The 54730-nt window shown below is 45.2% G+C and carries 65 protein-coding genes (1 of these 65 cut by a window edge); 14 read left to right on the forward strand and 51 right to left on the reverse strand.

Annotated features, from left to right (window positions below; genetic code table 11):
- Positions 1-455 precede the first annotated feature (455 nt).
- From ACQEXP_RS12855 to ACQEXP_RS12890, 8 genes are all read right to left on the reverse strand, one after another.
- Positions 456-1235, reverse strand: coding sequence for a phosphoadenylyl-sulfate reductase (locus ACQEXP_RS12855; RefSeq protein ID WP_426970328.1), 780 nt, complete (start codon positions 1233-1235; stop codon positions 456-458).
- Positions 1228-2949 (reverse strand): assimilatory sulfite reductase (NADPH) hemoprotein subunit, encoded by a 1722-nt coding sequence (gene cysI / locus ACQEXP_RS12860; RefSeq protein WP_426970330.1) that lies wholly within the window; start codon positions 2947-2949, stop codon positions 1228-1230. The genes ACQEXP_RS12855 and cysI overlap by 8 nt, the downstream gene beginning before the upstream one ends.
- On the reverse strand, positions 2949-4799 hold the full coding sequence (locus tag ACQEXP_RS12865) for an assimilatory sulfite reductase (NADPH) flavoprotein subunit (RefSeq protein WP_426970332.1): 1851 nt from the start codon (positions 4797-4799) through the stop codon (positions 2949-2951). The genes cysI and ACQEXP_RS12865 overlap by 1 nt, the downstream gene beginning before the upstream one ends.
- Positions 4800-4925: 126 nt before the next feature.
- Positions 4926-5156, reverse strand: a complete 231-nt coding sequence (locus ACQEXP_RS12870; protein WP_269377133.1) for a hypothetical protein — start codon at positions 5154-5156, stop codon at positions 4926-4928.
- Between the two features lie 142 nt (positions 5157-5298).
- Positions 5299-5952 carry a TIGR04219 family outer membrane beta-barrel protein gene (locus tag ACQEXP_RS12875; protein WP_426970334.1) on the reverse strand — a complete coding sequence of 218 codons (654 nt, stop codon included), beginning with the start codon at positions 5950-5952 and terminating at the stop codon, positions 5299-5301.
- A gap of 131 nt (positions 5953-6083) precedes the next feature.
- A complete protein-coding gene (gene pspG / locus ACQEXP_RS12880) occupies positions 6084-6293 on the reverse strand; it encodes an envelope stress response protein PspG (RefSeq protein WP_269377131.1) in 210 nt (69 codons plus the stop codon).
- 162 nt (positions 6294-6455) lie between these two features.
- The gene (gene dusA / locus ACQEXP_RS12885) at positions 6456-7457 is read right to left on the reverse strand and encodes a tRNA dihydrouridine(20/20a) synthase DusA (protein ID WP_426970336.1); all 1002 of its coding nucleotides are present in this window, start codon (positions 7455-7457) and stop codon (positions 6456-6458) included.
- 257 nt (positions 7458-7714) lie between these two features.
- The gene (locus ACQEXP_RS12890) at positions 7715-7927 is read right to left on the reverse strand and encodes a hypothetical protein (RefSeq protein ID WP_269377128.1); all 213 of its coding nucleotides are present in this window, start codon (positions 7925-7927) and stop codon (positions 7715-7717) included.
- Between the two features lie 489 nt (positions 7928-8416).
- Between ACQEXP_RS12890 and ACQEXP_RS12895 the strand changes: the two genes are divergently transcribed.
- From ACQEXP_RS12895 to ACQEXP_RS12910, 4 genes are all read left to right on the forward strand, one after another.
- The gene (locus ACQEXP_RS12895; protein WP_426970339.1) at positions 8417-9454 is read left to right on the forward strand and encodes an HD domain-containing phosphohydrolase; all 1038 of its coding nucleotides are present in this window, start codon (positions 8417-8419) and stop codon (positions 9452-9454) included.
- 20 nt (positions 9455-9474) lie between these two features.
- Positions 9475-13068 (forward strand): response regulator, encoded by a 3594-nt coding sequence (locus tag ACQEXP_RS12900; RefSeq protein WP_426970341.1) that lies wholly within the window; start codon positions 9475-9477, stop codon positions 13066-13068.
- A 178-nt stretch (positions 13069-13246) separates the two neighbouring features.
- A complete protein-coding gene (zur, locus tag ACQEXP_RS12905) occupies positions 13247-13711 on the forward strand; it encodes a zinc uptake transcriptional repressor Zur (RefSeq protein ID WP_138972797.1) in 465 nt (154 codons plus the stop codon).
- A 16-nt stretch (positions 13712-13727) separates the two neighbouring features.
- A complete protein-coding gene (locus ACQEXP_RS12910; RefSeq protein ID WP_006878545.1) occupies positions 13728-14189 on the forward strand; it encodes a chemotaxis protein CheX in 462 nt (153 codons plus the stop codon).
- A gap of 52 nt (positions 14190-14241) precedes the next feature.
- Here ACQEXP_RS12910 and cysC read toward each other — a convergent pair whose 3' ends face one another.
- Genes cysC through cobA form a run of 5 tightly spaced genes read right to left on the reverse strand, consistent with a single transcriptional unit; the run spans position 14242 to position 19896 of the window.
- Entirely contained in the window at positions 14242-14859 is a 618-nt protein-coding gene (cysC, locus tag ACQEXP_RS12915) for an adenylyl-sulfate kinase (RefSeq protein WP_426970343.1), read from the reverse strand.
- A 12-nt stretch (positions 14860-14871) separates the two neighbouring features.
- A complete protein-coding gene (locus tag ACQEXP_RS12920) occupies positions 14872-16596 on the reverse strand; it encodes an SLC13 family permease (protein ID WP_269377123.1) in 1725 nt (574 codons plus the stop codon).
- Positions 16597-16620: 24 nt separating this feature from the next.
- Positions 16621-18048, reverse strand: coding sequence for a sulfate adenylyltransferase subunit CysN (cysN, locus tag ACQEXP_RS12925; RefSeq protein WP_269377122.1), 1428 nt, complete (start codon positions 18046-18048; stop codon positions 16621-16623).
- Positions 18049-18070: 22 nt separating this feature from the next.
- Positions 18071-19003: a sulfate adenylyltransferase subunit CysD gene (gene cysD, locus ACQEXP_RS12930; protein ID WP_269377121.1), complete on the reverse strand. Its 933-nt coding sequence runs from the start codon at positions 19001-19003 to the stop codon at positions 18071-18073.
- A 29-nt stretch (positions 19004-19032) separates the two neighbouring features.
- On the reverse strand, positions 19033-19896 hold the full coding sequence (gene cobA / locus ACQEXP_RS12935) for a uroporphyrinogen-III C-methyltransferase (protein WP_269377120.1): 864 nt from the start codon (positions 19894-19896) through the stop codon (positions 19033-19035).
- A gap of 260 nt (positions 19897-20156) precedes the next feature.
- Here cobA and cpdB point away from each other — a divergent pair, with 260 nt between their 5' ends.
- The 4 genes from cpdB (at position 20157) to ACQEXP_RS12955 (ending at position 24242) form a co-directional block, all read left to right on the forward strand.
- On the forward strand, positions 20157-22118 hold the full coding sequence (gene cpdB / locus ACQEXP_RS12940) for a 2',3'-cyclic-nucleotide 2'-phosphodiesterase (RefSeq protein ID WP_269377118.1): 1962 nt from the start codon (positions 20157-20159) through the stop codon (positions 22116-22118).
- 125 nt (positions 22119-22243) lie between these two features.
- Positions 22244-22807: a Crp/Fnr family transcriptional regulator gene (locus tag ACQEXP_RS12945; RefSeq protein WP_426970411.1), complete on the forward strand. Its 564-nt coding sequence runs from the start codon at positions 22244-22246 to the stop codon at positions 22805-22807.
- A 71-nt stretch (positions 22808-22878) separates the two neighbouring features.
- Positions 22879-23331, forward strand: coding sequence for a GNAT family N-acetyltransferase (locus ACQEXP_RS12950; RefSeq protein ID WP_426970346.1), 453 nt, complete (start codon positions 22879-22881; stop codon positions 23329-23331).
- Between the two features lie 2 nt (positions 23332-23333).
- Positions 23334-24242, forward strand: a complete 909-nt coding sequence (locus ACQEXP_RS12955) for a DMT family transporter (protein WP_426970348.1) — start codon at positions 23334-23336, stop codon at positions 24240-24242.
- Here the strand turns inward: ACQEXP_RS12955 and ACQEXP_RS12960 are convergent.
- A complete protein-coding gene (locus ACQEXP_RS12960) occupies positions 24188-24757 on the reverse strand; it encodes a LysM-like peptidoglycan-binding domain-containing protein (RefSeq protein WP_426970350.1) in 570 nt (189 codons plus the stop codon). The two genes, ACQEXP_RS12955 and ACQEXP_RS12960, sit on opposite strands and share 55 nt — an antisense overlap.
- A 234-nt stretch (positions 24758-24991) precedes the next feature.
- On the opposite strand from ACQEXP_RS12960, the gene ACQEXP_RS12965 reads away from it, so the two are divergent.
- A complete protein-coding gene (locus ACQEXP_RS12965) occupies positions 24992-25612 on the forward strand; it encodes an FKBP-type peptidyl-prolyl cis-trans isomerase (protein ID WP_006878533.1) in 621 nt (206 codons plus the stop codon).
- 110 nt (positions 25613-25722) lie between these two features.
- Positions 25723-26220 carry a DUF2780 domain-containing protein gene (locus ACQEXP_RS12970; RefSeq protein WP_426970352.1) on the forward strand — a complete coding sequence of 166 codons (498 nt, stop codon included), beginning with the start codon at positions 25723-25725 and terminating at the stop codon, positions 26218-26220.
- Positions 26221-26372: 152 nt separating this feature from the next.
- Here the strand turns inward: ACQEXP_RS12970 and rplQ are convergent, their stop codons facing one another.
- From rplQ to rnr, 30 genes are all read right to left on the reverse strand, one after another.
- A complete protein-coding gene (gene rplQ, locus ACQEXP_RS12975; protein WP_005383141.1) occupies positions 26373-26753 on the reverse strand; it encodes a 50S ribosomal protein L17 in 381 nt (126 codons plus the stop codon).
- A gap of 26 nt (positions 26754-26779) precedes the next feature.
- Positions 26780-27772: a DNA-directed RNA polymerase subunit alpha gene (locus ACQEXP_RS12980; protein ID WP_004410407.1), complete on the reverse strand. Its 993-nt coding sequence runs from the start codon at positions 27770-27772 to the stop codon at positions 26780-26782.
- Between the two features lie 24 nt (positions 27773-27796).
- Complete coding sequence (gene rpsD, locus ACQEXP_RS12985) at positions 27797-28417, reverse strand: 30S ribosomal protein S4 (protein ID WP_138972785.1); 621 nt, start codon at positions 28415-28417, stop codon at positions 27797-27799.
- Between the two features lie 27 nt (positions 28418-28444).
- Positions 28445-28834: a 30S ribosomal protein S11 gene (gene rpsK / locus ACQEXP_RS12990; RefSeq protein ID WP_001118870.1), complete on the reverse strand. Its 390-nt coding sequence runs from the start codon at positions 28832-28834 to the stop codon at positions 28445-28447.
- An 18-nt stretch (positions 28835-28852) separates the two neighbouring features.
- Positions 28853-29209 (reverse strand): 30S ribosomal protein S13, encoded by a 357-nt coding sequence (rpsM, locus tag ACQEXP_RS12995; RefSeq protein WP_005450559.1) that lies wholly within the window; start codon positions 29207-29209, stop codon positions 28853-28855.
- A gap of 147 nt (positions 29210-29356) precedes the next feature.
- Positions 29357-29470: a 50S ribosomal protein L36 gene (gene rpmJ / locus ACQEXP_RS13000; protein ID WP_000868186.1), complete on the reverse strand. Its 114-nt coding sequence runs from the start codon at positions 29468-29470 to the stop codon at positions 29357-29359.
- Between the two features lie 27 nt (positions 29471-29497).
- Complete coding sequence (gene secY, locus ACQEXP_RS13005; protein WP_004410423.1) at positions 29498-30832, reverse strand: preprotein translocase subunit SecY; 1335 nt, start codon at positions 30830-30832, stop codon at positions 29498-29500.
- 20 nt (positions 30833-30852) lie between these two features.
- Entirely contained in the window at positions 30853-31287 is a 435-nt protein-coding gene (rplO, locus tag ACQEXP_RS13010) for a 50S ribosomal protein L15 (RefSeq protein ID WP_138972784.1), read from the reverse strand.
- Between the two features lie 5 nt (positions 31288-31292).
- Entirely contained in the window at positions 31293-31469 is a 177-nt protein-coding gene (rpmD, locus tag ACQEXP_RS13015; RefSeq protein ID WP_000201159.1) for a 50S ribosomal protein L30, read from the reverse strand.
- A 7-nt stretch (positions 31470-31476) separates the two neighbouring features.
- Complete coding sequence (gene rpsE / locus ACQEXP_RS13020; protein WP_004745894.1) at positions 31477-31980, reverse strand: 30S ribosomal protein S5; 504 nt, start codon at positions 31978-31980, stop codon at positions 31477-31479.
- A gap of 14 nt (positions 31981-31994) precedes the next feature.
- Complete coding sequence (rplR, locus tag ACQEXP_RS13025; protein ID WP_038175185.1) at positions 31995-32348, reverse strand: 50S ribosomal protein L18; 354 nt, start codon at positions 32346-32348, stop codon at positions 31995-31997.
- A gap of 9 nt (positions 32349-32357) precedes the next feature.
- The gene (gene rplF / locus ACQEXP_RS13030) at positions 32358-32891 is read right to left on the reverse strand and encodes a 50S ribosomal protein L6 (protein ID WP_269377108.1); all 534 of its coding nucleotides are present in this window, start codon (positions 32889-32891) and stop codon (positions 32358-32360) included.
- 12 nt (positions 32892-32903) lie between these two features.
- Complete coding sequence (gene rpsH, locus ACQEXP_RS13035; protein WP_006878391.1) at positions 32904-33296, reverse strand: 30S ribosomal protein S8; 393 nt, start codon at positions 33294-33296, stop codon at positions 32904-32906.
- 29 nt (positions 33297-33325) lie between these two features.
- Positions 33326-33631 carry a 30S ribosomal protein S14 gene (rpsN, locus tag ACQEXP_RS13040; RefSeq protein WP_269377106.1) on the reverse strand — a complete coding sequence of 102 codons (306 nt, stop codon included), beginning with the start codon at positions 33629-33631 and terminating at the stop codon, positions 33326-33328.
- Between the two features lie 17 nt (positions 33632-33648).
- A complete protein-coding gene (gene rplE, locus ACQEXP_RS13045) occupies positions 33649-34188 on the reverse strand; it encodes a 50S ribosomal protein L5 (protein WP_005450569.1) in 540 nt (179 codons plus the stop codon).
- Positions 34189-34211: 23 nt separating this feature from the next.
- Positions 34212-34529, reverse strand: coding sequence for a 50S ribosomal protein L24 (gene rplX / locus ACQEXP_RS13050; protein WP_269377105.1), 318 nt, complete (start codon positions 34527-34529; stop codon positions 34212-34214).
- A gap of 12 nt (positions 34530-34541) precedes the next feature.
- Positions 34542-34913: a 50S ribosomal protein L14 gene (gene rplN, locus ACQEXP_RS13055; protein ID WP_053410103.1), complete on the reverse strand. Its 372-nt coding sequence runs from the start codon at positions 34911-34913 to the stop codon at positions 34542-34544.
- Between the two features lie 164 nt (positions 34914-35077).
- Complete coding sequence (rpsQ, locus tag ACQEXP_RS13060; RefSeq protein WP_005450571.1) at positions 35078-35332, reverse strand: 30S ribosomal protein S17; 255 nt, start codon at positions 35330-35332, stop codon at positions 35078-35080.
- Complete coding sequence (rpmC, locus tag ACQEXP_RS13065; RefSeq protein WP_004410456.1) at positions 35332-35523, reverse strand: 50S ribosomal protein L29; 192 nt, start codon at positions 35521-35523, stop codon at positions 35332-35334. The genes rpsQ and rpmC overlap by 1 nt, the downstream gene beginning before the upstream one ends.
- Positions 35523-35933: a 50S ribosomal protein L16 gene (rplP, locus tag ACQEXP_RS13070; RefSeq protein ID WP_005379577.1), complete on the reverse strand. Its 411-nt coding sequence runs from the start codon at positions 35931-35933 to the stop codon at positions 35523-35525. The genes rpmC and rplP overlap by 1 nt, the downstream gene beginning before the upstream one ends.
- A gap of 11 nt (positions 35934-35944) precedes the next feature.
- Entirely contained in the window at positions 35945-36643 is a 699-nt protein-coding gene (rpsC, locus tag ACQEXP_RS13075) for a 30S ribosomal protein S3 (RefSeq protein ID WP_114787361.1), read from the reverse strand.
- Positions 36644-36662: 19 nt separating this feature from the next.
- On the reverse strand, positions 36663-36995 hold the full coding sequence (rplV, locus tag ACQEXP_RS13080; RefSeq protein ID WP_004410462.1) for a 50S ribosomal protein L22: 333 nt from the start codon (positions 36993-36995) through the stop codon (positions 36663-36665).
- Positions 36996-37005: 10 nt separating this feature from the next.
- A complete protein-coding gene (gene rpsS / locus ACQEXP_RS13085) occupies positions 37006-37284 on the reverse strand; it encodes a 30S ribosomal protein S19 (RefSeq protein WP_004745876.1) in 279 nt (92 codons plus the stop codon).
- Between the two features lie 21 nt (positions 37285-37305).
- Complete coding sequence (rplB, locus tag ACQEXP_RS13090) at positions 37306-38130, reverse strand: 50S ribosomal protein L2 (RefSeq protein WP_138972779.1); 825 nt, start codon at positions 38128-38130, stop codon at positions 37306-37308.
- A gap of 16 nt (positions 38131-38146) precedes the next feature.
- Entirely contained in the window at positions 38147-38449 is a 303-nt protein-coding gene (gene rplW / locus ACQEXP_RS13095) for a 50S ribosomal protein L23 (RefSeq protein ID WP_093278415.1), read from the reverse strand.
- Positions 38446-39048 carry a 50S ribosomal protein L4 gene (gene rplD, locus ACQEXP_RS13100; RefSeq protein WP_138972778.1) on the reverse strand — a complete coding sequence of 201 codons (603 nt, stop codon included), beginning with the start codon at positions 39046-39048 and terminating at the stop codon, positions 38446-38448. The genes rplW and rplD overlap by 4 nt, the downstream gene beginning before the upstream one ends.
- Before the next feature lie 17 nt (positions 39049-39065).
- On the reverse strand, positions 39066-39695 hold the full coding sequence (gene rplC / locus ACQEXP_RS13105) for a 50S ribosomal protein L3 (RefSeq protein WP_138972777.1): 630 nt from the start codon (positions 39693-39695) through the stop codon (positions 39066-39068).
- A 14-nt stretch (positions 39696-39709) separates the two neighbouring features.
- Positions 39710-40021 carry a 30S ribosomal protein S10 gene (rpsJ, locus tag ACQEXP_RS13110; protein ID WP_004410492.1) on the reverse strand — a complete coding sequence of 104 codons (312 nt, stop codon included), beginning with the start codon at positions 40019-40021 and terminating at the stop codon, positions 39710-39712.
- 510 nt (positions 40022-40531) lie between these two features.
- Entirely contained in the window at positions 40532-41269 is a 738-nt protein-coding gene (gene rlmB / locus ACQEXP_RS13115) for a 23S rRNA (guanosine(2251)-2'-O)-methyltransferase RlmB (protein WP_426970357.1), read from the reverse strand.
- A gap of 21 nt (positions 41270-41290) precedes the next feature.
- Positions 41291-43735 (reverse strand): ribonuclease R, encoded by a 2445-nt coding sequence (gene rnr / locus ACQEXP_RS13120; RefSeq protein WP_426952968.1) that lies wholly within the window; start codon positions 43733-43735, stop codon positions 41291-41293.
- A gap of 252 nt (positions 43736-43987) precedes the next feature.
- On the opposite strand from rnr, the gene ACQEXP_RS13125 reads away from it, so the two are divergent.
- Positions 43988-45397, forward strand: a complete 1410-nt coding sequence (locus tag ACQEXP_RS13125; protein WP_426970359.1) for an amidohydrolase — start codon at positions 43988-43990, stop codon at positions 45395-45397.
- 91 nt (positions 45398-45488) lie between these two features.
- Here the strand turns inward: ACQEXP_RS13125 and motX are convergent, their stop codons facing one another.
- The 7 genes from motX to kefG all read right to left on the reverse strand — a co-directional run bounded on the left by motX (position 45489) and on the right by kefG (position 52151).
- The gene (motX, locus tag ACQEXP_RS13130; protein WP_138972774.1) at positions 45489-46127 is read right to left on the reverse strand and encodes a flagellar protein MotX; all 639 of its coding nucleotides are present in this window, start codon (positions 46125-46127) and stop codon (positions 45489-45491) included.
- 226 nt (positions 46128-46353) lie between these two features.
- Positions 46354-47670, reverse strand: coding sequence for an adenylosuccinate synthase (locus ACQEXP_RS13135; RefSeq protein WP_138972773.1), 1317 nt, complete (start codon positions 47668-47670; stop codon positions 46354-46356).
- Between the two features lie 172 nt (positions 47671-47842).
- Positions 47843-48784: an isoaspartyl peptidase/L-asparaginase family protein gene (locus tag ACQEXP_RS13140; RefSeq protein ID WP_426970361.1), complete on the reverse strand. Its 942-nt coding sequence runs from the start codon at positions 48782-48784 to the stop codon at positions 47843-47845.
- A gap of 101 nt (positions 48785-48885) precedes the next feature.
- Positions 48886-49473 (reverse strand): peptidylprolyl isomerase, encoded by a 588-nt coding sequence (slyD, locus tag ACQEXP_RS13145; protein ID WP_269377097.1) that lies wholly within the window; start codon positions 49471-49473, stop codon positions 48886-48888.
- Between the two features lie 93 nt (positions 49474-49566).
- Positions 49567-49761 (reverse strand): YheV family putative zinc ribbon protein, encoded by a 195-nt coding sequence (locus ACQEXP_RS13150; protein WP_138972770.1) that lies wholly within the window; start codon positions 49759-49761, stop codon positions 49567-49569.
- 16 nt (positions 49762-49777) lie between these two features.
- Positions 49778-51574, reverse strand: coding sequence for a glutathione-regulated potassium-efflux system protein KefB (gene kefB / locus ACQEXP_RS13155; RefSeq protein ID WP_426970364.1), 1797 nt, complete (start codon positions 51572-51574; stop codon positions 49778-49780).
- Positions 51564-52151 carry a glutathione-regulated potassium-efflux system ancillary protein KefG gene (gene kefG, locus ACQEXP_RS13160; protein ID WP_426970366.1) on the reverse strand — a complete coding sequence of 196 codons (588 nt, stop codon included), beginning with the start codon at positions 52149-52151 and terminating at the stop codon, positions 51564-51566. The genes kefB and kefG overlap by 11 nt, the downstream gene beginning before the upstream one ends.
- A 159-nt stretch (positions 52152-52310) precedes the next feature.
- Between kefG and ACQEXP_RS13165 the strand changes: the two genes are divergently transcribed.
- The 3 genes in view from ACQEXP_RS13165 to ACQEXP_RS13175 are tightly spaced (at most 9 nt apart) and all read left to right on the forward strand, a layout consistent with a single transcriptional unit that may run on beyond the window.
- The gene (locus ACQEXP_RS13165; protein WP_269377094.1) at positions 52311-54233 is read left to right on the forward strand and encodes an ABC transporter ATP-binding protein; all 1923 of its coding nucleotides are present in this window, start codon (positions 52311-52313) and stop codon (positions 54231-54233) included.
- The gene (locus ACQEXP_RS13170) at positions 54230-54709 is read left to right on the forward strand and encodes a TIGR02444 family protein (RefSeq protein ID WP_269377093.1); all 480 of its coding nucleotides are present in this window, start codon (positions 54230-54232) and stop codon (positions 54707-54709) included. Before ACQEXP_RS13165 ends, ACQEXP_RS13170 begins: the two co-directional genes overlap by 4 nt.
- Before the next feature lie 9 nt (positions 54710-54718).
- Positions 54719-54730 carry the 5' portion of a hydrolase gene (locus tag ACQEXP_RS13175; RefSeq protein WP_138972765.1) on the forward strand. Its footprint extends 966 nt past the window's final position, so 12 of the gene's 978 nt are visible here — the first part of the coding sequence; the start codon lies at positions 54719-54721; its stop codon lies off the right edge, out of view.

Here is a 54730-nt window from a genome sequence, read left to right on the forward strand (position 1 = left end):
TGATACCGAAGTATCGAATTGGATTATCATCAACGAGTGCCCACACAGATTGATAGGTCTATATTTTTAAAGAGCTTCTCTTCTGTGTGATTCGTATCACTCGGAAGAGGCGGCCATTCTAGCGATTTAAGTTTTAGTGTCAACCACTTTTTTCAAACTTTTTTTTCAAGCAATTTGCTTGGCTAGTTAACCGTATCGACTTCGCTTGAACCCTTGTGAGCTCTTGCCCTGTCGACGAGGAGGCATTATAGAGATCGCGCTCACATTGGCAAGCGTTATTTTGAAAAAATTGCAAAAATAACGTCTAAATGTCGTTTTTTCGCTCAAAGCTTTATTTATCCAACTTTACCCCAAATAAGCAAACATCATACTCACAGAGTTATCCACAATTGCTATTTTTTAGGCAAAAGAAAAGGCCGCATTGCGACCTTTCTTCTTATATATATGAGAGCAGATTAGATACCGGAACCGTCTTGCTCATTGCCGTCATCTTCATGAAGTCCACATTCACGCTTTAAACCAAAGAAACGAGTTTCTTCTTCACTCATTCCTGGTTCCCATTTTTTCGTGGTATGGGTATCACCAACGGACAGATAACCTTCATCTCTTAGCGGGTGATATGGCAGACCATGTTCTTCTAGGTAGTAATGAACATCTTTATTAGTCCAGTCGATTACGGGTAGGAATTTAAACACACCATTTTGGATCGACAAGATCGGCAAGTTGGTACGTGACTTAGATTGCTCTCGGCGTAGGCCAGAGAACCAAGTTCCAACTTCTAGTTCATCCAACGCGCGACGCATTGGTTCAACTTTGTTTATCTTGTTGTATTTCTCTATTCCCTCGATACCTTGCTCCCACAGATTTCCGTAGCGCGCCTCTTGCCAGTTAGGACTCTCTATTGCTCGATAAACTTTGAGATTTAAAGTCAGCTGTTCGCTTAACTGATCGATAAAGCGATACGTTTCGGGAAATAGATAGCCTGTATCGGTTAAGATGACTGGGATATCAGGAGACTGTTGAGTCACAAGGTGTAGCATCACAGCCGCTTGAACACCAAAACTTGAAGAGACAGCAAACTGACCTTCGAGGTTTTCTAATGCCCAAGCAACTCTTTGCTCAGCGGTTAGCTTCTCTAGCTCACCATTAATTTGTGCAAGACGGAGTATTTGCTCCGTCTTAGTTAATGAGAGCAGTTCTGCTAACTTCGGTTTGGAAGCGACAGAATCAAGCATATAAGTCCCTCTTAGACACTTTAACTTCTTGGATGATGCCTGCGCGTATAGCAAAGTCACCAAAACCTTCACCCTCTTCGCGTTCTTTCGCCCAACGACCAACTAGCAGATCAATTTCTTCTAGTATCTGTTTATCTGTGATGTTCTCTTTATACATCTTCGGAATACGCGTACCTGCTCGGTTACCACCAAGGTGCAGGTTGTAGCGACCTGGCGCTTTACCAACCAATCCGATTTCAGCCAACATTGCGCGTCCACAGCCATTCGGACAACCAGTGACTCGCAATATAATGTTGTCATTTTCTGGTAAGCCGTGTTTTTCTAGGATGCCTTCTACGTCTGTAACAAACTGCGGAAGGAAACGCTCTGCTTCAGCCATCGCTAATGGACATGTCGGGAATGCCACACACGCCATTGAGTTTTTGCGCTGCTCACTCACGCTGTCATCGATCAAACCATGTTCACGGGCGATCTTTTCAATTTTTGCTTTCTGGCTTTTCGCTACACCAGCAACAATCAAGTTTTGGTTTGCTGTCATGCGGAAATCGCCTTTGTGAATTTTGGCAATTTCAGCAACACCTGTTTTAAGCGGTTTGCCTGGGTAATCAAGCAGACGACCATTTTCGATAAATAGAGCTAAGTGGTGTTTACCGTCTATACCTTCAACCCATCCAATACGGTCACCACGATCAGTAAACTCGTATGGGCGACTATCCGAGAACTTCACGCCAGCTCGCTTTTCGACTTCCGCTTTAAAGACATCAATACCGACACGATCGAGTGTGTACTTAGTTTTTGCGTTTTTACGATTTGAGCGGTTACCCCAGTCACGCTGAGTGGTGACGATGGCCGCAGCGACATCTAGCGTCTTTTCTAGAGGGATAAACCCAAAGTCATCTGCGCGGCGAGCATAGGTAGATGTATCGCCGTGCGTCATAGCAAGACCACCGCCAACTAATACGTTGAAGCCAACTAATTTTCCATTTTCACCAATCGCGACGAAGTTAAGGTCGTTAGCATGTACGTCGACATCATTTTGTGGCGGAATAACAACCGTTGTTTTGAACTTACGAGGAAGATACGTCTTACCTAAAATTGGTTCGTCATCTTCTGTTGTTTCTACTTTCTCGCCATCCAACCAGATCTCCGCGTACGCTTTAGTTTTAGGTAGCAAGTGTTCGCTGATCTTCTTCGCCCATTCATAAGCTTCTTGATGTAACTCAGACTCAATTGGGTTGGTCGTACATAGGACGTTACGGTTTACGTCACCAGCCGTCGCTATTGAGTCAATCCCAATGCTGTTTAGGGTTTGGTGCATGAGCTTGATATTTGGCTTTAGTACACCGTGAAACTGAAACGTTTGACGTGTCGTTAGACGAATACTGCCATATAGCGAATGTTCGGTTGCAAACTTATCAATCGCAAGCCACTGTTTTGGTGTAATGATGCCACCTGGCATGCGTGCACGTAGCATTACATTGTGCAGTGGTTCGAGTTTTTGCTTGGCGCGTTCATTTCGAATGTCGCGGTCATCTTGCTGGTACATTCCGTGGAAACGAATCAGCTGAAAGTTATCTGCTGTAAATCCACCAGTAATACGGTCCTGCAAATCTTGCTCGATTGTGCCACGTAAGAAATTACTTTGAGTTTTGAGGCGTTCGTTATCCGAAAGAGGTCCTAGAACTTCGCCCAATACTTCCTGCTTATTGCTCATTAGTACACATCCCTTTGGTAACGTTTTGCTTTACGTAAGTCGTTAATAAATTCTTCTGCATCATCACGAGACATCTTGCCTTGTTGCTCAGCAACAATTACCAACGCTTCGTGCACATCTTTTGCCATTCGAGTGGCGTCACCACAGACATAGATATAGGCACCATCTTGAATCCACTGCCAAACCTGCTCTGCATTTTCTAGGATGCGGTGCTGGACGTAGACCTTCTCCACTTGATCACGGCTAAAGGCAACATCTAGACGATTAAGCAATCCAGATTTGAGGTACTTCTGCCACTCCACTTGGTAAAGGAAGTCTTGAGTAAAGGTGCGGTCACCGAAGAATAACCAGTTCTTGCCTTCAGCATCACGGTTATCACGCTCTTGAATAAAGCTACGGAAAGGGGCAATACCAGTACCTGGACCAATCATGATGACGGGAGTGTTGTCATCTTGAGGCAATTTGAAGTTATTGTTGTTTTCAACAAACACTTTAACCTCGCCACCCTCTTCCAGTCGTTGTGATAAGAAGCTTGAGGCGCCGCCGTAGCGCTTATCGTCACCTTTATCATATTCAACAAGGCCAACGGTTAGATGAACTTCTTGGTCTACTTCTGACTGACTCGAAGCGATTGAGTATAGACGAGGGGTCAAACGACGCAGCAAACCAATCAGTTGATCTGCGGTTAACTTGGTTTTCTTTTCATCAAGAACATCAACGACCTGAGTATTGGTTGCGTATTCACGTAATTGGTCTTTATCTTGAGCCAGTTTTAGTAGTTTTTTACTACCGGACAGCTCTGCGTACTTCGCGACCAGTTGTGGGTTAGATGCCGTGATCTCATATTTAGCCACCAGCGCACTATGAATGGACAGGCTTTCACCGTCCACTTCAACGCTTTCAACCCCAGATAAACCCACTTTTGCTAAGATAGCGTTAGCTAGCTCAGAGCTGTTTTCAAACCATACCCCAAGCGCATCACCCGGTTGATATGTTAAGCCTGAGCCGTCCAAGTCGATTTCGATATGACGAACATCTTTCCCTGAATCACGACCTGTAATTTTTTGGCTAGTCAGCAAAGTGGCAGTATAAGGTTTTTGCTTACTGTACTGAGAGTGTCCGGCAGCTTGAGCAACTGGAAGCTGAACAACATCCGCTTCTTGCCCAGAAGAGAGATCTTCTTTCACTGTCTCCAGCGCTTTAGCACGCCATTCAGACGCTGACGCTTCATAGTCAACATCACAATCAATGCGATCAATGAAAGCCGTCGCGCCTTGCTTCGCAAGGTAAGCGTCAAAATCTTTACCTGTTTGGCAGAAGAACTCATAGCTAGAGTCCCCTAGACCAATCACACCATATTTCAGGTTTGGTAATTTAGGCGCTTTCTTAGACTGCAAAAACTCATGCAATTCTATGGCATTGTCCGGCGCTTCACCTTCACCATTGGTTGAAGCCACAATAATTACATGTGTTTCTTTGGCTAGGTTTTTACCTTTATAGTCACTGGCATCGAATAGCTCTGCTTCAATACCCAAGGCTTTTGCTTCTTGCTCTAGCGCTTCTGCAACACCTTTTGCATTGCCAGTTTGTGAAGCAAAAATAATTGATAGTTTGCCAGCAGGCTTTGCCGCTACAGCAGCAACGGCTTGGTTGATTGGCGCGGCAGCAGACACGGTCTGTGTTTGGGCCAATCCCCAAAAATATCCACTCACCCATGCCAACTGCTGAGAAGACAAGTCTGCAACGGTCTGTTGTAGCGAGTTCAGCTGTTGATCATTCAGAGGAGCTGCGATCGATGGTAGTTCTTGTGGCGTGTTTCCTTGAGAGGACACGTTCTTGTTTAAAGACATGGTCTCGACATCCCTATTCATTGCGTGATGATAGATTAACCACTCTCTTTAATAACAAGAAAGAATAGAAGTGAATGTTTTATAACTTTTTGAATTAAAGAATAGGGAGACAACAATCATCAAATGCTATTTTGCCTCTACGCGAACCTGCTTGAAACCTACCGCCATTGCTGACTTTGACGCTAGATCGAGGTCCATATAATGACACTCTTCACCGTGAGAGTCGGTCAAAAGAACAAAGCCACCACGAGCATGGCGAAATTCCACAATCCAGCTTCCTTCTTGTGCCGAAGGCTCGATAATGGCTTCTACTAGCTGATTCTCACGATATAGATTTCGAAGTTCAGTGATAGTCATGAGATTCCTTTCTCTGGCTAAAATTCCTTATTAAGCATGGCTAATGACAGAAAAAGTGCTAAACGAAATGAACGGATATAATCAATAGATATAAAAAAACGCCGCTTTAGATAGCGACGTTTTAAAAAATAGACTCAGATGTTTAGAAAGAAAACTCTGCGCCAGCAAAGAAGCCATTAGCAAAAATAAACGGGTCGCCCTTAGTATTCGGGAATTCTTCCGACTCCAAATCAATCACTCGGTAACCACCACGGAAAGCCAATGTATTCTCACCAACAGGTAAGCGGTACTGTACACCTGCCATCAAGTCGGTACTCTTAATACCGCCACTGTTACCAAAGTTCATTTCACCGATGACATCGAAATTGGTGTTAGGCACAGTGATTTCTGCATAACCGTACCAAGCCCAAATGGTTTTATCAAACGTTGTGCTAGCGCTATTTTCAGGGTTGAGATATTTAGTATTACCTAGGTCACTGAACGTCATACCCGCATCGAAATGCATTAAATCATGCTCCATAACACGGTAGTACAACGTTAAATCCAGTTTATCAAAAGCCATGTAATCATCATCAACGCTCGTGTAGCGAAGACGTGCATCAGGCACATATTTGATACCGTGTTCAACCGCTACATAAACACTTGGTGTTGCATCACCGTCTCGAGTTACCTCGTTCACTTTAGTGTCTGGTAGCCACGCTTCAGCGCCAAACTTAGTTGTTAGAGAGGACTCAGCGAAAGCTGACGCAGAAACGACTGCCGCGATGGCGAATGCACTGGCGGTTTTAAAACCCATGGGATTAGTTCTCCAAGTATTCACTTCAGACAGCCCCGAATCGAGCTGCACATGGCTAGATAAGTATGATGTTCGTCAAATTCTAACATAGACATACCTCTAGCCAGTAAATATTTCTCAGTAGAGTCCCGTTATCGAGGCTGAACTACATAGTTCTTGAAGAACCAAACGCCAATAGCAATCACAATCAGCCATGGAATGAGTTTGATCACTGCGCCAACCATTCCTAGAAGCACCATGACTACCAGAGAAAAAGCAACTCCGACAAACACGGTAACCATAGTCACTCCAGTGACCAGTAATGTTGCTACAAATACCAAAATAAAGATTAGCTCAAACATATCAATCTCCTTTGTTGTTACTAACCTCTATTTCAGGATGCGTGCCAAAGTTAACTAACAAGCTAACGCATTGAAAATATAGAAATAAAAAAAGAGCGCTATTGAATAGCACTCTTTTCTTCGATACGTAATGGTAATTTTCACCAACCCAGTTGGTAATTCTTACACATTCAACTCTTTGGGAATTTTCGCTAGTGCCGCTTCGACCACTTCAATACCCGATCCTGGCTTATGAGCGTTTTCACTAATATGACGGCGCCATTGACGAGCACCCGGCATGTTTTGGAACAAACCCAACATATGACGAGTAATATGACCTAAATACGCGCCATTCGAAAGCTGCTGTTCAATGTATGGATACATCTCTTCCACAACCTGAGTGCGCTTTTTAATTGGCTTATCTAAACCAAAGATCTGTTGATCGACTTCAGCTAAGATATAGGGATTCTGATATGCTTCGCGCCCTACCATCACACCATCAAGGTGCTGCAAGTGCTCTTTAGTCTCTTCCAGAGTTTTAACACCACCATTCACAGCGATCACTAAATGAGAGAAGTCTTTCTTTAGCTGATATGCGCGTGGGTAGTCCAGTGGTGGGATCTCTCGGTTCTCTTTTGGACTAAGACCAGAAAGCCAAGCTTTACGAGCATGGATAGTAAATTGCTCACAACCGCCTTTCTCTGAGACGATAGAAACAAAGTCAGTCAGGAATTCATACGAATCTTGATCATCAATACCAATGCGGGTCTTCACTGTCACAGGTACATCAACCACATCACGCATAGCTGCAACACAGTCTGCCACCAACTTAGGCTCCCCCATTAGACAAGCACCAAAACGGCCATTCTGTACACGGTCAGATGGACAGCCAACGTTTAAGTTAATCTCATCGTAACCACGCTCTGCTGCCAGTTTAGCGCAAGTAGCCAAGTCCTTAGGATTTGAACCACCTAATTGCAGGGCTACTGGATGCTCTTCCTGGTTATATGCTAGGAAGTCACCTTTACCATGAATAATTGCCCCTGTAGTGACCATCTCTGTATAAAGCAGAGTCTCGTTCGTCAACAAGCGGTGGAAGTAACGGCAGTGTCGATCCGTCCAATCGAGCATGGGTGCAATGGAAAAGCGGTTAGCCGCGTATTTACTAGTATTGTCAGGTTTCATATAAGGTGAGTCTCGCTATACAGTGAGCATCGTGGTCAAAACAGAATCCGCGATTATACACACAGAATAGAAAACATTCAGGAAAAATGAGGGGATACTAAGGAATGACAATAAGCGGTTAAATTATCTATTGATACATCATGTGCTTGTCTATCTATCCCAGTTTAAATTGGATAAGAGCGTGTCACTATGATACAGCAATTAGATCAAGACTGTATCGAAATAAAAAAGGCCAACCCTTCGGTTAGCCAACATTTTTATAGTGTAAGACTGGGATACTCCAAGATCAATTCGTTGTCAGTGAACGTACAAACCGAGAAATAATTAAAATACTGCGCAAGCTCTCTACGGTCTGATTCAGTCATGGCTTCTTCCAATGCCACACTGGTTTTGTGTAACCCGTGTAGCCTATCGTTACTGATTTCAGCATGAATGCTATCGACCAATGTCCTTAAGTTTGATCTATCCATAAGTCTTAACCTAGCCTCTGTTGATGAACCAAAGCTGATATAAATATGTGAAACCACCAGCATATTGTCAATACAATCAATTAAAAAAATAACACTAAAGAGGTAGCGTATTAATTTCTTTGTATCTGTGTCGATTCATAGAGCGGGCTAAGATAAGAAATAGCTTAGGCCGTTATCGGTAGCTTTTAGCCACCAGCAACCCAAAAGCTAAAAAAACAGAAAGACAGCAATTAAACCACTGATTTAAAATAAAATAATGAGAGCACCGATAACCAGCTGTTAGCTCAGGGAGCATTTGGACTGCCAGTGGTCAAAAGCAACGGCAGCTTCGAGTCAATGATAAAACAGACTGATGCCGAAACTTAAAGCCACTTCACTGTTCTGTAAGAGAACTCATCTGATTTGCAAATAAGTCCTGCAACTATCTATAAAACCTAACTATTCTATGGACTACAACAGAATAATTTATGCAGTAAAGGATTTACCGCAATGCTCAACGAGAATAACGACAAACCAATCATTCTAGTGGTCGACGATATTCCAGATAACATTCACACCCTGTCTGGGATTCTATCTGATGACTACCGTATCAAAGCAGCAACAAACGGTGAAAAAGCTATTCAGATTGCTAATTCTAAACCTGCACCACACTTGATCTTACTCGATATCATGATGCCAGAGATGGACGGCTATGAAGTATGTCGTTGCCTTAAGTCCAGCGCTATAACATGCGATATTCCCATCATTTTTGTTACCGCTAAATCTGAAGTGGTCGACGAACAAAAAGGATTCGAGATGGGCGCTGTCGATTACATCACTAAGCCTGTCAGTCCCCCGATAGTTAAAGCTAGAGTAAAAACACATATCGCTTTGTATGATCAAAATTTATCTCTCTCCAATCAGGTTAAAGAGCGTACGGCATTACTCGAAAAGAGTCGCTTAGAGGTCATTCAACGCTTAGGCCGAGCCGCCGAATACAAGGACAACGAAACAGGAATGCATGTAGTACGCATGAGCCACTACTCAAAGATTCTCGCGCAACAACTCGATGTTAGTCCCCGCTGGGTTGAGTTGGTTTTTCAGGCATCGCCAATGCATGATATTGGTAAGATTGGGATTCCTGATGCAGTACTCCGCAAACCAGGAAAACTTGATAAAGACGAATGGGAAGTAATGCAAACCCACGTAAAAATAGGCGCAGATATCATTGCGAACAGTGAATCGCTTCTGCTGCAAATGGCACAAGAGATTGCTCTCTACCACCACGAGAAATGGGACGGAAGTGGCTACCCCCACAAACTAAAAGGCGAAGAAATTCCGCTAAGCGCACGTATCGTTGCTATCGCAGATGTATTTGATGCACTCACCAGTGAGCGTCCTTATAAAGAAGCTTGGCCCGTAGAAAAAGCCGTCGCTCTATTAGAAGAGGAAGCGGGCTCCCATTTTGACCCCACACTGGTTCCTATCTTTGTCCAACAGTTAGATGAAATACTAAAGATCAAAGACTCCTTCAAAGATGAATTTTAATACTTACCATTGAGGCCCGAATGGATTCTGTAAACAAATACGCCCTCGACTCAAAGAGAATTCTCGCAGGCTTTATCATCGCGGCAGCAATGTTGCTCATTGCAGGCATAATGGGATGGCTAACTCTCAACCAACGTTTCGATACGGTTGATCACTACGCCAACAATGCTCAGCTAAGATCTGCTCTAGAAAACATGAAAATCAATGAGCAAAGCTATATCAGGCAACCCGATCAAAGTATTGCCGAACAGTTTGATGATTTAGTCGTTAAAGCAAAGTCCCTCGCTCGAATCTCATTAGGGCACAACTCGACACTTTCACTTGATGAGCCACTCACCCAACATAAAACTGCCTTTGCAAACTATGTTGAGCTCAACCAGTCGGTAACAGAGACTCGCGCTGCCATGTCCAAGCAAGCCGAACAAACTGAAGCGATGGTTCACAAACTTCAAATGGAACACGAGTCATTCATTGAGGCGAGCATTGCTATGCTCGATGATTTACGTGACAAGGTGGATATTGAATCCGATAACTCGATTCAATCACATTGGTTAGTCAGCCTCATTGCAAACTCTCAGACCGAACAAAAAAGCTACGTTCTTAATAACCAACAAGAGAGCTTAAACAAAGCGCAGTTTGAACTAAAAAAAGCCCAACAGTTGATAGATAAGCTAACGGAACAGGCCAGGGACTCAACCAGCCAACAACTGCTTACCTTGGTAAAAAATGCATATAATCGCTATAGCACTTCATTGGTGCAACTACGTAGCTGGCCAAATTTGAGCCCCGCACTCAAAGCGAGCATTAGCCAACAAATCGATAATGCTAATCGCGACTTATTGCGCTCAGCGATAGAGCTAAGAACATATCAAAAAAACAAACTCGACACCGCACAGCAAGCCGTTTCAACCATTCAATTAGCCATCAGTGACAAACTCGCCATCAGTTCAAGTTTATTGCGATTACAAACAGAGATCAGCGAAATACAGCAGACCGATAAAGATTATGCAATGACACTGAATGTGGCTCGACAGGAAATACTAGCTCATAACGTGGAACAAAAGCTGACCTTAGTCGTAAACATGCTTGAGAACCTTTATGAGCAGGTCACCACAGAAGACGAGCAGATTCAGATCGACGCCTTAATGCAGGCCTGTGAACAATACCTAAAGCTCTTTACTCTGTTAGTCGAACAACGTAATCAAGAGCACCTGCAAATAGAGGGGTTAAATACGAGTTACCAACAACTGCTGGCATCGATAGAGCCCATATATCAGCAGCAACTTTCTGTGGTAGAAAACTCAGGGAGCATTACGACCAAAATGGCCTTTGGCGGCACCGTTTTCTTAGTCACGTTACTATTGCTGGGATTGCTTGCCAATAAGTCTCATGCAGCACTAGAGCGTTTTGCCGCCAAGCTCGCTATCGCGAGAGATGAAGCAGACTCAGCCAACCGAGCGAAATCCGACTTCCTAGCCAACATGAGTCATGAAATTCGAACCCCGATGAACGCCATCATTGGTATGAGTTACTTAGCCTTAAAGACAGATTTAACCAAAGCTCAGCGCAACTATATCCATAAGGTTAAGCTCTCAGCGGATTCGCTTCTGGGACTCATTAATGACATCCTTGATTTCTCTAAAATTGAGGCAGGAAAACTCGACATTGAACAAGTCGATTTTCACTTGGAAAATGTCCTCGACAATATCTCGAATCTGGTCGGTCTGCGTGCTTCGGAGCGAGGTTTAGAACTATTGATTGATATTGAACGTGATGTGCCGACAACGCTTGTTGGAGACCCGCTTCGCCTCGGACAAATATTGATTAATCTCGCCAACAATGCTGTTAAGTTCACTGAAAAAGGTGAAATAAAGATCTCTATCCGCGTCTCAGAACGTCACGGTGACAACCTTGTGCTGCAATTTCTTGTCAAAGACAGCGGTATTGGCATGACCCAAGAGCAAACGGCAAAGCTATTCAGCAAGTTTACACAAGCCGATAGCTCAACGACTCGAAAATATGGCGGCACAGGTTTAGGGCTAGCCATAAGCAAAGAGCTCAGCCAGCTAATGGGAGGCGATATCAAAGTAGAGAGCGAAGTAGGCAAAGGATCGTGCTTCTCGTTTTCTATCCAAACCAAGGTCAGCCACGCGCTAAAACATGAGGCCATATCTGTCCCAGTTGAACTTAATAAACTCAAGGTATTGGTTGTTGATGATAACGCCAGCGCTCGAATTATTGTGGATGATATTCTTCAGTCATTACACTTTGATGTTGAGTGCACAAGTAATGTCGATGACGCATACGCAAAACTACTTCATGCGATTAAGACCGCCAGCCCATTTGACCTCTTGATTTCAGATTGGAAGATGCCGGGTAAAGATGGCATTGATTTGGTTGAATTGGTCTCGAAACAAATAGCGTTAGATGACCAGCCAAAACTACTGATGCTCACGGCCTATGCTCGGGAAGAACTCAGTGATGCTTTTGAAGATCGTGGTCTGAAAGTCCCCAGTATTTTGGATAAGCCGATAACGGCTTCACATTTGTTTGACGCCATTGTCACGCTCTACGGTGTCAGCCACTCCCGTCTAAGTCGTAGTGAGGTACAAGAGCAGCACCAGCTTGCCAACGTACAACAACTCGCGGGGGCTCAACTACTGCTAGTTGAAGATAACGAAATCAACCAAGAACTCGCGACGGAACTTCTAGAAGGACAACAAATTCATGTCACCGTTGCGGAAAACGGCCAGATTGCGATTGACCTATACCAGAGTGGGGATTTTGATGGCATCTTAATGGACTGCCAAATGCCAATAATGGATGGATATGAAGCCACCCATTACATCCGCAGCGAGCTAAACGATCACTCAATTCCCATTATCGCTATGACAGCCAACGTAATGGAAAGAGATAAAGTTAAAGCCACCGAAGCTGGTATGAATGACATCATCGCCAAACCGATTGATGTCGGTAGTATGTTCAGTACGTTGGCACAATGGATCACGCCCAAGCATCCACAACAATTTGTCGCCAACTCAACAGAAACTCAAGGGGAAATGCTTGCGATTGAAGGAGTAGATACCACTGCGGGTTTGATTCGCTCAAGCGGTAACATGGATCTCTATAAAAAGCTTCTTCGTCGTTTTGCCGAGACCTACCGAGATACAAATGCGGTCTCTAAAGCACTTTGCGACGCAGATAACACTATCCAAGCGCGAAATATCCATACGCTCAAGGGAGTGGCTGGTAATATAGGCGCAATAGAACTCCACCAGCTCAGTGCTTCTCTTGAACAGCAGCTAGACAATGAAACCCTTCGTCAGAAATTGGTTGATACGTTAAGCTCGCTGGTTTGCAACGTAGAACAAACGCTACACCAACCAGAGCAAAACGCACAAATTGTGGAAGATAAATCGTATGAGCCCACTACCTACACCAAACTCTATGCCGCTATAGAACAAAGTGATACCGAAGCAATTTCTATCATCAATGGACTGCAATCTGGGCAGCAAATTGGTTTGTCGCGAAACCAGCTCTCTGAGCTGACTAAGGCACTGGAAGAATTTGATTTTGAGCGCGGTTTACAGATCTTGGACACAAGCCTGCGATGAGAAGTGAGTAAAATGCTGTAATTTGTATCGTTTTTATTGTAGATAATGTAACTTATGCCATTAAAGTCAGGCTACTACTATTCATCCTTCGAATAAGTAACCTACTGACATAGCGAATTGATATTACCTACAGAGCGACGATAAACCGCAAGAAATGGTATATTATTAAAAATGTCCAATGGTAACGGTGATAAGTTTGGACCAGCAGTTAGTAAAGCAAATAGAAGATATATGTGCAGCCAGAGGCGTAAGGCTTACCGCCCAACGCAAAAGAGTGTTTGAGCTGATTTGCTCAAGTCCAAAGGCGGCAAGTGCTTATGAGCTTTTAGACGAGTTAAAAGTAAGTGAACCCCAGGCCAAACCACCTACTGTATATCGAGCCTTGGACTTTTTGCTCGAACAGGGATTCATCCACCGCGTTGAATCAACCAACAGCTACATTCAATGCTGCTCGTGCAATGCCCATAAGCATCACTCGCATCTTTTGATTTGCGACAGATGCAGTAACGTTATTGAACTACAAGATGATAGTTTGGTAGCCTTGCTAAAGAAGAATGCGGAAGTACATGGTTTTTCCATCAACAATCACGTTATTGAATCACATGGTATTTGTCAGTCATGTGCCTCTGACAAAGCGAAATAAGATATAGAAGAAGATTATGCGCGCTGAATTTGTAAACCCGTTTTTAGCTTCATTGATGAATGTTTTGAAAACGATGGCTTCACTGGAATTGAAGCCACAGAAACCTCGTGTCAAAAAAGATGAAATTGCACGTGGAGATGTTTCAGGTTTAATCGGGATGGTAGGTCCGCAAAGCCGCGGTTCTATGTCGATTACTTTCGATGAAAACCTCGCTCTTGAAATTATGCAGAATATGCTTGGTGAACGCCCTAATGGACTGAACGATGAAGTGACAGACATGGTGGGTGAAATCACTAACATGGTAACGGGTGGTGCGAAACGTATCCTAGCCGAAAGTGGCTTTGATTTTGATATGGCGACACCTGTCGTTGTCTCTGGTAAAGGCCACACCATCCGTCACAAGTGCGAAGGTTCTATCATTATCATGCCGTTCACTTCTCAATGGGGTAACGCATTTATTGAGATCTGTTTTGAATAACCCATTACAGAAAGACAAATAAAAAACGCTTCTCTAGAGAAGCGTTTTTTATTTATGCAATCACCTTACGGGCTTTCAATACTTTTAAGCAGTCATCAACCAGCTCATCAATTGACTTCTCACCTGCCCGAAGATCAATTTCTGGATTGAGTGGTGCTTCATACTCAGAATCGATACCAGTAAAATTAGCAATCTCCCCTGCACGCGCTTTTTTATACAGACCTTTAGGATCCCTTTGCTCACACACTTCCAATGATGTATTGACGAACACTTCTAAAAACTCGCCCTCTGGCAGCATTTCACGTACCAACTGCCTCTCTGCACGATGAGGAGAAATAAAAGCGGACAAGACGATCAAACCAGCATCCGCCATCAGCTTAGCCAATTCACCGATGCGACGGATGTTTTCACGGCGATCTTGCTCAGAAAATCCGAGATCACTACACAAACCATGACGAACATTGTCTCCATCTAACAAGTAAGTGTGATATCCCGATTCAGCCAAACGCGTTTCTAAAGCACCAGCGACGGTCGACTTGCCTGCGCCAGACAAGCCAGTAAACCAAAGCACAACGGGTTGCTGCCCTTTAAGTTTGGCGCGAAATTCTTTGTCAATCGAGTGATGATGCCAAACAACATTTTCGTCTTTAGTCGGTGTTTCCGTAGTCATAATTGAGTCCTTTTAGAACGGAAAGAAGAGTGGAATCAGCGTTAACACCAACACGGAGTAAACAATCGATAAAGGAATTCCCACTCGAACATAATCAGTAATTTTGTAGTTTCCTACGCTATAAACCAAAAGGTTAGTTTGATAACCGTAGGGTGAAATAAAGCTCGCACTTGCACCAAACAACACCGCCATAATAAATGGCATAGGATCGACCCCGTAGCCCAGAGCCATACTGTAACCAATTGGAAATGCTAATGCGGCCGCAGCATTGTTAGTAACAAGCTCAGTTAAAATAAGAGTAAGCAAGTAAGTCGCAACCAAAGCGCCAAAGACTCCCCATCCATTAAATCCTTCAATAAACATCTGACCCAAACTGACCGATAAACCGGATGACAACATCAGTTGTGCGATTGACAGCGCCGAACCAACGATCACAACAATATCGATGGGAAAGCGTCTACGCAATTCGGCAAGCTGGATGACGCCAGAAAAGAGCGCCGCTAAAAGAAAGACGGACAAACCTTTTATCAATGGAAACACGTCAAGCAAAGCTAAGGATATGACACCAGCAAAGCCCAATAACACACAAGTCGATTTATTCGTGTCTAGACGAGCACTTGAATCAAGCGCATTGATCAATACAAACTCTTTGCGATGAGCTTGTCGCTCTTGTTCAAAACGCTTACCAGGAACAAGTACTAAGGTATCCCCTGCATTCAGCGTGATATTTCCCAAGCCACCTTGCAAACGCTCGTGACCACGACGAATCGCTACCACTACTGCATCAAATCGGTCTCGAAAATGGCTCGATTTCAGCGTCTTATTGCAGAAACTGGCTGAAGAGCTGACAACAACTTCAACAAACCCTTGTCCATTAAGATGGTGTTGGCCAAATAGGGTTAAACCTTGAATCTCCTGCAAAGTGGCGACACTTTCGATATCACCACAAAACAACAATCTATCTCGAGCTTGAAGGACAAAGTCTGGTTCGACCGAAGGCATAGTCTGACCATCACGAACCACTTCAGCCAAGAACAACTTACGTAACGCACGTAGGTTGTTTTCACTGATGCTCCGTCCAACTAACGGAGAACCTGGTTCGACGCGTGCTTCTAAGAAATAAGGCAGCTCATCTTGTGCATGATCTTCATAATCAGGCAGAAAGTAGCTCATGGGGATCAAGATCATCAAGCCACCAAGCAGCACAGACAAACCGATCAACGTGGGGGCAAAAAAACCTAAACTCGGCAAACCGGCATCTTCAACAAAGCTATTGATGATCAAGTTTGTTGATGTGCCGATCAAAGTGAGCGTACCACCCAAAATCGCCGCATAAGAGAGAGGGATCAACAGTTTAGATGGAGCATGCTGCTGATTGCGCTTGATGGCGCCAATCAGAGATACCACCACCGCGGTATTATTGGTAAATGAAGAGAGTAACGCGGTTGAAATCCCAAGTTTTGCAACCACAGTGGCTAGACGACCATTAGACAATGAACGACTGACCCAACTCACCAAACGCGTTTTCTCCAATGCTGCTGAAGCCAAAATCAGCAGCACCAAAGTCAGTAGAGAAGAATTAGTAAAATTCGTGGCAACATCACCTAGCTCAATCATTCCGCCAAGAAAAGCAATGAATGCTGCACCTGCGAAGATATAACTCGGTTTAATCCGCGTAGCCAACAGGCAGGTTACTATGCCTAATAATATTGCTAACACAAATCCTTGTTGCCACATATTACTTCCCTACCAGTAAGACGGTTACTTAAGTAACTGACTGATATCTTTTGATTCCCAGTGTGGGAAATGCTTACGGATTAACGCGTTAAGTTCGATCTCAAATGCAGAGAAATCACCTACTTTCGTTTCCACCTGAGTCAAGCTTTCACGTACCAAGCCAGCACCAACTGTCACATTGGTTAAACGGTCAATAATGATAAACCCACCAGTATCTTGGCATGAGGTGTAACTATCGAGTGCCACTGACTCAGTCAGCGTCCATTCACACAAACCGATACCGTTAAGTGGTAACTCGACCGCACTATGGGTTGAAAGGTTATTGATGTCATACTGGTGACGAATGGACTCAACACGACCCACTGTTTTCTTGCCAGCAATCTTGATGTCATACTCACGCCCCGGCTGAAGCGGTTGTTCTGTCATCCAAACCACATCAGCAAGGAGATGGTTGCTCGATTCAATCTGCGCCTTTTCAAGAACAATTAGATCACCACGACTAATATCAATTTCGTCTTCCAAAGTGAGCGTCACTGCCAGTCCAGCTTGTGCCTGCTCTAGGTCGCCATCAAAAGTCACAATACGAGCAACTTTCGATGTTTTTCCTGAAGGTAACGCCTTAACCTCATCACCAACTTTGATAGAGCCTGATGCAATCGTGCCTGCGAAACCACGGAAATCTAGGTTTGGTCGATTCACGTATTGAACTGGAAAACGGAATTCACCAACGGCCTTGTCACGATCAACGTTTACCGTTTCAAGGATCTCAAGCAAAGATGGACCTTCGAACCAACTCAAGTTCTCACTTGCATCTACAACATTGTCACCCTCTAAAGCCGACAGCGGTAAAATCTGAATATCGATTTCACCCTGTAGATTCTTGGAAAACTCCAAATACTCGTCGCGGATCTGTTCAAATCGTTGCTGTGAGTAGTCGACAAGATCCATTTTGTTCACGGCGACAACAAAGTGTTTTAAACCCAATAGATTTGAGATAAACGAATGACGACGAGTTTGATCCAAAACGCCTTTACGAGCGTCAATTAAGATCACCGCCAGATCACACGTTGATGCTCCTGTTGCCATATTGCGTGTGTACTGTTCATGCCCCGGGGTGTCGGCAATGATGAACTTACGTTTTTGAGTAGAGAAGTAACGGTACGCGACATCAATCGTGATCCCCTGCTCTCGCTCTGCCTGTAATCCATCGACCAATAACGCTAAGTCAGGACGCTCGCCTGTTGTGCCCACACGTTGACTGTCGTTATGTACGGCCGCTAACTGATCTTCATAGATCTGCTTTGAGTCATGCAGTAATCGACCGATTAAAGTACTTTTGCCATCATCTACAGATCCACAGGTAAGGAATCTAAGCAGTGATTTGTATTGATGCTGTGTAAGGTAACCTTCGATACCTAGCTCTTCTAATTGAGCTTCTACTACGCTGTTCATGTTTCTTTCCTTAGATCCTAAATTAGAAGTAGCCTTGACGTTTTTTCAGTTCCATCGATCCAGACTGATCGTGGTCGATCGCGCGGCCTTGACGTTCACTCGATGTTGCCACCAACATCTCTTCGATAATGCCAGTTAACGTATTCGCTTCAGACTCAATCGCCCCCGTAAGCGGGTAGCAACCAAGAGTACGGAAACGTACGCTCTTCTCTTCAATCACTTCTCCCGGCTCTAACTTCATACGATCATCATCAACCATGATCAGCATGCCATCACGCTCAACAACAGGACGTTTTTCTGCTAGATACAGCGGAACAATGTCGATGTTCTCCAAGTAGATGTATTGCCAGATATCCAGTTCAGTCCAGTTCGATAGTGGGAAGACACGAATGCTTTCACCTTTGTTGATCTGGCCGTTGTAAGTACGCCATAACTCTGGACGTTGATTCTTTGGATCCCAAGTGTGGTTCTTATCGCGGAACGAATAGACACGCTCTTTAGCACGTGATTTCTCTTCATCTCGACGAGCACCACCAAAAGCCGCATCAAAACCATATTTATTCAGAGCCTGTTTCAGGCCTTGTGTTTTCATGATATCGGTATGCTTAGATGAGCCGTGCGTAAATGGGCTACAGCCCATCGCTAAACCTTCAGGGTTCTTATGCACCAAAAGCTCAAAACCATACTTTTCAGCCGTACGATCGCGAAACTCAATCATCTCTTTGAATTTCCAGTCGGTATCCACATGCAGCAGTGGGAACGGGATCTTTCCTGGGTAGAAAGCTTTGCGAGCGAGATGCAACATCACCGATGAATCTTTACCGATCGAGTACATCATCACTGGGTTATCAAACTCAGCCGCCACTTCACGGATGATATGAATACTCTCCGCTTCGAGTTGCTTGAGGTGGGTTAAACGTTCTTGGTCCATGTTAGTGCTTCCTTTACGGCTCAATACGAGCTTCTGACTAATCAAATAATGAGTTATGCGAATTGGCGCTGTTGTGCGCTAGGCTGTGGAGTGAACCACGCCAGCTTGTCTGACAGTGACACCACTTCACCAATGACGATGAGAGACGGCGATTGCGCGTCTTTTGCAAGTTCAGCCAGTTGAGATAGCTGACCTTTGAATATTCTTTGTGTTGACTGAGTTCCACGCTCAATAATGGCGATTGGAGTCTCAGGGCTACGGCCGTGCTCAATCAACTGATGTTCAATATATTCAGACTTCATTAAGCCCATATAGATCACCAGCGTTTGGTTGCCGCGAGCCAACGTAGACCAGTCCATCTGGTCACTTTCTGCTTTCAAATGCCCTGTTATAAACATAGCAGATTGAGCGTAATCCCTATGGGTTAACGGTATGCCCGCATAAGCTGTCGCACCCGCTGCGGCGGTAATACCAGGAACGACATGAAAAGAAACTCCTGCGTCCGCTAATACTTCAAGTTCTTCACCACCGCGGCCAAAAATAAACGGATCACCGCCCTTGATGCGAGCAACACGGTGACCTTGTTTAGCAAAGTCCACCAATAGCTGATTGGTTTTTTCTTGAGGGACACTATGGTGGCCAGCGCGCTTACCAACACACACCGTAATCGTGTCACTAGGAAGGAGGGACATAATGTCTTCAGAAACAAGATAGTCGTATAACACGACATCCGCTTGCTGCAAGAAACGCATTGCCTTCAACGTTAACAACTCTACGTCGCCAGGGCCTGCACCGATAAGTGCCACTTCACCTTTACCGAGCACGCTGCGACCAAAAGTATTTAAATCCATCTGATTACTACGCTGTGCACGTTGAGCGTTCAAAGGGAATTGAGAAACGGTTTCCTTGCGAGCCATAATGTCATCCTTCAATGTCTATGGAAGCATTATGTATCTGTAGCTTTATTACCTGAAATTCTAAAATTTCATTTTTTATATCAATTTCTGATAAGAACAATAAACCGTACTATAGCCTCTTTATCGAATTTTGAGAGATTCTTTGCATAACACCAATACAGCACTGCTCTAGATCACAATTAATTACCCAATGAAACAATTGTTTCACTTCATTTTGTTAAATTAGACGCGTCTTATTTAACGCTATCGGAGCTTAAAAAATGAAAGCAGCAGTGAAACCCCTGTCTCTTGCAGTACTTGGTGGTATGTTGGCCATGGCTGGTCCAGTAATGGCAGATACGATCAAACTTCGTATTGTCGAAACGACTGATATTCACACTAACGTCATGGACTATGACTACTACAAAGACAAGCCATCGCAACAGATTGGTCTTACTCGCACTGCTACTCTGGTTAAACAAGCTCGTGCCGAAGTAGAAAACAGTGTACTTGTTGATAATGGTGACCTAATTCAAGGCAGCCCTATGGGAGACTATATGGCAGCGAAAGGCATTGAAAAAGGCGAAGTACACCCAGTATACAAAGCGATGAACCAGTTGAATTACGATGTGGGTAACATTGGTAACCATGAGTTTAACTACGGTTTAGAGTTCCTTGCAGAAACTATCAACGACGCTGATTTCCCTTATGTCAGCGCAAACGTATTCGACAAGAAAACTGGCGAGCATTACTTCAAGCCATACATCATTAAATCTCATACATTTAAAGACGTTGATGGCGTAGAACACGAAATCAAAGTGGGTTACATCGGTTTTGTTCCACCGCAAATCATGGTGTGGGATAAGAAAAACCTAGAAGGCAAAGTCTTCGCTAAAGACATCAAAGAAACGGCTGATAAGCTAGTGCCTCAAATGAAAGCGGAAGGTGCTGACGTCATCGTTGCTATCCCGCACTCTGGCGTATCTTCAGATCCACATAAAGTAGGTGCAGAAAACTCTACATACTACCTTTCTCAAGTAGACGGTATCGACGCCATTGCTTTTGGTCACTCTCATGCTGTCTTCCCAGGTAAAGGCTTCGATAACATTCCAGGTATTGATAACACAAACGGTACGATCAATGGTGTCGCAGCGGTTATGCCTGGTCGCTGGGGTAGCCACGTTGGTGTCATTGATCTTGAACTGAAAGAAAAAGACGGTAAATGGACGGTTGTAAAAGGCCAAACTGAAGCTCGTCCGATCTACGACAAGAAAACGAAAACTTCACTTGCAGAAGCAGATGCTGAGATGGTGAAAGCGCTTGAAGCTGACCACAAAGGGACTCGTGATTTCGTTAACCAGCCAATCGGTAAAGCTAACGACGTGATGTACAGCTTCTTAGCGTTAGTACAAGACGATCCAACAGTACAAATTGTTAACCTTGCACAAAAAGATTACGTTGAGCGCTTTATCCAAGGCGATCCTGACCTAGCAGACATTCCTGTTCTTTCTGCTGCTGCACCATTTAAAGCTGGCGGTCGTAAAAATGATCCAGGTAACTTCACTGAAGTAGAATCGGGTCAGTTGACTTTCCGTAACGCAGCAGACCTTTACCTATACCCGAACACTCTCGTTGCGATGAAAGTAACCGGCACTGAAGTGAAAGAGTGGTTAGAGTGTACAGCGGGTCAGTTTAAGCAAATTGATGTGAACAGCACTGAGCCACAAAGTCTGATTGACTGGGATGGTTTCCGTACCTACAACTTCGATGTTATTGATGGCCTGAACTATCAAATTGATGTCACTAAGCCGGCGAAATATGACGGCGACTGTAAGGTGATCAACGAAGGTGCTGAACGTATAGTTAATCTTACTTACCAAGGTAAGCCAATCGATATGAAGCAAGACTTCATCATCGCGACAAACAACTACCGTGCATACAGCAACAAGTTCCCTGGCACAGGCTCTGATTTTGTCGCGTTTGACTCACCAGATGAAAACCGTTCAGTAATCGCAGCTTACATTACTCGCGTAAGTAACGAAAAAGGTGAATTCACGCCAAGCGCAGACAACAACTGGTCATTTGCACCAATTAAGTCAGATAAGAAACTGGACATCCGTTTTGAGACTTCACCAAGTGATAAAGCGGCGAAGTTTATCGAAGAAAAAGGCCAGTATCCAATGAAACGCATGGGCACTGATGATGTAGGTTTCGCGGTTTATCAAATCGACCTTCAGAAATAACCCTCTTTTCCATTGAAACAAAGCCGCACTGTTAGTTGCGGCTTTTTTTTCATCACTGGTCAATGGTAGCGAGTTGGGGAAGTGCGTTAGAATCTCTACCTATCCCATTCAAAGATAAACACGCTATGTTTGATAACTTTCGACAGCAACTGACCCACAATGGATTTACCAGCCAAGAAATTGATCAACTGACTCTGTCAGCACGACAACTTGAGCTGCCGACCCGTCATATCCTGCTACATCAAGGCCAGGTAGCAGAAGAGATCTATTTTCTCGTATCGGGTATCTGTCATTCATGTTACTTGACGGAAAAAGGCAAAGAGTTCAGCAAAGAGTTCTATTGGGAAAATGACTGGCTTATCGGCTTTGAAAGCTTAATCAAACAGCAGGCCTCACCTTATCTGCTCGAATCTCTTACGCCCTGCACCATGATTTCTCTCCCTATTGCAGCCCTCCGTCAGTGGCGAGATGAAAAGCACAGCATTTACTTAAAGCTGCTTGAAACTCAGTTAATGTATAAAGAAAACAAAGAACGATTTATGCTGCTCTACAGCCCAGAGGAACGTTACCAACTTTTCTGCCAGCATTACCCCGAATTGCTTGAACGGCTCAATGACTATCAAGTCGCTGCTTACCTAGGAATCACACCAATCAGCTTGAGTCGTATCAAAAATCGCCGCCAAAATTAACAATTGTTAATGTCGCCAAGCGATTGAGTTGTTACATTCGCCTTAACAGATATCAACAAGGCAAAACACGTATGGTCACTTGGCAACTAATTCCCTTTTCACAGCTGACAACCACTCAGCTTTATCAACTACTTAAACTCAGAGTGGATGTATTTGTCGTTGAGCAAACATGCCCATACCCCGAACTGGATGACAAAGATCATCAAGAGGGTGTACATCATCTACTTGGTTATCAAGATGGGCAGTTGGTTGCGGGCGCTCGGTTGATACCGAAGGGATTAAGCTATCCAAGTGTCAGCATTGGACGCGTGGCTACCTTAGCAAGCCATAGAGGTGGCGGACTTGGCCATCAGTTACTCAAGCAAGCATTGGCTGGGTGTGAATCTTTGTGGCCAGGAGAGAAAATAGAGATTGGTGCACAAGAGCATCTGGCTGACTTTTATCAGCAACATGGCTTTGTCCAAACCTCAGATATGTATCTTGAAGACGATATACCGCATATCGATATGAAGTTGGACAAATAGACGTGGCAGCTTCAGCGACCTATGTCGCGATCCTCCTACTCATCGTAGGCAACTTAGCGGCATCTTTGTCTGATGTCGCAGTAAAATTACTGGATGGTGATGTGTCTACCTTCCAGTATGTTTTCGTTCGTCAACTACTTTCAACTTTAGTGATCTTTCCCTTTTGGTGGAAACAAAAGCCGACTCAGAAAAAGCTCTATAGCCCAGGTCTCAACTTATTCCGTGCGCAACTGATATTAATTGGCAGTGGATGCATGGTCATTGCCATCACTCACCTGACCCTAGCGACAGCAAACGCCGTCTTTTATGCAGCCCCTTTATTGATGCTACCGCTAGCTGTATTGCTTCTAGGAGAGAAAATCACTTGGACGCGTGCGATTGCATCACTGTTCGGTTTTGTCGGCGTGCTAGTGGTTCTCAGGCCTTCAGAATTTCATTGGGCGGCGACGTTCGCCTTAGGAACAACGTTAACTCTGGCACTCTTCAACGTCACTGCTCGTAAATTACCGGCGGAACAAACCATCATCAGTACGTTATTTTGGACATCGTTGTTATCTCTGCCTCTCTCATCGGTATTAGCCTTGATTTACTGGGCGCCGATAACCTATCAGCAAATCATGCTGATTTTGGCAAGTGCTGGATTAATTTTGAGTTACAATGGATTGGCTGTCATGGCTTATCGACGTGCACAAGCAAGCCAGATTTCTGTAGCAGAAAATTCAGGGTTAGTGTTCGTCGTTATTATTGGTGTGGTTTATTTTGACGAGGTGCCAGACTGGCTGACAGTAATAGGGATAACCATGATTATGTTACCCCTTGTCCCGTGGAAAACACTGATTAAAAACGGAAGGATAAGTTACTTACTGCGACCAAAGCCACCATCAGAAAGACGGAAGAACATAACAGACTGATTGTTCTTTTCGAGTTGAAGGATATCCAATTGCCCATTCTCCGCCAACTTAAAGCGGACAAGCTGCCCTTGCTTAATTTGGCTTAGAGGTTTGTCCGCACCTTCAACTTTTACCAAAGCATTGAGATCCGCCATAGCTAAACCATTGCTGCGAAACACTTGTGCCAATGTATCACCACTCTTAACCTGATACTCTTTCCAAGTGTCAGAAGCCAGTGATTGCTGCTGTCGGCTTTGTTGCTCGCTCAAACTACGTGTATCAATGTCAATCTCGACTCGTTGGACTGGCGAGGTTTGTGATTCAGTCCCCCCCGTCGAATCGGGTAACGGAATCACCAATAAAACCAGCAAGACAGGCACTAAGATCATTAAACCACGTTGGTGAAGCTTAGGAAGCAGGTTCCAGCGCTGTAGGACTGCACCCTTTATTTTGAGCCAATCAATAGCACTAAACTTTTTCTTCACTACATCAACGTAATCAACTTGCTGCTGTTTTTTCTTTTTTCTGCGATTCATCGCACCTTGTCTCCAAACGGGTTTCGCTCTAAGTATAAAAAACCAAGCCCCCATGAGTATAGGAATTTTCGCTCAACAAAGTAATCGCTGGGTCAAAACTTGCTATCAAGTCATAGAAAGTCGATCTTAATCTCACATTGCCCTACTCGACAGACTATATGGGAGCGACCGTTTCATCATAGCGCCATTACTGGTATCCTTTACTGCTTTATACACCATACAAAGAGAGACATCATGTCTGAAGTTAAATTTGAGACTGTAGAGCAAAAAGCTAGCTACGGTATCGGTCTACAGATGGGTCAGCAACTTGCTGGTTCTGGTCTAGAAGGTCTAAACGTTGACGCTATCGCTGCAGGTATCGCTACAGCACTAGTTGGTGAGCAACCAGCTATCGAAATCGACGAAATCAACAACGCTCTTCAAGAGTTACACACTCGCGTTGAAGCGGCACGCCAAGAAGCAGCAAAAGCAGCTGCTGCAGATGGCGAAGCGTTCCTAAAAGATAACGCTCTACGCCCAGAAGTAACGGTTCTTGAATCTGGTCTTCAATACGAAGTGATCACTGAAGGTACTGGTGAAATCCCAACTTCAGACAAGCAAGTTCGCGTTCACTACCACGGTGAGCTAACTGACGGTACCGTTTTCGACAGCTCAGTATCTCGCGGTCAACCAGCTGAGTTCCCAGTGACTGGCGTTATCAAAGGTTGGGTTGAAGCACTACAACTGATGCCTGTAGGTTCAAAGTGGAAACTATACATCCCACAAGATCTTGCATACGGTGAACGTGGCGCTGGCGCTGCAATTCCACCATTTGCAGCTCTAGTATTCGAAGTAGAACTACTAGATATCCTTTAATTTATTAACAAATTAAAGCGAACAAAACGGCGGCCATTGTGCCGCCGTTTTTTATGTATGATACTTATTCGACAGGTCTATCAATGATCTCGTTTTTTTAAGGAAACAAGATGAATAAGAAAATTGTACTGGCAGCGATCGTGAGCATGGCGTTAATGGGATGCCAAACTACATCAGGTAGCAACACCAACACAGGCAGTGATAATGCCTACAGCAGCTTAGCAAATGCGGCTTTAACGGGCGCGGTTCAGGCGTGGTCGTCACAAAGTACAGGTAGCAGCGATTTAGTTTCTACACTGCAAAATAGTGCCAACATATCTTCTGAGCAAGCCATTGGCGGTCTAGGCTCAATGTTAGCGCTGGCGCAAAACTCTCTTAATAGTAGTCAAAGCAATGAAATGGCGGGGTTAATACCTGGTTTTGACTCTCTACAGTCAAGCGGCTTAACAACAATGATTGCCAATAATGAAACAGTTAAAAGTGCATTCTCAGCATTGGGCATGGATCCATCGCTAATCTCTACCTTTGCTCCAATTATTATCAGCGCACTGCAGAACCAAGGAGCAAGTAATGGACTATTGGATAGCTTAGGGGCAATTTGGCAATAAGCGAAAAACCTTTTTAAGGTTGACGTTAAAGCGTCAACTTTTTAAACGCCCTATCAGAGACGGATCTCTACCTTGCTAACGTATCCTTTGCCTATCTTTCAGGTACAAAAAAACCGAGCTAACGCTCGGTTTTTTCGTTCGTACGAACCTGATTACTCAGCAGCTTCTTCAGCAGCTGGGCGATCTACAAGCTCAATGTAAGCCATTGGAGCTTTGTCACCAGCACGGAAGCCAGCTTTTAGGATACGAGTGTAACCGCCCTGACGAGCAGCGAAACGTGGACCTAGTTCGTTAAATAGTTTTGCAACTACTTCGTTGTCACGAGTACGTGCAAATGCTAGACGACGGTTAGCAACGCTGTCAGTCTTAGCTAGTGTAATCAAAGGCTCAACTACGCGACGTAGCTCTTTTGCTTTTGGCAGTGTAGTCTTGATAACTTCATGACGTACTAGAGAGCTAGCCATGTTGCTAAACATCGCTTTACGATGTGAGCTGTTGCGGTTGAGTTGACGACCACTCTTACGATGGCGCATGACCTAATCCTTCTAACTATTATCGATTAATCTTCAGCGATAGACGCTGGTGGCCAGTTCTCTAGGCGCATGCCAAGAGAAAGACCACGTGATGCAAGTACGTCTTTAATCTCAGTAAGAGATTTTTTACCAAGGTTAGGCGTTTTAAGTAGCTCAACCTCAGTACGCTGTACAAGATCACCGATGTAGTGAATCGCTTCTGCTTTCAGACAGTTAGCAGAGCGAACTGTTAGTTCAAGATCGTCTACAGGACGCAGTAGGATCGGATCGAATTCTGGCTTCTCTTCCTTCTCCTCAGGTACACGTACATCACGAAGATCTACGAACGCATCCAATTGTTCAGCTAGGATAGTAGCTGCACGACGGATTGCTTCCTCAGGGTCTAGAGTACCGTTCGTTTCCATGTCGATAACAAGCTTGTCTAGGTCTGTACGCTGCTCTACACGAGCCGCTTCAACAGAGTAAGCAATCTTGTCTACTGGGCTGTACGTAGCGTCAACCAGTAGGCGACCAATAGGACGCTCATCTTCTTCAGTATGGATACGAGCCGAAGCTGGAACATAACCACGACCACGTTCAACTTTGATACGCATTGCGATCTCAGCGTTGTCATCTGTTAGGTGACAAATTACGTGTTCAGGGTTAGCGATCTCTACATCACCATCATGGGTGATGTCACCTGCAACCACAGGGCCCGAGCCTGATTTGTTCAAAGTAATGAACACTTCATCTTTGCCTTCGGCAACGCGTACAGCAAGACCTTTAAGGTTAAGTAGGATTTCAAGAATATCTTCTTGAACGCCTTCTTTAGTGCTGTACTCATGAAGTACGCCTTCGATCTCTACTTCTGTTACAGCACAACCTGGCATAGAAGATAGAAGAATACGGCGAAGTGCATTACCAAGAGTATGGCCAAAACCACGCTCTAATGGCTCAAGAGTTACTTTTGCGTGAGTCGTGCTAACCTGTTCGATGTCAACAAGACGTGGCTTAAGAAATTCTGTTACAGAACCCTGCATTGTGTCCTCTCTTTAGTTTAAACCTTACTTAGAGTAAAGCTCGACGATCAATTGTTCGTTGATGTCAGCAGATAGATCTGAACGCTCAGGCAGACGCTTGAACGTACCTTCCATCTTACCACCATCTACTTCAATCCAAGTTGGTTTTTCACGTTGTTCAGCAACTTCTAGAGCAGCCTTGATACGAGATTGCTGTTTAGCTTTCTCGCGGATAGAAACAACGTCATTAGCCGCAACATTGAAAGAAGGAACGTTTACAACTTTACCGTTAACTAGGATAGCTTTGTGGCTAACTAGCTGACGTGCTTCTGCGCGAGTTGCACCAAAGCCCATGCGGTAAACTACGTTATCAAGACGACCTTCAAGAAGCTGAAGTAGGTTTTCACCAGTATTGCCTTTTAGGCGAGCAGCTTCTTTGTAGTAGTTACGGAATTGTTTTTCTAGAACGCCGTACATACGACGAACTTTTTGCTTCTCACGAAGCTGAACGCCATACTCAGATAGACGACCGCGACGAGCGCCGTGTACACCTGGTGCGTTATCAATTTTACACTTGGTATCGATCGCGCGTACACCAGACTTAAGGAATAAGTCAGTACCTTCGCGACGGCTAAGCTTCAGCTTAGGACCCAAATATCTTGCCATGATCTTTCTCCAGTAATCTAAAAAACGTTATACGCGACGTTTCTTAGGTGGACGACAACCGTTATGAGGGATTGGTGTAGCATCAACGATGTTTGTGATGCGGAAACCAGCAGCGTTCAGTGCGCGAACAGTAGATTCACGACCTGGACCTGGACCCTTAACCATAACTTCCAAGTTCTTTAGACCGTACTCTTTAGCCATTTCAGCACAACGCTCAGCAGCAACCTGTGCAGCGAACGGAGTAGACTTACGAGAACCACGGAAACCTGAACCACCTGCAGTAGCCCATGCTAGAGCGTTACCTTGACGGTCAGTAATAGTTACGATTGTGTTATTGAAAGAAGCATGGATGTGCGCAACGCCATCTGCAACTTGCTTGCGTACGCGCTTACGAGCGCGAGTTGGTTGTTTAGCCATTGTACTCTACCTTCCCGATTATTTCTTGATCGGCTTACGCGGACCCTTACGGGTGCGAGCATTGGTTTTAGTACGCTGTCCACGTAGTGGTAGACTGCGACGATGACGAAGACCACGGTAACAGCCAAGGTCCATAAGACGCTTGATGTTCATTGATACTTCACGACGTAGATCACCTTCTACAGTGTACTTAGCTACACCATCACGCAGTTGATCGATCTGCTCTTCAGTTAGTTCACTGATCTTAACATCTTCAGCAATGCCCACTTCAGCTAGGATAGCTTGAGAGCGAGTCTTACCGATGCCGTAGATCGCAGTTAGTGCGATTACAGCATGTTTTTGATCAGGAATGTTAATGCCTGCAATACGGGCCATTATTCACTCCTAGTGTTTCATAAAAGAATTAGCCGCAGCAAAGCCCGTTTCGGATACGCTGCGGAATACTACTTCTTTTGCACGCAAAAGGTAGGCCGAGGAATATACTCGACACTACCTTATATTTCAAGTAAAAATTTCTGCTAATTAGCCTTGGCGCTGCTTGTGCTTTGGCTCACTGCAAATCACGCGAACGACACCGTTACGCTTGATAACTTTACAGTTACGGCAGATTTTTTTAACGGAAGCACGAACTTTCATTGCTAAACTCCGTAAATGAAACCTAAATTAACGACCGTAGCCTTTTAGGTTTGCCTTTTTCAACACAGAATCATACTGTTGAGACATCAGATGAGTCTGTACCTGTGCCATAAAGTCCATAATTACAACAACTACGATAAGTAGTGATGTACCGCCGAAGTAGAAACGTACGTTCCACGCGACCATCATGAACTCCGGAATCAGACAGATAAAGGTAATGTAAAGCGCACCAGCAAGGGTTAAACGCGTCATTACTTTATCAATATACTTAGCTGTCTGCTCACCTGGGCGGATGCCGGGTACGAATGCACCTGACTTCTTCAAGTTATCTGCTGTTTCACGCGGGTTGAATACCAACGCCGTGTAGAAGAAACAGAAGAAAATTATCGCTGCTGCATAAAGCATTACATACAGAGGCTGACCTGGGCTAAGAGCCAAAGACACGTCAGTTAACCAACCGAACGCGCTGCTCTCACCATTCTGACCAAACCACTGAGCCAGTGTTCCTGGGAACAGGATAATGCTTGACGCAAAGATTGCTGGAATAACACCTGCCATATTAATTTTAAGTGGCAAGTGAGTGCTTTGTGCAGCAAATACCTTACGACCTTGTTGACGCTTCGCGTAGTTTACAACGATTCGACGTTGACCACGCTCCATGAAAACAACGAAGTAGATAACTGCAAAAGCAAGTACAGCAATCAACAACAGAAGAAGTACATGCAATTCACCTTGACGCGCTTGCTCGATTGTTTGACCGATTGCAGAAGGCAATCCAGCAACAATACCTGCAAAGATAAGTAACGAAATACCGTTACCAATTCCACGCTCAGTAATTTGTTCACCTAACCACATCAGGAACATGGTGCCGGTTACTAAACTTACGGTAGCAATAAGCGTAAACATGGTTTGGTTGATAACAACCAGATTATCGACCATGTTTGGTAGGCCTGTTGCGATACCTATAGCCTGGAATGTTGCAAGTACAAGCGTGCCGTAGCGTGTGTATTGGCTGATCTTACGACGGCCTGCTTCACCCTCTTTTTTGAGTTCAGCTAACGCTGGATGAACTACAGTTAGCAGTTGGACAACAATAGATGCCGAAATATACGGCATGATGCCCAACGCTAATATAGATGCACGCTCAAGAGCACCACCGGAGAACATGTTAAACATTTCAACGATGGTACCTTTTTGCTGTTCGAACAAATCGGCAAGTACAGCAGCGTCAATACCAGGAATCGGCACGAAAGAGCCGGCTCGGAATACTAAAAGTGCACCAATTACGAATAATAAGCGCGACTTTAGCTCACTTAAGCCGCTCTGAGCACTACGAAAATCTTGTCCTGGTTTCTTAGCCATCTGTACCTCGTTCCTCGAGATTATTCCTCGATTTTACCGCCTGCAGCTTCGATTGCAGCTTTAGCGCCTTTAGTCACACGTAGACCTTTAACAGTCACTGCTTTGTTGATTTCACCAGATAGAACAACTTTTACGAATTCGATGTTCTTAGTGATAACGTTAGCAGCTTTAAGGCTGTTTAGATCTACTACGTCACCAGTTACTTTCGCTAGCTCAGCTAGACGAACTTCAGCAGACACTAGGCTCTTACGAGAAGTGAAACCGAATTTTGGTAGACGTTGTTTTAGAGGCATCTGACCGCCTTCAAAACCTGGACGAACAGTGCCGCCAGAGCGTGACTTTTGACCTTTGTGACCGCGGCCACCAGTTTTACCTAGGCCAGAACCGATACCACGACCTACACGTTTAGCAGTAGTCTTAGCACCAGCAGCTGGTGATAGAGTATTCAAACGCATTCTGATTACTCCTCAACTTTAACCATGTAGTAAACCTTGTTGATCATACCGCGTACGCACGGAGTATCTTCAAGTTCTACTGTGTGGTTGATTTTACGAAGACCTAGACCACGAAGCGTAGCTTTGTGCTTAGGTAGACGACCAATTGAGCTTTTAGTTTGAGTTACTTTAATAGTTGCCATGGTGTTCTTACTCCGAAATAGATTCAACAGTTAGACCACGTTTAGCAGCAACCATCTCTGGTGACTTCATGCTACCTAGTGCATCGATCGTAGCACGAACGATGTTGATAGGGTTCGTAGAACCGTATGCTTTAGATAGAACGTTGTGTACACCAGCAACTTCTAGTACTGCACGCATCGCACCACCTGCGATAACACCAGTACCTTCAGCAGCAGGCTGCATGTAAACTTTAGAGCCCGAATGGCGACCTTTCACTGGGTGGTGAAGAGTACCTTCGTTAAGCGCGATCGTAGTCATGTTACGACGAGCTTTTTCCATTGCTTTTTGGATCGCTGCAGGTACTTCACGAGCTTTGCCGTAACCGAAACCTACACGACCGTTACCGTCACCAACTACTGTTAGCGCAGTAAAGCTCATGATTCGACCACCTTTAACCGTTTTAGAAACGCGGTTAACTGCGATTAGCTTTTCTTGCAAATCATTCGCTTGAACTTGTTGTTCTTTAGCCATCTTCCAACCCTACCTTAGAATTTCAGACCAGCTTCGCGAGCAGATTCTGCTAGCGCCGCCACTCGACCGTGGTATTGGAAACCAGAACGATCAAATGCAACTGCTTCTACGCCTTTTTCAAGAGCGCGCTCAGCAACAGCTTTACCTACTGCTTTAGCTGCATCGATGTTACCAGTGTTCTTAACTTGCTCACGGATCGCTTTTTCTACAGTAGAAGCTGCTGCGATAACCTCAGAGCCGTTAGCTGCAATAACCTGAGCGTACACGTGACGAGGAGTACGGTGTACTACTAGGCGAGTTGCACCCAGTTCTGCAATCTTACGACGTGCGCGTGTAGCACGACGGATGCGAGATGCTTTCTTATCCATAGTGTTACCTTACTTCTTCTTAGCTTCTTTAGTACGCACATTTTCATCTGCGTAACGAACACCTTTACCTTTGTAAGGCTCAGGCTCACGGTAAGAACGAATGTCAGCCGCAACCTGACCAACAAGTTGTTTGTCACAACCAGTGATCACGATTTCAGTTTGGCTTGGACACTCAGCTTTAATACCCTCTGGCAATTCATGCTCAACAGGGTGAGAGAAGCCTAGAGTTAGACCTACAGCGTTGCCTTTGATAGCAGCACGGTAACCAACACCCTTAAGGGTAAGCTTCTTAGTAAAGCCTTCAGTAACGCCAACAACCATGTTGTTAACTAGAGCGCGAGCAGTACCTGCTTGAGCCCATGCGTTAACTACACCTTCGCGTGGACCGAAAGTAAGATTGTTTTCTTCCTGAGCTACAACTACTGCGTCGTTAAGAACGCGAGATAGTTCGCCTTTAGCACCTTTTACAGTGATTTCTTGGCCGTTTAGTTTCACCTCTACGCCAGCTGGAATAGCGACAGGTGCTTTTGCAACACGAGACATATTCTACTCCTATTACGCTACGTAGCAGATGATTTCACCACCAAGACCTGCTTTACGTGCAGCACGGTCTGACATAAGACCCTTGGAAGTTGAAACGATAGCAACACCAAGACCACCCATTACAGAAGGAAGTTCATCTTTCTTCTTGTAAACACGTAGACCTGGACGAGAAACACGTTTAAGTTGCTCGATTACTGGTTTAGCTTGGAAGTACTTAAGAGTAACTTCAAGCTCAGGTTTAACTTCGCCTTCAACAGCGAAATCAGTGATGTAACCTTCAGCTTTTAGTAGTGCAGCAATTGCAACTTTAAGCTTTGAAGAAGGCATTTTAACAGCAACTTTGTTTGCTGCCTGACCGTTACGAACGCGGGTCAGCATATCCGAAATCGGATCTTGCATGCTCATATGATTTACTCCAAATGATTAAGTGGCAATTACCAGCTAGCCTTACGAAGACCCGGAATCTCGCCTTTCATGCAAGCTTCACGAACCTTAATACGGCTTAGACCGAACTTACGTAGGTAACCGTGTGGACGACCAGTTTGGTTACAACGGTTGCGCTGACGTGATGCACTTGAATCACGTGGAAGAGTTTGCAGTTTAAGAACCGCATTCCAACGATCTTCTTCTGATGCGTTTACATCGCTAATGATAGCTTTAAGCGCTGCACGCTTTTCAGCGAACTTAGCTACAAGCTTCGCACGTTTTGCTTCACGTGCTTTCATTGAATTTTTAGCCATAACAGTAACCCTTCACCTTACTTACGGAATGGGAAGTTAAAGGCAGCCAGCAGAGCACGGCCTTCCTCATCAGTACCAGCAGACGTCGTAATAGTGATGTCTAGACCGCGTACTCGATCAACTTTATCAAAGTCGATTTCCGGGAAGATGATTTGCTCGCGAACGCCCATGCTGTAGTTACCGCGTCCGTCAAAAGACTTAGCGCTAACACCACGGAAGTCACGTACACGTGGAAGAGCGATAGAAATTAAACGCTCAAGAAAATCCCACATACGTTCGCCACGCAAGGTTACTTTACAACCGATAGGGTAGCCTTCACGGATTTTGAAACCTGCAACAGATTTACGAGCTTTAGTGATAAGTGGCTTTTGACCAGAGATCGTTGCCATATCAGCAGCTGCGTTTTCTAGCAGTTTCTTATCGTTGATTGCTTCACCAACACCCATGTTTAGGGTGATTTTCTCGATTCTAGGGACTTGCATGACGCTTGTGTAGCTAAACTGTTTGGTCAGTTCAGCGACTACAGACGACTTGTAGTAATCATGCAGTTTCGCCATAGTAGAACTCCAAATTACTTCTATTAGTTAGAAACGGTTTCGCCGTTAGACTTGAAGAAACGAACTTTCTTGCCATCTTCGAAACGGAAACCGATACGGTCAGCTTTACCAGTAGCTGAGTTAAAGATTGCAACGTTAGAAGCATCAATTGCTGCTTCTTGTTCAACGATGCCACCTTGTTGACCTAGAGCCGGAACCGGCTTTTGGTGCTTCTTAACAAGGTTGATACCTTCAACAATAACTTTACCAGTTGCTAGAACCTTAGTTACTTTACCTTTCTTGCCTTTATCTTTACCAGCAAGAACGATTACTTCGTCATTACGACGGATTTTAGCTGCCATCTTACGTGCTCCTTACAGAACTTCTGGAGCCAGTGAAACGATCTTCATGAACTTATCGCCACGAAGTTCGCGAGTCACAGGACCAAAGATACGTGTACCGATTGGTTGCTCAGTGTTGTCATTTAACAATACGCAAGCATTACGGTCGAAGCGAATGACAGAACCGTCTGGACGACGTACGCCTTTACGGGTGCGAACTACCACCGCCTTCAGTACATCACCTTTTTTAACTTTACCGCGAGGAATTGCTTCCTTAACTGTAACTTTGATGATGTCACCGATATGTGCATAACGGCGGTGAGAGCCACCCAGAACCTTAATACACATTACGCTGCGAGCGCCTGAGTTATCAGCTGCGTCCAGCATACTTTGCATTTGGATCATGTTAGTGCTCCGCTAAATATATAAAAAAACTAGACCCTCACGGGTCGGGCTGCCTCTTTAAAAGGGACGCGAATTGTACCACCCTTTTTTATTAATGGGTAGTCAAAAAATAAACGGCTCCAAAAAAAATTTTGGAGCCGTTTTTGTTTATAGAAGAGTGAAGATTACATCTTCGCCTTTTCTACAACTTTTACCAAAGTCCAAGACTTAGTCTTAGACAGTGGACGACACTCTGCGATTTCAACTTTGTCGCCTAGGCCACATTCGTTGTTTTCGTCATGTGCGTGTACTTTAGTCGTACGCTTTACGAATTTACCGTAAATTGGGTGTTTAACCATGCGTTCGATAGCAACAACGATAGACTTGTCCATCTTGTCGCTAACTACACGACCTTGTTGAGTACGTTTTACTTCGCTCATTATGCGCCTGCCTTCTCAGTCAAAACAGTTTTCACACGTGCGATATCACGGCGTACAGCTTTCAGAGTATGAGTTTGCTGTAGCTGACCAGTTGCAGCTTGCATGCGCAAGTTGAACTGTTCGCGTAGCAAATTCAATAGCTCAGCGTTAAGCTCTTCAACGCTTTTCTCGCGTAGATCTTGTGCTTTCATCACATCACCTGCTTAGTTACAAATGTAGTTTTGAATGGCAGTTTGCGAGCCGCTAGACGGAACGCTTCACGAGCCAATTCTTCAGGTACACCACCCATTTCGTACATAACCTTACCAGGTTGGATTTGGGCTACCCAGTACTCAACGTTACCTTTACCCTTACCTTGACGAACTTCAAGTGGTTTTTCTGTGATAGGTTTGTCTGGGAACACACGGATCCAGATTTTACCTTGACGCTTAACGTGACGTGTCATTGCACGACGTGCCGCTTCGATTTGACGAGCAGTTAGACGACCACGGCCTACAGCTTTAAGACCGAATTCGCCGAAGCTTACATCAGTACCTTTAGCTAGACCACGGTTACGACCAGTCTGAACCTTACGGAACTTAGTACGTTTAGGTTGTAGCATCTGTCGACTCCTTACTTACGGCCTTTGCGCTGCTTCTTAGGCTTATCGCCTTTAGGCTCTACAGCGTTAGCTGCTGGCATACCGCCTAGAATCTCACCTTTGAAGATCCAAACTTTAATGCCGATCACACCGTATTGGGTGTGAGCCGAAGAAGTTGCGTAATCAATGTCAGCACGTAGAGTGTGTAGAGGTACACGACCTTCACGGTACCACTCAGAACGTGCGATTTCAGCGCCGCCTAGACGACCGCTTACTTCTACTTTGATGCCTTTAGCGCCTAGACGCATAGCGTTTTGTACCGCGCGCTTCATAGCACGACGGAACATAACACGACGCTCTAGCTGAGACGCGATGCTATCACCAACAAGCTGTGCATCTAGCTCAGGTTTACGTACTTCAGCGATGTTAATTTGCGCTGGTACACCTGCGATTTTAGCTACAGCTGCACGTAGTTTTTCTACGTCTTCACCTTTCTTACCGATTACTACGCCTGGACGAGCAGTGTGAATAGTCACACGGATGCTCTTAGCAGGACGCTCGATAACGATGCGTGAAAGTGATGCTTTTTTCAGTTCACTTGTAAGGAACTGACGTACCTTGAAGTCGCCGTCTAGGTTGTCAGCGAATTCTTTGGTGTTAGCAAACCATGTAGCATTCCAAGGCTTAACGATGCCTAAACGAATACCATTAGGATGTACTTTTTGACCCATTGCTTACTCTCCTAGTCTCTTAGCGATCTGCTACAACAACAGTGATGTGGCTTGAACGCTTCAAGATACGATCCGCACGACCTTTAGCACGAGGCATAATACGCTTCATGATTGGGCCTTCATCTACGAAGATTTTTGCGACATTTAGATCGTCAATATCTGCGCCTTCATTGTGCTCCGCGTTAGCGATAGCTGACTCAAGAACTTTCTTGATCAGTTCAGCAGCTTTTTTGTTGCTGAAAGTCAGGATTTCTAGAGCCTGGTCTACAGATTTTCCACGAATTTGGTCCGCAACTAAGCGAGCTTTCTGAGGCGAAATGCGAGCAAAGTTATGTTTAGCTAGTGCTTCCATCATCTACTCCTTAACGCTTCTTAGCTTTCTTATCCACGACATGGCCGCGGTAAGTACGTGTTGGTGCGAATTCACCCAGTTTGTGACCGATCATTTCTTCGGTTACGAATACTGGTACGTGCTGACGACCATTATGGACAGCGATGGTCAAACCGATCATCGTAGGGATGATCATTGAACGACGGGACCAAGTCTTAATAGGCTTTTTGTCTCCGCTTTCCACCGCTTTCTCTACCTTCTTCAGCAAGTGTAGGTCAATAAATGGACCTTTCTTGAGAGAACGTGGCATGGCGATTCCTCTTTAAATAGATTACTTGTTACGACGACGTACGATGTACTTGTCAGTGCGTTTGTTCTTACGAGTCTTGAAGCCTTTAGTTGGCTGACCCCATGGTGAAACTGGGTGACGACCACCAGAAGTACGGCCTTCACCACCACCGTGTGGGTGGTCTACTGGGTTCATCACAACACCACGAACGGTTGGACGAACACCGCGCCAGCGGTTAGCACCAGCTTTACCAAGTTCACGTAGCATGTGCTCAGAGTTACCAACTTCACCGATTGTTGCACGGCCTTCAGATAGTACTTTGCGCATTTCGCCAGAACGTAGACGGATAGTTACGTATGCACCGTCGCGAGCAACGATTTGAGCATATGCACCAGCCGAACGAGCTAGCTGACCACCTTTACCAGGTTTTAGTTCAACGTTGTGTACAGTTGAACCTACTGGGATGTTACGCATTGGTAGAGTGTTACCAGCTTTGATTGGTGCATCAACACCAGACTGGATAGCATCACCAGCTTGAACACCTTTAGGTGCTAGGATGTAACGACGCTCACCGTCTGCGTACAGAACTAGAGCGATGTTAGCGCTACGGTTTGGATCGTATTCTAGACGCTCAACTTTCGCTGGGATACCGTCTTTAGTACGTTTGAAGTCAATTACACGGTAGTGGTGCTTGTGACCACCGCCGATGTGACGTACTGTAATACGACCGTTGTTGTTACGACCACCGTTCTTAGAGTTTTTCTCTAGAAGAGGTGCGTATGGCTTGCCCTTGTGTAGGTCAGCGTTAACAACTTTAACAACGTGACGACGACCAGGGGAAGTCGGCTTACATTTAACAATAGCCATTTCTCAACTACTCCTGTTATTCCGCGCCGCCAACGAAGTCAAGATCTTGACCTTCTTTCAAAGTAACGTACGCTTTCTTAACGTCGCTGCGGCGACCTTGGCGTAGACCTTGACGTTTGGTCTTACCCTTATTGATAAGAGTATTTACAGACTTAACTTCAACTTCAAATAGCTTTTCTACAGCTGCTTTGATCTCTTTTTTAGTTGCATCTTTAGCTACTTTGAAAACGATAGTGTTCGCTTTCTCAGCTGCCATAGTTGCTTTTTCAGAGATGTGCGGTGCACGTAGAACTTTTAGGATACGCTCTTCAGTGATCATGCTAGCATCTCCTCAACTTGCTTAACTGCGTCTGCAGTCATTACAACTTTGTCGAACGCGATTAGAGACACTGGGTCGATACCAGCTACGTCACGTGCGTCAACTTTGTATAGGTTACGAGCAGCTAGGAATAGATTCTCATCTACTTCGCTAGTCACGATTAGAGCGTCTGTTAGCTCAAGCTCTTTCAGCTTAGCTACAAGCTCTTTAGTTTTTGGTGCTTCTACTGAGAAGTTATCAACAACGATTAGACGCTCTTGACGAACTAGCTCAGAAAGAATGCTCTTCATAGCACCACGGTACATTTTTTTGTTTACTTTTTGGCTGTGATCTTGTGGTTTCGCAGCAAAAGTAACACCACCTGTACGCCAGATTGGGCTACGAATTGTACCAGCACGAGCACGGCCAGTACCTTTTTGACGCCATGGCTTAGCGCCACCGCCAGATACTTCAGAACGTGTTTTCTGAGCACGTGTACCTTGACGAGCACCTGCTGCGTATGCAACAACTACTTGGTGTACAAGAGCTTCGTTAAACTCACGTCCGAAAGTAGTTTCGGAAACAGTTAGTGCATCAGCACCTTTAACCATTAGTTCCATTACTTACTCCTGAGACGTTATGCTTTAACAGCTGGTTTAACGATCACGTTGCCGCCAGTTGCGCCTGGGACTGCACCTTTAATAAGAAGCAGGTTGCGCTCAGCGTCAACACGTACGATCTCTAGGTTTTGAGTCGTTACACGCTCAGCACCCATGTGACCTGCCATTTTCTTGCCTTTAAATACGCGACCTGGAGTCTGACATTGACCGATAGAACCAGGAGCACGGTGAGACAATGAGTTACCGTGAGTAGCATCTTGAGTGCGGAAGTTCCAACGCTTAACAGCGCCTTGGAAACCTTTACCTTTAGATGTACCAGTAACGTCTACTTTCTTAGTATCGTTGAATAGTTCAACTGTTAGCTCAGCGCCAACTGCAAACTCTTCACCGTTTTCCAAACGGAATTCCCAAAGACCACGACCAGCTTCAACACCTGCTTTAGCAAAGTGACCTGCTTCTGGCTTAGTTACGCGGTTAGCTTTCTTAGCACCAGTAGTAACCTGGATTGCTGCGTAGCCATCTGTCTCAAGAGTTTTAACTTGAGAAACACGGTTAGCTTCAACCTCAACAACTGTTACTGGGATAGAAACGCCTTCTTCAGTAAATACGCGGGTCATGCCCACTTTACGACCGATTAGACCAATCATTCTTCTAATCTCCCTTAACCTAGGCTAATTTGAACGTCAACGCCCGCAGCAAGGTCTAGACGCATTAGAGCATCAACAGTTTTGTCTGTTGGCTCAACGATGTCGATTAGACGCTTGTGAGTACGGATTTCGTACTGGTCACGTGCTTTCTTGTTAACGTGTGGAGAGATAAGAACTGTGAAACGCTCTTTACGAGTAGGTAGTGGGATTGGACCACGAACCTGTGCGCCAGTGCGCTTAGCTGTTTCAACGATTTCCGCTGTAGAAGCATCGATTAGTTTGTAATCGAAAGCTTTTAGGCGGATACGGATACGTTGGTTCTGCATGAGACAGAGCTCCAATATTAAAAATTACACAAACAATATCGCCACTCAGACTCGTTAAAACGAGAGAATGCCGATTGATTCATGTGAAACCGTAGCATCCAAGATTAGGACGCATTGTCAGTTAATTTTCGATTAACCATCCCTATATGTCAGAGTCACCTCTGGGAATAGTTATTCCGAAGAATAGATAGCTAATTGTATTAACCGCGAACATAAGCTGAGTTTACATTACCTGACAAATCAATAAGATAAGTCAGCTCCTCGCTGCTCATTGGTTCACAACTGGCTTAACCAGTGCGCTGCATTATACAGATCACAGTTTTACTTGCAAGTGCTGGGTGAAAAATAAACGTAAAAGATGAACAAGCTGGTTGCTAACAGCGTCTCTTTTTCAGCACGCGACTCCAATCAAAGCCTCTTGGTCTCAAATTCATGCGCTCTAAAAAAAATGCAGCCTGAATAAACAGTCTGCATTTTTGTACATAGAGGGCGAAGCTGGCTCTTAGCCAGTTACGCGAGTCTCTGGCGTACCGCTTCAAACAAACAAATGCCTGAAGCAACTGATACGTTCAAGCTTGAAACGGTTCCAGCCATAGGGATTTTAATCAGGTCATCGCAGGTTTCGCGAGTTAGTCGGCGCATGCCGTCCCCCTCAGCCCCCATAACAATAGCAAGTGGGCCAGTCAGTTTCGCTTGATAAATGTCATGAGTCGCTTCACCCGCGGTGCCTACAAACCAAATGCCCTGCTCTTGTAGCGTACGCATTGTACGAGCGAGGTTAGTCACTCGGACTAGCGGTACCATTTCAGCCGCACCACAAGCCACTTTACTTACTGTCGCCGTAATGTTGGCAGAGCGGTCTTTAGGCACAATCACCGCAGCCACGCCAGCCGCGTCTGCATTACGCAAACAAGCACCTAGGTTATGCGGATCAGTGACACCATCTAACACCAATAAAAGCGGAGCTTCGTGTTGAGCAAGGATGTCATCAAGGTCATGTTCGTTGAGCTGTTTCGCTGGCTTAACACGAGCCATAATACCTTGGTGGTTTGCCCCACTCGCTTTTTCGTCCAACGTCTTGCGCGTCATCTGTTGGATCGAGACACCACAAACGTTAAGTTCATTTAGGATCGGCATCAGGCGTTCGTCTTGGCGACCTTTAAGCACAAACGCTTCAATAAAGCGCTCTGGTTCACGACTTAGTACTGCTTTAACTGCGTGAATACCGTAAATATATTCGTTACTCATTTAAAAACCTGTTCGTTTAGTTCACTGTGCTGCTTTTTTGCTACGTTTGGTCTTCTTCGGCTTATTGCCAGCTTTCTTCTTGCGAGCTTTTGTCACCTTAGGCTTTTTCGCTGCCTCTTTAGGTTCAGGTCGCTTAGTCGGCTCGACTTCTGCCGCCGCTCGTCCACCCTTGGTCGCAACACGTTTTTTCTCTTTGGCTTTTCTCTTTGCCTCTGCGACACGTTTCTTGGCCGTCTTTCCTTCGCCGCGTAGCTTACGACTTGTTTCTACTAATTCAAAGTCTATTTGTCTGTCATCCAGATTGACCGACAGGACTTTCACTTTGACTGCGTCACCCAAGCGATAAATCGCACCAAAGCTTTCCCCGATAAGTCTTTGACCGATAGGATCAAATTGATAGTAATCATTAGCAAGAGCCGAAATATGCACTAATCCATCAATGTGCAAATCCGTTAAACGAACAAAGAATCCAAAACCGGTAACGTTGGCAATTACGCCTTCTAGCTCTTCACCGACGTGATCTTGCATGTATTCACATTTCAGCCAATCAGAGACTTCACGGGTGGCATCGTCAGCTCGTCGCTCTGTCATCGAACACTGCTCGCCGTAGAAATCCATATCATCGAATGAGTAGTGGTAACCCCCCGTCGGCGTCCAACGGTCTTGATTACGTCCCTCTTCTTTCGCGATGAGATACTTGATTGCACGATGTAGCAACAAGTCTGGGTAGCGACGGATAGGAGAAGTAAAATGTGCGTAACGTTTCAGTGCCAAACCGAAGTGGCCACAGTTATCCGCGTTGTACACCGCTTGCTTCATTGAACGAAGCAACATGGTTTGAATGAGCTCCCTGTCTTGACGCTCAGCAATCTGTTTCACCAGATCAGCATAGTCTGTTGGTGACGGCTCCAAACCACCATTCAGGTGCAAGCCCAACTCGCCTAAGAAATCGCGGAAACCTTGTAGGCGAAGTTCACCTGGAGATTCATGGATACGATACAGCGCGGCTTCTTTTGCTTTCTCAACCAAAGATGCTGACGCGATGTTTGCCAAAATCATACATTCCTCGATGAGCTTATGCGCATCGTTACGAATGACGGGCTCAATACTCTCTATCTTGCGCTCCGCATTGAAAATGAACTTGGTTTCTACCGTTTCGAATTCAATCGCACCACGGTTATCGCGAGCGCGTTTCAGCACTTTGTACATTTTGTGCAGTTCTTCTAGGTGAGGAACTAATGGCTCATAACGAGTTCGTAGTTCTTCATTTCCCTCAAGAATGTCATGCACCTTGCTGTAAGTCAGACGAGCATGAGAGTTCATCACCGCTTCGTAGTGTTTGTAACCCGACAGCTTACCTGACTCTGATATCGTCATTTCACACACCATACACAAGCGGTCAACCTGCGGGTTAAGTGAACAGAGACCATTTGACAGAACCTCTGGCAACATAGGTACAACTTGCGATGGGAAGTAAACTGAGTTACCACGATTAATTGCTTCTTTATCTAAAGCGGTATCCGGTCTTACGTAGTAGCTCACATCTGCGATGGCGACCCATAAACGCCAGCCGCCACCTTTTTTCGCTTCACAGTAAACGGCATCATCGAAGTCTCGCGCATCTTCGCCATCGATTGTCACGAGTGGCAACTCACGGAGGTCAACACGCCCTACTTTCGCTTCTTCAGGCACTTCTTCGCCTAAGTTGGCGATCTGCTTATCTACAGCCTCAGGCCATTCGTGTGGGATCTGATGTGTACGAATCGCGATTTGTGTCTCCATACCCGGCGCCATGTTTTCGCCAAGTACTTCAATAACCTTACCCATCATACCGCGTGAGCGCGTTCCGCGATCGGTAATCTCGATAACAACGACATTACCCATACGTGCACCTGCACGTAAATCGTTCGGGATCAGAATGTCCTGTGAGATTCGAGAGTCATCAGGCACAACATATGAGTAGCCATATTCCATAAAGAAACGTCCTACTATTTGAGTCTGACGCTCTTCTAAAACGCGAACTAACCGACCTTCCTTACGTCCGCGCTTAGAGTTTTCGGTTGGCTGAACCAGTACATAATCACCGTGGATGATATTTTTCATTTGGTGATGAGGCAGAACAATATCATTATCCTTGCCCACACTGCCTTCTGGACGCACCCAACCATGACCATCTTTGTGGCCAATTACGTAGCCCTTCACCATCTCCAGTTTTTCTGGCAAGGCGTAGCACTGACGACGCGTAAAGACCAGCTGTCCATCACGCTCCATCGCACGCAGTCTGCGACGCAGACCTTCATAGTGCTCTTCTCCATTCAACTGCAATGCGTCAAATAGATCGTTGCGGTTCATGGGAACACCCGCTTGATGCAAAAACTCTAGAATAAACTCTCGGCTTGGGATTGGGTTTTCGTAGTTCTCCGACTCACGATCTGCAAATGGGTCGTTAGGAATAATGTCTGACATAGGCGCGCCTAAAATGTAAGGAAGGTTATAGCAACTAGTATATCTGAGTCCCGGTATAAGCTACAGGTCAGCAAGGTTAAAAACGTGTTTTTTCAACGTATTTTTCATAACTTAGCATCGTTTTTCACAAGCCTTTATATCATAGGATAAAGATCACATTTCGTTGCAAGCCCTATGGCAAACGATTGCAGCAAGTAAAGAAAGGGGTATGATTCAGGAAAATTTTACTTACCTTTTACCACGAGTATGACTATGAGTATCAAACGCTCCCTTCTTTCAACGGCCATCGCCAGCTTTATTTCTATTTCTATCTCTGCCTTTGCCAGTGAGCAAGTAGACCTAATGATCACTGACGCAATGGTTCTGACCATGAACCAAGACAAAACGATTTACCAAAATGGTACTGTGGTCGTAAATGGCAATAAGATTATCGCGGTGGGTGACAGTGAACTAGCAAATAAATATCAAGCACTTACCACTCTCGATGTTGATGGCGACATTGTCATGCCAGGTCTAATTAATACTCATACTCATGTTTCTATGACCGTATTTCGTTCACTCGGCGATGACGTCCCTGATCGCCTCCATCGCTACATCTTTCCACTGGAATCAAAGTTAGTCTCTCGCGACATGGTAAGAATTGGCGCAAACCTAGGTAACGTAGAAATGGTCAAAGGGGGCGTAACCACTTACGCTGACATGTACTATTTTGAAGATGAAGTGGCTAAGACTGTTGATCAAATTGGCATGCGTGCAATTCTTGGTGAAACCGTGATTAAGTTTCCTGTCGCTGACGCAGCAAATGCTGATGAAGGCATCAAATACGCGCTGAATTTTATTCAACAGTACAAAGATCACCCACGCATTACCCCAGCTTTTGCTCCTCACGCGCCTTACACCAACACCACTGAGACCTTGCAAAAAGTGGCTAAGTTGTCACTTGAGCATGATGTACCAGTCATGATTCACCTTGCTGAATCACATCGTGAAGAAGAGAAGATCGCCGAGCGTGCTAACGGGATGTCACCCGTTCAATATATGCACAGCATTGGCGCTTTGAATGAGAACCTAGTCGGTGCACATATGATTTTGGTCGATGATGAAGATATCAAATTGGTCAAAGAGTCGAACATGGGCGTTGCCCACAATATGAGTGCTAACATCAAATCCGCGAAAGGCGTATCGCCAGCACTCAAGATGTATGATGAAGGCGTACGTATTGGACTTGGTACTGATGGTCCAATGTCGGGTAATACTCTGAGCACAATCGATGAATTCAACCAAGTCGCCAAGGTTCACAAGCTAGTCAACAAGGATCGTGCCGCAATGCCACCACTCAAAGTGATCGATATGGCAACGATGGGCGCAGCCAAAGCGTTACACATGGAAGATAAAATTGGTTCACTAGAAGTCGGTAAGTTAGCAGATATTATCGTTGTGGATACCAAAGCGCCGAATATGGTTCCAGTTTACAACCCTTACTCTGCACTGGTTTATTCAGCCAACTCAGCCAATGTACGCCACTCAATTGTCGATGGTAAGCTTCTGATGAAAGACCGTAATATGCTAACGGTCGATGAAGCGGCTATTCGCCAAGAAGCCATTGAATTTACCAAAATCGTGCGCAAGACCGTGATCGATTCCGGTGAGATTGTTCAATAACCTATCTTTCAAATAACAATGCCCAGCAAACGCTGGGCATTGTTGTTTCTCAAACCACTCTGAGTGCAGGAAGAGTCGTTGTGATTTTAAACTACCAGAAAGTGTCGCGCTTCTTAGCTCGGGCAACAATATTCTGCGGCATTCGTCGCTCTAATCCCTGCCTAAGTACACTAATACGCTTATGGGTTCGCTGGTCTGCCGTCACCGAATTATAAAGCCAGCGATAAGCATCTTCGTAATCAAGTGGACTCCCATAATCACGCAGCAATAGCTCCGCCAAATGAATTCGAGCATTGAGGTTCCCCATCGATGCCGCTTCACGCAAATATGGAATCGCACGTTCTTTATCTTGCTGAACTAATGTTCCACGAGAATAGTAACGACCAATTTGTTCAAGTGCGGCGGGCAAACCTTGATGAGCAGCATTTTCCATGTAATAGAGACCTAACTCTACATCCTGATCAACACAGACCCCCCACGCCAGCATATCTCCGTATAAAAACTCATACGCAGGTAAGCTAATGCGAGTCGCACGTGCAACAATATCCTCAACAAGCTGGCAGTTATCGGCTTTAACGCGTTCTAAATGCTGGTTGTTGTTGATAAGGTTAATTAGTTCGGCTTCGGTATAAATTGGTATCGGCTCACCGATCTCAGACAACTCATTTGCCTGTACCACTGAGGCACTAAACGCCAACACCATCGAAGCAGCTAATTTTCTTAGCTTCATTTTCTGCACTCTTAACTTCGACTATGGACACTAACCCGAGGTCAGCATCAGATTTGCCACTTACGCGGCAAGCTTGATACTAGTATCGGCAACTGGTGCTAACTCTTTAATCAAAATTGCCGCTCTATGGCAAATTGTTGCCATAAGTATCGAGAATCGCAAGAAAAATAGACATAAAAAAACCGGTGCTTAGCACCGGTTTCTAATAACTGATAACAATCAATAATTAAGATTCGAATGGGTGAACCTTGATGATTGTTTCGTTACGGTCAGGACCAGTAGAGATGATATCTACAGTTACGCCTGTTAGCTCTTCAATACGCTTGATGTAATCTAGAGCCGCTTTTGGTAACGCATCAATAGATGTCGCGCCAAATGTGTTCTCTGACCAACCTGGCATAGTTTCGTAGATTGGTGTCGCTTCTTCAAATGCTTCTGCAGCCATTGGAGAAACTTCTAGGATAGAACCATCTTTCATCTTGTAGCCAGTACAGATTTTTAGCTCTTCCAAACCATCTAGAACGTCTAGTTTAGTTAGACAGAAACCAGAAATAGAGTTGATTTGTACCGCACGGCGCATTGCTACTGCATCGAACCAACCTGTACGACGTAGACGACCAGTTGTCGCGCCGAACTCTTGGCCAACACTACCAAGGTGCTTACCTACTGGGTCTTGCTTATCTAGACCATCGTAAAGTTCTGTTGGGAATGGACCAGAACCTACGCGAGTACAGTACGCTTTAGTAATACCAAGAATGTAACCAATGTGACGAGGACCGAAACCAGAACCCGCAGCAACACCACCAGCAGTTGTGTTAGAAGAAGTTACGTATGGGTATGTACCGTGGTCGATATCTAGTAGTGTACCTTGAGCACCTTCAAACATGATCTTGTCGCCGCGCTTACGTGCTGCATCAAGTTCATTAGTTACGTCGATAACCATAGAAGTAAGTAGGTCAGCGTAACCCATGCATTGCTCTAGAACTTCGTCATAGCTTACTGTTTCAGCTTTGTAGAAGTGCTCTAGCTGGAAGTTATGGAATTCCATGACTTCTTTTAGCTTCTCTGCGAAAACTTCTTTATCGAATAGGTCGCCAACACGTAGACCGCGACGAGCAACTTTATCTTCGTAAGCTGGACCGATACCACGACCCGTTGTACCAATTGCTTTGTTACCACGAGCGATTTCACGCGCTTGGTCAATAGCGATATGGTAAGGAAGAATTAGAGGACAAGCTTCAGAAACGAAAAGACGCTCACGCACCGGAATACCGCGCTCTTCTAGAGGCTTCATTTCTTTAATTAAAGCTTCAGGTGATAGTACAACACCATTGCCGATAACACATTTGATGTTATCGCGAAGGATACCTGATGGAATCAAGTGAAGAACGGTTTTTTGACCGTCAATGACTAGAGTGTGGCCTGCATTGTGACCGCCTTGGTAACGAACCACATATTTTGCATCTTCAGTTAAAAGGTCAACAATTTTACCTTTACCTTCGTCACCCCATTGGGTGCCTAGAACGACTACGTTATTTCCCATCTTTCCAGTTCTGATTGCTAGTTAAAAATGGATTCTAGCACCGAATCACATTTCTTGCAGTCATTTTTTAATCATGCAAGTGTAATATGGTGCTAATCCATTAGAGATTAATATAAGACCGAAATAAATCAGTCCGTTAGGTAAACTTTTAGAGCTATCGTCTTTTATTTGGCTATTCATCAGCATAGATTTTAACGGTCAAATGACCATTAACATCGATACCTGCGCGATACATTCCCGAGCTATTCATCGCGTAATGTAACTCGCCTTGAGCATCAACGGCGATTAAGCCGCCTTCCCCACCCATTTGTTTTAATTCACCCTGAATCACGGTTTCACACGCGGTATGAACATCTTGTTTCAAATAACGCATTCTAGCTGCGACATCACCAGCGACCGTTTTACGGATAAAGTATTCGCCCATGCCGGTTGTTGAGACCGCAACATTACCATTCTCTGCGTACGTTCCCGCACCAATGATCGATGAATCACCAACACGACCATACTTTTTGTTGGTGATGCCGCCAGTGCTTGTTGCTGCTGCAAGATTTCCATGCTGATCTAAGGCCACGGCGCCAACGGTGCCGTATTTTTTATCATCTGGGTATTTAGATTCTGAGAGTGCAAAGAGCCCTTTCTCTTTCATTGACAGTAGCTGCTCATAGCGACGCTCGGTGAAAAAGTAGTCTTGCTCGGTATACTCATAGCCGAGTTCAAAAGCGAACTCCTCAGCTCCGTCTCCAATCAGCAATACATGATTGCTTTTTTTCATCACATCACGCGCAAGCTCAATGGGATTACGAACATGACGCACTCCAGCAACAGCGCCTGCATCTAGCTCTTTACCGTGCATGACTGAAGCATCCATTTCAACCATCTCTTTGTGGGTCAAGACAGATCCTCTACCGGCGTTGAAGTTTACCGAATCCTCTAAAACCTTGACTGCAGCGACTACCGCATCTAGTGCATCGCCTGATTCAAGTAGTATTTTATGACCAGCACGAACAGACGTTTCAAGATCGGCCAAAATCGAGGCTTTCAGCTCTTCACTCATCTGCTCACGTAAGATAGTCCCTGCACCGCCATGAATAGCGATAGAGAAAGGTTGAGTCATCGTCGATATCTCCAGTACATCTCGCGGGGTTAATCACAAAAAAAGGCGCTTCCCAACATAATGGGAAACGCCTTCTCTAACGCTTAGCTAGACACTAACAATTAGTGTGAGCCACAGCTACCGCCACCGCAGCAGCCATCTTTTTTCTCAGCACCGTGGTCATGGCCTTCGCCACCACAACAGCCACCCTCGTGGTCGTGGTCATGGTGATGACCACAGCCACCAGCTTGATGAACGTGACCGTGTTCGATTTCTTCTTGAGTCGCTTCACGTACTGCTACAACTTCCACGTCAAATGTTAGCGTTTGACCTGCAAGCATGTGGTTACCATCAACAACCACTTCGTCGCCATCAACTTCTGTTACTTCAACAGGGATTGGACCTTGATCTGTATCCGCTAGGAAACGCATACCTACTTCAATCTGGTCAACACCTTGGAATACTTCCGCTGGAACGCGTTGTACTAGTGCGTCGTTGTGCTCACCGTAAGCTTCTTCTGGAGAAACTGTCACAGAGAACTTAGCACCTGCTTCTTTACCTTCTAGCGCTGTTTCAAGACCAGTGATTAGGTTGTCATTGCCGTGAAGGTAATCTAGTGGCGCTTCAGCTGTAGATTGATCAACGACTACACCGTCTTCCAGTTTTACTTGGTAAGCAAGACTTACAACTACGTTCTTTTCAATTTTCATATTGACTCCAAGGAGGATAAAGGACCCTAACATTCGTTAGCGTCGGCATACTTTCTACGGGGCATATTATGGGGATGATTTAGAGAAACACAATCAGTCCGGCTTAAAAATACCGATCATATTTTGCCCACCATGGTCGCTACTATCAACCGATTGTGGTGTACGTTGATCCTGATGACCGCACTCAACACACTCTACTAATTCAATATTATTCTCTATCCACCAGCGTAAAGTGTCTTGTTGTGAACACTTTGGACAACTAGCGCCTGCGATAAATCTTTTTTTCATTTCTCTCGTTTCACTGTTAATCCCAGAAGTTTTTTGATTGCTGATCGTTTTCTAACTCACGACCAAAAATCTCTTCCAGTTCTTTTCGGGCTTCTTTGGCTCTTTGGGCCAATTGTTTATCATCATTATGCTGAGGAAGCAGCTCTTTCAGCATAGCATTATCAAGTTTTCTAAAGTGCGCTTCAGCTCTCTTTGCCTGATACGGGTGCATACCTAAACTAACGAGAGCCTGTCGACCAAGATCCAGCGCCCCTAAGAAAGTCTCACGCGAGTAACTGTCAACACCTTGGCTCAGTAGTTGGTATGCCTCGACACGACTTCGTGCTCGGGCTAATAGTTTCAAGCGCGGAAAATGCGTCTGACACAATCCAATAATCTTCATGATTTCATCAGGTGAATCGGTACAAATTATCATTGCCTCGGCTTTATCCGCACCAGCGGCTCTTAATAAGTCGAGTTGAGTCGCGTCACCATAAAATACTTTGTAGCCATATTTACGCAGTAACTTAATCTGGCTCGCATCACTTTCGAGTACCGTCACTTTAATTTTGTTGGCATACATCAGACGGCCGACAATCTGCCCAAAACGCCCAAAGCCCGCAATAATCACTCTTGGCTGCTTGTTGACGACGTCACTTTGCAACCCACCCTCAGTGTCGGTATTAAGTCCTCGTGCATACCAGCGGCTTTGTGCCATCAATAATAATGGCGTCGTGACCATGGATAAACTAACCACTACCAAAAGAAACGCGGTTTGCTGTTGGTCGAGTAATCCTTCACTACTTGCTGCGGTAAAAATAACGAATGCGAACTCGCCACCCTGACTAAGAATTGCCGCCATTTTGCTGCGAGATTTTGCTCGACTACCAGACAAACGCGCAAGTAGGTAAAGAATCAGACCTTTTACAACCACTAAACCAATGACCGCAGACAGCACGGCAATGGGTTGCAAAGCCAACAGACCAAGATTCACCGCCATACCAACAGCGATAAAGAACAACCCAAGCAATAGCCCTTTGAACGGTTCGATGGCAATTTCTAACTCGTGTCGATACTCACTTTCCGCCAAGAGAACCCCGGCAAGAAACGTCCCCAACGCCATAGAAAGACCGAGTTGCTTCATTGATAGGGCAATGCCAATCACAAGCAGTAATGCAGCTACGGTAAAGAGTTCACGTACACCACTGAGTACAACATATCGAAACAGAGGTCTCAGTAGGAAGTGACCGCCAATTAATAATCCCCCCACGCCTGCAAGCATCCATATCGCATCAAGCCAATCTCCAGCGGTATTCCCCGCTAAGACAGGAAGCAGTGCAAGCATTGGGATCACAGCAATGTCTTGAAATAGTAAGACCGCAAAACCTGATTGACCGGTTTCACTGCCTCCCAGACCTTGCTCTTCAATGACTTTTAAGGCGATAGCGGTGGATGACAACGCGAGCCCCATGCCAATAATTAAACTGGTTTGCCAAGATGCTCCCACAACATAGGCAACGCTGGCGATAACCGCGGTTGTCACCACGACTTGCGCACCACCTAATCCAAGGATAGGGCCTTTCATTTGAAGCAGTTTTTTCGGATTTAATTCGAGTCCAATCAGAAACAGCAGCAACACCACGCCAAACTCAGCGAAATGGAGAATAGCGTCGACATCTCTGATTAAACCAAGTCCCCACGGGCCGATGGCAACACCCGCCAATAGATAGCCAAGAACGGAACCGAGACCAAGGCGCTGAGCAAGAGGAACAGCAACAACAGCTGCGGTCAGGAAAATAACGCTACTCTGTAGAAAATCATTCTCAAGCGCCATTTTGCCCCCCAACCATCTCAGCCACTTCGTTCTGAAGTGGCTCACTCAGCCATAGGCGGTAACGCTCAGCATGCTGATAACGTTCCATTTCAGACACATTTCGTGCCCAGTACAAGACCAGTGGTTCTATCCAATGCATCTGGCACAAGGCCGCCGTCAATTCAAATGGTTGCAAAATTTCCGATAGCGGGTAGCGGTTATAGCCCGTCTTACCGAAAGCTCCTTCTTGGCCCCCAGTCGTGATCACGCTTCGCCAATACTTACCCTTTAAAGCTTCACCTTTACCAAAGGCAAAGCCTTTTCCGAGAACACGGTCTAGCCACTCTTTAAGCAACGCAGGACAGGAATACATAAAGAGTGGATGGTGGAAAACAATCACATCATGCTCAGCCAGTAATTTTTGTTCCGCACTGACATCAATAAAGAAGTCTGGATAATGCGCATAAAGATCGTGCACAGTGACGTGATCAAGCGATTCTATTTTCTTGATCATCATTTGGTTAGCCACAGACGTTTGTGACTCAGGGTGAGCATACAACACCAATACCTTGGGCTTATCGGAGGATAGAGTTTGCATTCGTTCGACAGCAATCCTTTTACTGTTTATAGCCTACTAAGCATTATTTATCGTTATCAGTTTGTTATACGTTGTTAGTCGTGATAACGCAATGATCGACATAGCTTGTTAAGTACCCTACTATTCGACGCAATACGAGTAACGACAAAGCAAAAGATTATGATTACCTTCTCTGGCATCCAGCTTCTTCGCGGTGGTAAACCACTTCTTGAACAAGCTTCAGCAACCATCCAGCCTGGCGATAAAGTCGGTTTGGTCGGAAAAAATGGTTGTGGTAAATCCACACTGTTCGCCCTGATCAAGGATGAACTTTCTATTGATGCGGGTAACTTTAGCAAACCCGCACACTGGGAGATGGCTTGGGTAGCACAGGAAACCCCAGCGTTAGAGCGCAGCGCTATTGAATACGTCATTGATGGTGACCGAGAGTATCGCCGTCTAGAATCGGAGTTACTCGATGCCGAGCAAAAAGATCACGGCACATTGGTCGCTGAAATACATGGTCAAATAGAAACCATTGGCGGCTACAGCATTCGGGCTCGAGCGGCGGAGCTCCTTGACGGCCTTGGTTTTAGCCAGCAGCAAATGAGTTGGAACTTAACTCAGTTCTCCGGCGGCTGGCGTATGCGTCTTAACTTGGCACAAGCTCTTCTATGTCGCTCAGATCTACTGCTACTCGATGAGCCAACCAACCACTTAGACCTTGATGCGGTTATGTGGCTAGAACGCTGGCTACAAAATTACCCAGGTACGCTGGTTCTAATCTCTCACGACCGCGATTTCTTAGATCCTATCGTAGGTCGAATCATTCACGTCGAGAACCAGAGACTAAATGAGTACACGGGTAACTACTCATCATTTGAAGAGCAGCGTGCTCAAAAACTGATTCTGCAACAAGCTCAGTTTGAGAAGCAGCAAAAGCAGATGTCCCACATGCAAAGCTACATTGACCGTTTCCGCTACAAAGCCTCGAAAGCGCGTCAAGCTCAAAGCCGAATTAAAGCGCTGGAGCGTATGGAGAAAGTTCTGCCCGCCCAGTTGGATAATCCATTCAGTTTCCAGTTCCGCGATCCGGATGCACTTCCTAACCCAATCATCATGATGGACGAAGTCTCGGCGGGATATAGTGACAATCTGATTTTAGAAAAGATTCGCCTTAACTTGGTGCCTGGTAGTCGAATTGGCTTACTTGGACGTAATGGTGCGGGTAAATCGACCCTGATTAAGCTTCTTTCTCGAGAACTCAAACCTCAAGGTGGTGACTTAACCTACTCGCAAGGGGTTAAGATTGGCTACTTTGCACAGCACCAGCTAGAAACTTTGCACCCAGAGGAAACGCCTCTACAACACATGATGCAAATTGCGCCTGACAAAAACGAACTAGAGCTACGTAATTACCTCGGCAGTTTTGGCTTTCAAGGTGATAAAGCACTAGAAAAAGTCGCCCCTTTTTCTGGCGGTGAAAAAGCGCGTCTTGTTCTCGCTCTGATTGTTTGGCAAAAACCAAACCTTTTACTTCTCGACGAACCAACCAACCACCTCGATCTCGATATGCGTCAAGCCTTGACTATGGCACTACAAACGTTCGAAGGCGCAATGGTCATTGTTTCACACGACCGCTACTTACTTCGTGCGACAACAGACGATCTTTACTTGGTTCACGATCGCCAAGTGGCTCCATTTGATGGTGACCTAAACGATTACTACAAGTGGCTGACTGAACAACAAAAATCGGAGCGCCGCGAAGCGCAAGCACAACAACCAGAGAAAAAATCTGAAAACAGTGCAGCGGCGAAAAAAGACCAAAAACGCCGTGAAGCGGAATTTCGCAAACAGACAGCACCTATTCGCAAAAACCTGACAAAACTTGAAGAGAAAATGGATAAGTTGGGAGAAGCCTTGGCACAAGCAGAGGCCCAATTATCAGATAACTCACTTTATGACGCCGAAAATAAAGCTAAACTTAACCAAGTACTAGCGCTTCAAGCTGAAAGTAAAAGCTCACTTGAAGAGGTCGAAATAGAGTGGATGGCTCTTCAGGAAGAGCTAGAGCAGATGGAACAGGAGTTCAATAGTCAATGAGTTCAAAGCCCGCCTCAATTTCTCTAACACTCGAACGCTTATGGCAATTTAGCCTACAGTACTATAGCGTGCGAGAAGTCAAAGAGGCGTGCTTACATCTGCAAAACCAATTTAAAGGCAACGTTAACCTGCTGTTGTTACTCAAGTGGCTTGATGAACAGCAGGTCTGCTTTGGCGAAGAGGACTGGCATCGCGTAGAAGAGTGTTTAGGCCGTTCCGAAGCCTTACTTCTTAGCTATAGGGAGTTACGACGTAAGTTGAAGTTCCACCTGCCTGACACTCTGTATCGCGAGTCACTCCAATTTGAGTTGCAACTAGAAAAGCAGCAACAATCCGATCTGGTTGACTGTATTAACACCATCGAGTTGAGTGTAAATCACGCAGAACCCCTGACCTTGCGCTACTGCCGTCAATTAGGTGGCGAACAACTCTATTCTGCCTTTGCCGAACCCATAGACAACATTGCCAACCTGTAGAGAGCCTTTATGACTCAATTT

This window comes from Vibrio sp. TRT 1302 (assembly GCF_050113875.1).
Classification (GTDB): domain Bacteria; phylum Pseudomonadota; class Gammaproteobacteria; order Enterobacterales; family Vibrionaceae; genus Vibrio.

What these genes read in the sequence shown, in the direction of transcription:
- ACQEXP_RS12945 (WP_426970411.1), top strand. Translation starts at nt 22,244, where the DNA reads ATGTTTGATAACTTTCGACAGCAACTGACCCACAATGGATTTACCAGC.
- cysC (WP_426970343.1), bottom strand. Translation starts at nt 14,859, where the DNA reads ATGACTACGGAAACACCGACTAAAGACGAAAATGTTGTTTGGCATCAT.
- ACQEXP_RS13140 (WP_426970361.1), bottom strand. Translation starts at nt 48,784, where the DNA reads ATGACTCAACCTTTCTCTATCGCTATTCATGGCGGTGCAGGGACTATC.
- cpdB (WP_269377118.1), top strand. Translation starts at nt 20,157, where the DNA reads ATGAAAGCAGCAGTGAAACCCCTGTCTCTTGCAGTACTTGGTGGTATG.
- rplB (WP_138972779.1), bottom strand. Translation starts at nt 38,130, where the DNA reads ATGGCTATTGTTAAATGTAAGCCGACTTCCCCTGGTCGTCGTCACGTT.
- ACQEXP_RS13125 (WP_426970359.1), top strand. Translation starts at nt 43,988, where the DNA reads ATGAGTATCAAACGCTCCCTTCTTTCAACGGCCATCGCCAGCTTTATT.
- secY (WP_004410423.1), bottom strand. Translation starts at nt 30,832, where the DNA reads ATGGCTAAGAAACCAGGACAAGATTTTCGTAGTGCTCAGAGCGGCTTA.
- rpsC (WP_114787361.1), bottom strand. Translation starts at nt 36,643, where the DNA reads ATGGGTCAAAAAGTACATCCTAATGGTATTCGTTTAGGCATCGTTAAG.
- pspG (WP_269377131.1), bottom strand. Translation starts at nt 6,293, where the DNA reads ATGTTTGAGCTAATCTTTATTTTGGTATTTGTAGCAACATTACTGGTC.
- cysN (WP_269377122.1), bottom strand. Translation starts at nt 18,048, where the DNA reads ATGAACAGCGTAGTAGAAGCTCAATTAGAAGAGCTAGGTATCGAAGGT.
- rplE (WP_005450569.1), bottom strand. Translation starts at nt 34,188, where the DNA reads ATGGCGAAACTGCATGATTACTACAAGTCGTCTGTAGTCGCTGAACTG.
- ACQEXP_RS12855 (WP_426970328.1), bottom strand. Translation starts at nt 1,235, where the DNA reads ATGCTTGATTCTGTCGCTTCCAAACCGAAGTTAGCAGAACTGCTCTCA.
- ACQEXP_RS13150 (WP_138972770.1), bottom strand. Translation starts at nt 49,761, where the DNA reads ATGAAAAAAAGATTTATCGCAGGCGCTAGTTGTCCAAAGTGTTCACAA.
- rpsE (WP_004745894.1), bottom strand. Translation starts at nt 31,980, where the DNA reads ATGGCTAAAGAACAACAAGTTCAAGCGAATGATTTGCAAGAAAAGCTA.
- rplX (WP_269377105.1), bottom strand. Translation starts at nt 34,529, where the DNA reads ATGGCAGCTAAAATCCGTCGTAATGACGAAGTAATCGTTCTTGCTGGT.
- rnr (WP_426952968.1), bottom strand. Translation starts at nt 43,735, where the DNA reads ATGTCAGACATTATTCCTAACGACCCATTTGCAGATCGTGAGTCGGAG.
- ACQEXP_RS13165 (WP_269377094.1), top strand. Translation starts at nt 52,311, where the DNA reads ATGATTACCTTCTCTGGCATCCAGCTTCTTCGCGGTGGTAAACCACTT.
- ACQEXP_RS12965 (WP_006878533.1), top strand. Translation starts at nt 24,992, where the DNA reads ATGTCTGAAGTTAAATTTGAGACTGTAGAGCAAAAAGCTAGCTACGGT.
- rpsK (WP_001118870.1), bottom strand. Translation starts at nt 28,834, where the DNA reads ATGGCTAAACAACCAACTCGCGCTCGTAAGCGCGTACGCAAGCAAGTT.
- ACQEXP_RS12890 (WP_269377128.1), bottom strand. Translation starts at nt 7,927, where the DNA reads ATGGATAGATCAAACTTAAGGACATTGGTCGATAGCATTCATGCTGAA.
- rplV (WP_004410462.1), bottom strand. Translation starts at nt 36,995, where the DNA reads ATGGAAGCACTAGCTAAACATAACTTTGCTCGCATTTCGCCTCAGAAA.
- slyD (WP_269377097.1), bottom strand. Translation starts at nt 49,473, where the DNA reads ATGAAAATTGAAAAGAACGTAGTTGTAAGTCTTGCTTACCAAGTAAAA.
- ACQEXP_RS13170 (WP_269377093.1), top strand. Translation starts at nt 54,230, where the DNA reads ATGAGTTCAAAGCCCGCCTCAATTTCTCTAACACTCGAACGCTTATGG.
- rpmD (WP_000201159.1), bottom strand. Translation starts at nt 31,469, where the DNA reads ATGGCAACTATTAAAGTAACTCAAACTAAAAGCTCAATTGGTCGTCTA.
- rpsH (WP_006878391.1), bottom strand. Translation starts at nt 33,296, where the DNA reads ATGAGCATGCAAGATCCGATTTCGGATATGCTGACCCGCGTTCGTAAC.
- rplN (WP_053410103.1), bottom strand. Translation starts at nt 34,913, where the DNA reads ATGATCCAAATGCAAAGTATGCTGGACGCAGCTGATAACTCAGGCGCT.
- rplD (WP_138972778.1), bottom strand. Translation starts at nt 39,048, where the DNA reads ATGGAACTAATGGTTAAAGGTGCTGATGCACTAACTGTTTCCGAAACT.
- ACQEXP_RS12950 (WP_426970346.1), top strand. Translation starts at nt 22,879, where the DNA reads ATGGTCACTTGGCAACTAATTCCCTTTTCACAGCTGACAACCACTCAG.
- ACQEXP_RS12900 (WP_426970341.1), top strand. Translation starts at nt 9,475, where the DNA reads ATGGATTCTGTAAACAAATACGCCCTCGACTCAAAGAGAATTCTCGCA.
- rplO (WP_138972784.1), bottom strand. Translation starts at nt 31,287, where the DNA reads ATGCGTTTGAATACTCTATCACCAGCTGCTGGTGCTAAGACTACTGCT.
- ACQEXP_RS12980 (WP_004410407.1), bottom strand. Translation starts at nt 27,772, where the DNA reads ATGCAGGGTTCTGTAACAGAATTTCTTAAGCCACGTCTTGTTGACATC.
- cobA (WP_269377120.1), bottom strand. Translation starts at nt 19,896, where the DNA reads ATGGCTCGCAAGGAAACCGTTTCTCAATTCCCTTTGAACGCTCAACGT.
- ACQEXP_RS12865 (WP_426970332.1), bottom strand. Translation starts at nt 4,799, where the DNA reads ATGTCTTTAAACAAGAACGTGTCCTCTCAAGGAAACACGCCACAAGAA.
- ACQEXP_RS12870 (WP_269377133.1), bottom strand. Translation starts at nt 5,156, where the DNA reads ATGACTATCACTGAACTTCGAAATCTATATCGTGAGAATCAGCTAGTA.
- rplF (WP_269377108.1), bottom strand. Translation starts at nt 32,891, where the DNA reads ATGTCTCGTGTTGCAAAAGCACCTGTCGCTATTCCAGCTGGCGTAGAG.
- kefG (WP_426970366.1), bottom strand. Translation starts at nt 52,151, where the DNA reads ATGCAAACTCTATCCTCCGATAAGCCCAAGGTATTGGTGTTGTATGCT.
- ACQEXP_RS13135 (WP_138972773.1), bottom strand. Translation starts at nt 47,670, where the DNA reads ATGGGAAATAACGTAGTCGTTCTAGGCACCCAATGGGGTGACGAAGGT.
- rplC (WP_138972777.1), bottom strand. Translation starts at nt 39,695, where the DNA reads ATGATTGGTCTAATCGGTCGTAAAGTGGGCATGACCCGCGTATTTACT.
- rpmJ (WP_000868186.1), bottom strand. Translation starts at nt 29,470, where the DNA reads ATGAAAGTTCGTGCTTCCGTTAAAAAAATCTGCCGTAACTGTAAAGTT.
- rpsD (WP_138972785.1), bottom strand. Translation starts at nt 28,417, where the DNA reads ATGGCAAGATATTTGGGTCCTAAGCTGAAGCTTAGCCGTCGCGAAGGT.
- ACQEXP_RS12910 (WP_006878545.1), top strand. Translation starts at nt 13,728, where the DNA reads ATGCGCGCTGAATTTGTAAACCCGTTTTTAGCTTCATTGATGAATGTT.
- zur (WP_138972797.1), top strand. Translation starts at nt 13,247, where the DNA reads ATGGTAACGGTGATAAGTTTGGACCAGCAGTTAGTAAAGCAAATAGAA.
- rpsS (WP_004745876.1), bottom strand. Translation starts at nt 37,284, where the DNA reads ATGCCACGTTCTCTCAAGAAAGGTCCATTTATTGACCTACACTTGCTG.
- kefB (WP_426970364.1), bottom strand. Translation starts at nt 51,574, where the DNA reads ATGGCGCTTGAGAATGATTTTCTACAGAGTAGCGTTATTTTCCTGACC.
- rpsN (WP_269377106.1), bottom strand. Translation starts at nt 33,631, where the DNA reads ATGGCTAAAAATTCAATGAAAGCACGTGAAGCAAAACGTGCGAAGCTT.
- rplW (WP_093278415.1), bottom strand. Translation starts at nt 38,449, where the DNA reads ATGATCACTGAAGAGCGTATCCTAAAAGTTCTACGTGCACCGCACATC.
- rpsJ (WP_004410492.1), bottom strand. Translation starts at nt 40,021, where the DNA reads ATGCAGAACCAACGTATCCGTATCCGCCTAAAAGCTTTCGATTACAAA.
- rpsQ (WP_005450571.1), bottom strand. Translation starts at nt 35,332, where the DNA reads ATGAGCGAAGTAAAACGTACTCAACAAGGTCGTGTAGTTAGCGACAAG.
- rpmC (WP_004410456.1), bottom strand. Translation starts at nt 35,523, where the DNA reads ATGAAAGCACAAGATCTACGCGAGAAAAGCGTTGAAGAGCTTAACGCT.
- ACQEXP_RS12960 (WP_426970350.1), bottom strand. Translation starts at nt 24,757, where the DNA reads ATGAATCGCAGAAAAAAGAAAAAACAGCAGCAAGTTGATTACGTTGAT.
- ACQEXP_RS12875 (WP_426970334.1), bottom strand. Translation starts at nt 5,952, where the DNA reads ATGGGTTTTAAAACCGCCAGTGCATTCGCCATCGCGGCAGTCGTTTCT.
- motX (WP_138972774.1), bottom strand. Translation starts at nt 46,127, where the DNA reads ATGAAGCTAAGAAAATTAGCTGCTTCGATGGTGTTGGCGTTTAGTGCC.
- rplR (WP_038175185.1), bottom strand. Translation starts at nt 32,348, where the DNA reads ATGGATAAGAAAGCATCTCGCATCCGTCGTGCTACACGCGCACGTCGT.
- rlmB (WP_426970357.1), bottom strand. Translation starts at nt 41,269, where the DNA reads ATGAGTAACGAATATATTTACGGTATTCACGCAGTTAAAGCAGTACTA.
- ACQEXP_RS12895 (WP_426970339.1), top strand. Translation starts at nt 8,417, where the DNA reads ATGCTCAACGAGAATAACGACAAACCAATCATTCTAGTGGTCGACGAT.
- ACQEXP_RS12920 (WP_269377123.1), bottom strand. Translation starts at nt 16,596, where the DNA reads ATGTGGCAACAAGGATTTGTGTTAGCAATATTATTAGGCATAGTAACC.
- rpsM (WP_005450559.1), bottom strand. Translation starts at nt 29,209, where the DNA reads ATGGCCCGTATTGCAGGCATTAACATTCCTGATCAAAAACATGCTGTA.
- cysI (WP_426970330.1), bottom strand. Translation starts at nt 2,949, where the DNA reads ATGAGCAATAAGCAGGAAGTATTGGGCGAAGTTCTAGGACCTCTTTCG.
- rplQ (WP_005383141.1), bottom strand. Translation starts at nt 26,753, where the DNA reads ATGCGCCATCGTAAGAGTGGTCGTCAACTCAACCGCAACAGCTCACAT.
- rplP (WP_005379577.1), bottom strand. Translation starts at nt 35,933, where the DNA reads ATGCTACAACCTAAACGTACTAAGTTCCGTAAGGTTCAGACTGGTCGT.
- dusA (WP_426970336.1), bottom strand. Translation starts at nt 7,457, where the DNA reads ATGAAACCTGACAATACTAGTAAATACGCGGCTAACCGCTTTTCCATT.
- ACQEXP_RS12970 (WP_426970352.1), top strand. Translation starts at nt 25,723, where the DNA reads ATGAATAAGAAAATTGTACTGGCAGCGATCGTGAGCATGGCGTTAATG.